The following is a 50,131-nucleotide window of genomic DNA, read 5'->3' as shown; positions in this document are numbered from 1 at the left end:
CACCTGGCCGGCATGAAAGACTCCAAAGTGATCGTTGCGATCAACAAGGACGAAGAAGCGCCGATCTTCCAGGTGGCCGATTACGGCCTGGTGGCAGACTTGTTCGAAGCCATCCCCGAGTTCGAGAAGCTGGTCTAATCCGGCGGCTTGACTTATAAAGAGCCCGACCTTTTGGTCGGGCTTTTTTTTGTTCTTCTGTAGGAGCTCCTACGGGCGAAAATATTGGGTTGTAGGGAGTGTCCCCATGGATTTACGCCGCGTGTGTGGCTGGTCATTACTGCTGGGGCTGACGCTGTTGCCGGGGCTATCCATAGCCGCGGGCAAATGTGAGCGCCTGGTGGTGACCGGTAGTCCGGACGCGCCGCCGTATCTGTGGCAAGACCCGCAAAACCCCAAGTACCTGATAGGCGCCAGCGCCGACCTGTTGCAGCAAGTGGCGGGGGAGTTGGGCATCAAGGTCGAACTGCTTTACGCCGGCAAACGCTCCCAGGCCCTGGACGAAGTGCGCAGCGGGCGCATGGACATGCTGGCCGATGCGCCGTTGACGGTCAGTGAGCTGGAAAATCTGGATTACATCCATCCACCGCTGCTGGAGAACGATTACCTGGTCTGGACTCGCAACGACTCGTTACTGGTCTACAACGAAGCCCAGGACCTTCACGGTCATCCCGGCGCCTTGTCAGAAAAGGCTCGAGTAACAACGTCATTTGGCACTTTCGCCGAGCAGCAATTGACTCTGGTTCGCACGCCCAATCTGACCCAGGCCTTTCAGAAGTTGCTGCTGAACGAGGTGGAATTTGTCCTCGCCGGACGCTACTCGGGCATGGCCCTGGTGCAAACGCTGGGGATGGCCGATGACTTGATGGCCCACCCACACCCCATCGACAAACCGGGCCTGTATCTTGCCGTTTCCCATAACTCTGCCTGCAACGATCCTTGGTTGCGCGGACAGCTGGCTAAAAAGATGACAGAATTGCCCGCGTCCGGACTGACGGAAGCTGCGCTGCTGCGCAATATCGAGCGTTGGAAAGCGCAACTCTCACAACCGCAGCCACAACCTGTCAGTACCCCAAAACAGTAGGGATTTTTAGTGAGTATTCGACCTCTTTTCGCTGCCCTGGCCGTTCTGGCTCTGGCGGGTTGTGCAGCCGATCCGGCGCCGAATGAACAAATACGCCTGACCGAACAGGCCCTCGAACAAGCCAAGGCCGTGGGTGCTACCGCCGACGAAGTGCCGGAGCTGAAACTGGCTGAAGACAAGTTCAAGCGTGCCAAGGGCAACATGGCCGACCAGTCCTTCAAGAATGCGCGCATGCGGGCCGAGCAGGCCGAGCTGGACGCGCGTCTGGCCGAAGCCCGGGTTCTGACCCTCAAGAGTGAGGAGCAGTTGAACGTGCTCAATACCCGCATCACTCGTCTGCGCAAGCAACTGGGAGATGCCCAATGAGCCTGAAAACCAAAGCACTCGGCGGCTTGATCCTGGCCGGTTGCGCAAGCCTTTATGGTTGCGCTGGTCAACACAGCGAAGCCGCAATCCAGCAGGCCGGCACTGACTTTCAGAAGGTCAAGGAAGACTCCAACGTGCTGCGCATTGCGCCCAAAGACGTGATCCGTGCCGGCGAGTCGCTGGCCCGCGCCGATCGTCTGTCCAGCTACTGGGGCAGCGGTTCGGACGTTGTGCATTACGCCTACCTGAGCCGGCGCTACAGCGAAATCGCCCGGGAACACACCAATCAAGTGCTCAACGAGGAACGCGCGGCGAAGCTCGAACTCGAGCGTCAGCGCCTGCAACTGGCCCTGCGTGAGTCCAAGTTGCTCAGCGTGCAGCAACAGGGCAAGTGGCTCGAAGAGCAGATTGTGGCGTTGGCGACTACCCAAACCGACCGTGGTCTGGTGATGACTCTGGGCGATGTGCTATTCGATACCGGTGAAGCAGAGCTGAAAAACTCGGCAAATCGTGTGGTGTTGAAGATCGTCCAGTTCTTGCAGCTCAATCCCAAACGCGTGGTGCGGATCGAAGGCTACACCGACAGCACTGGCGGTAAACAGGAAAACCTCAAGCTGTCCCGCGACCGTGCGCAATCGGTGGCTGACGTGCTGATGGACCTGGGCATCGACGACAAACGTATCAAAGTCGAAGGCTACGGCGATGAATACCCGGTGGACGTGAACGCCTCAGAACGTGGTCGTGCACAGAACCGTCGGGTGGAAATTGTGTTCTCCGACGAAAAAGGCCAGCTCGGCGCCGCCCGCTAAGGGCTGCGTTACTGGAAAACCCGGCCTGTCAGCAGTGCCGGGTTTTTTTGTGCCTGCCAATCAGCGCAATACTCTCCATAAAACAGTACAGTTTTTGCTGACAATGCACTGTACGGTCGACTATTGTGACAACTGTCCCAGTACACTTCAAAACTGTTCCGGTATTGTTTCACACAAGAATAAAATGCCCGTGAAATCGAGTGCTGCGTCATGACCAATCTCTTGCTCTACCAACGTATTGCTCAGCAACTGGCCGAAGACATCCGGCGCGGTGTTTATCAACCGGGGGAGCGCGTGCCTTCGGTGCGCAAGATGAGCTCGCAGCTCAACGTCAGCCATGCAACGGTGTTGCAGGCCTACGCCAACCTTGAAGATCAGGGGCTGATTCGTGCCCGGCCGCAATCCGGTTACTACGTGCACCAGACGCCTGCGCTCACGGCGCCAACCCCGGACATTGCACGGGTCGAGCGACCTGGCCTTGTCACGCGCAGCAGCATCATTCAGCAAGTCCTGGTCGAATCCCGCCGCGAAGGCGTCTTCCCGTTGGGCGCCGCGGTACCGAGCGTTGACTATCTGCCGGTGCGGGCGCTGCATCAGCAACTGGCCAAAGTCACCCGTTTCCATAGCCCGCGGGCGTTCAGCTACATGTTCAGCCCCGGTTTCGAGCCGTTGCGTCGGCAAGTGGCGATCCGCATGCGCGACGCCGGCGTGGTGGTCGACCCGTCGGAAGTGGTAATCACCCACGGCTGCGTCGATGCGTTGCAGATGTCTCTGCGCGTATTGACCAGGCCGGGCGATCTGATCGCGGCCGAGTCGCCAACCTATTACGGTTTGCTGCAACTGGCCGACCTGCTGGGGCTGAAAGTCATCGAGATCCCCAGCGATCCAGCCACCGGCATGAGCCTCGAAGCCCTGCAATTGGCGGCCAACCAGTGGTCGATCAAGGCGCTGGTGCTGACCACACGCCTGAGCAATCCCTTGGGCGGCACCATGCCCGAAGAGCGGCAGAAACAATTGCTGCGCCTGGCCTCGGATTTCGATATCCAGGTCGTCGAAGACGATATTTACGGCGAACTGATGTTCGAGCAGGGTCGCACCAAATCGCTCAAGGCCTACGACCGACTGGATCGGGTGATCTATTGCTCCAGTTTCTCCAAAACCCTGTCGCCCGGTGTGCGCATCGGCTGGATGATTGCCGGCAAGTACCAGCAGGAAATCCAGCGCTTGCAGACCTTCAGCACCCATTCAGCCTGTAGCGTCACGCAAATGGGCATAGCGGCCTATCTGGAGAACGGCGGTTACGACCGGCATTTGCGCTACATCCGTCAGGAGTACCGCAAGAACCTCAGCGCTTTTCAGCTGGCGGTGCAGCAGTACTTCCCTGAAGGGACGCAAATGACCCGGCCCACCGGTGGTTTTATTCTGTGGGTGAGCCTGCCGGGGCGGGTGAATACGCAGGAACTGCATGTGCGTGCGTTGCAGCAGGGCATCAGTATTGCGCCGGGGTTGATTTTCAGTAACACCGAGCAGTTCAATCACTGCATTCGCCTGAACTGTGGCATCCCCTGGAACCGCGAGGCCGAGCGTGCGTTGATGACGTTGGGTTTGCTGGCGACGCAACTTTGTCAGGAGACGGCGAGCGGTTTTTGAGCGGCCGGGCAGTTCTGAACTGGCCGCTTGTCTTGTCGTCTCCAACAGGCGAGCATGTAGCCTTCTGCCGTTCACGCCGTTGGGTCCATGAAGCCGATTTATCCTGCCGCCTGGTTGTTGATCTGCCTGTTAATGACCTGTCACCCGGAAGGCGTCATGGCGGCTTCCGTTCAGGAAAAACCGACAGCCAGCACCACCGAGAAAAAAACGGCAGCGGTCAAAAAGGCCGCACCGGCCAAAAAGAAGGCTGCGGCGGTCAAAAAACGTTCCCCCATTGCTTCCAAGTCGAAACCGGCCAGTGAAGTCGTGAAAACCAAACTCCCTTCCGCAAATCTCGACTTGAGCCTGCCCAAGGACATGGTCGAAGAACTGAAGCCGGTCGGCACGGTAACCTTGCCCCGACACGATGCGCTGTTGCCTCAAATGTTCGGTGACAAGAGCAGCCCGTTCCAGCTCAACGGTCGTCTGCTCAGCAACGAAATGCAGTTGCAACTGCGCAATGAAGAGCGTCGGGAAGTTGAAGGCGCGGCGCTGGAATTCGAGTTCAAGCAGTAAATCCCTCCCATTCGTGACCCGCGGACCAGACGCTTTGTCGGAGACTGGTCAGTCACGTTCGTTTCAACGAAAAAACCCGGGCTCAGGTAATTTTAAACAGTCGTTTTAGCCGTTACTCTGTGCCACGTCCCTTTACCCGTCGCGAGGAGCTTGTCGTCATGAGATGCCGTGAAGGCTGTGGCGCCTGTTGCATTGCCCCTTCCATCAGTTCGCCGATTCCCGGAATGCCCAATGGCAAAGCCGCCGGAGAACGTTGCGTACAGCTGTCTACCGGTAACCTGTGCAGCATTTTCGGCAAACCGGAACGTCCTGCGGTGTGTTCGGCATTTGAAGCCGATGTCGAGGTCTGCGGAAGCAGCAGCGACGAAGCGATCAAGTTGCTGGGCTGGTGGGAGCAAATGACGGCCGCGTGATGTGTTCAACGAACGGAACTTCAACAATAAGGAATAAGACTATGGGTTCGCTGCATCGTATGGCTGTGCTGTGTGGTTTGACGGTTTTACTGGCCTCCACGGCCCAGGCCGAAGAATGGAAAACCGCCAAGGAAGAAGAGGGCATCAAGGTGTCCTTGAGTGAAGTGGCCGGTTCCCAATACAAGGCTTACCGTGGCGTGACCGTCATGAAGACCACCATGGCCAAACTGCGTGCATTGCAGGAAGACGTGCCGGGTGCCTGTGCATGGATTCACGAGTGCAAGACTCAGAAGTTGCTCAAACATGAAGGTAACCAGAGCTGGACCTACACCCAATTCAATACCCCTTGGCCGGTCACTCCTCGCGACTCCGTATTGCATGTCACCACTGTTGAAGGCGCCGATGGCAGCCTGACCCGCGAGTTGGAAGGGCAGCCCAAGTACGTCCCGGAAGAAAAAGGATTTGTACGGGTGGCCCAGGTCAAAGGTTTCTGGAAGCTCGTGCCTAAGGGCGATCAAGTCGAAGTGACTTATCAGGCCCATACCGAACCCGGCGGCAGCGTGCCGTCGTGGTTGGCCAACAAGTTTGTGGTCGATGCGCCGTTCAACACCCTCAAAGCCCTGAAAGAACGCGCCGAGAAGTAACCGCGTATACTTTTGATAATGCCCGTTCAACAACGCCCCGATTTGATCGGGGCGTTCGTGTTTTTACCAAGGGACGGGGCTTTATTTTGTTTCTGGATATGCGTTGAACGAAATTTTCACAAAGCCTCCAAGACAATTCACTCGCGTCCCAATGAGTCAGCCCGCAACTTTGCACCACGTCTTGTCCCACAACGCTACACGCGACAGTCGGGCCTGCGGGTCAGTAATCAATGGTAATGCCGCGGTTGATCGTGCAACATTTGCGCACCGCGCAAGCCCCGGGGCCGAGGATGGCCAACAGAGGGCGAGACAGCTGATGCCGGTCAGTTAAACGCAATCCATGTGGGAGCGGGTTTGTGGCGAGGGGGCTTGCCCCCGTTGGGCCGCGCAGCGGACCCAAAAATTTGCGAGCGCTGCGCACTCGAACGGGGGCAAGCCCTCTCGCCACATAAGCCCGCTCCCACGGTTTTCGCTTCTTGACCGACCAGCATCAGGCAAGGCGCCGCTGTATTTTTGAAACTTCAACTTCCAATGGGTCCTAAAACGACATGGCAAACCCGGACGCCCTGAGTCAGCAGCGAGCTTCTAGTCGCCTGCTGCAACCGACCGTCAAATCGCATCTGGCCTACACGCTATTGTGTGCCTTGGTCATGATGGTCATGTTCAGCCTGCTGCGCGTGGCGCTGCTGGTCTACAACAGCTCGATGATCCTCGACACACCGGCCTCGACCTTTCTGGAAGCGTTCGCCAACGGCCTGCGTTTCGACTTGCGCCTGGTGGTTTACCTCAGCATTCCGCTGCTGCTGGCCCTGTTCAGTGCCAGGGCGATGGCCGCTCGCGGGTTCTTCCGGTTGTGGCTGACCGTTGTCTCGAGCATCGCGCTGTTCCTCGGCCTGATGGAAATGGACTTTTACCGCGAGTTCCACCAGCGCCTCAACGGTCTGGTCTTCCAGTACGTGAAAGAAGACCCGAAAACCGTGATGAGCATGCTCTGGTACGGTTTTCCGGTGGTTCGCTACCTGCTGGCCTGGGCCGTGGGCACGTTGATTCTGACGCTTGCATTCAAGGGCGCCGACCGCGCCACGCGTCCTCGCGGGCCGTTCAGCGGTGGCAGCATCAGTACGCGGCAGGTCGCTCCGTGGTATGCGCGTGGCGTGGTGTTCGTGGTCTGCCTGCTGGTCTGCGTGGTCGCGGCTCGCGGTACGTTGCGTCAAGGCCCGCCGCTACGTTGGGGTGACGTTTACACCACCGACTCCAACTTCGCCAATCAGTTGGGCCTCAACGGCACGCTGTCGTTGATCGCAGCGGCCAAGAGCCGGCTGTCCGAACATCGCGACAATGTCTGGAAAGCCACACTGCCACAGCCCCTGGCCCAGCAGACCGTGCGCGATTTGTTGTTGACCCCGAGTGACAAGCTGGTCGATCCCGAGACCGCCGCGGTGCGTCGCAATTTCAGCCCCGACGGCAACAAGACACTGCCGATCAAGAACGTCGTGGTGATCCTGATGGAAAGCTTCGCCGGTCACTCGGTGGGCGCTCTGGGTCGTCCGGGTGAAATCACGCCGTACTTCGACAAACTGTCGAAAGAGGGCCTGTTGTTCGATCGTTTCTTCTCCAACGGCACCCATACCCACCAGGGCATGTTCGCCACCATGGCCTGCTTCCCGAACTTGCCGGGTTTCGAATACCTGATGCAGACGCCTGAAGGCAGCCACAAACTGTCCGGCCTGCCGCAGTTGCTCAGTGCCCGTGACTACGACGATGTGTACGTCTATAACGGCGACTTCGCCTGGGACAACCAGTCGGGCTTCTTCAGCAACCAGGGCATGACCAACTTCATCGGGCGTAATGACTTCGTCAACCCGGTGTTCTCCGATCCGACCTGGGGCGTGTCTGACCAGGACATGTTCAACCGTGGCCTGGAAGAATTGAAGGCTCGCGATGGCAAGGACAAGAAGCCGTTCTATGCCTTGCTGCAAACGCTGTCCAACCACACGCCGTACGCTTTGCCGACGCCATTGCCGGTGAAGCCTGTGACCGATCGCGGCAACCTCAACGAACACTTGACCGCCATGCGCTATTCCGACTGGGCGTTGGGTCAATTCTTCGAACAGGCCCGCAAAGAGCCGTATTTCAAGGAAACCCTGTTTGTGGTGGTCGGCGACCACGGTTTTGGCAACGAACAGCAGATCACTGAAATGGACCTGGGTCGTTTCAACGTGCCGATGCTGCTGATCGGGCCGGGCGTCCAGGAAAAATTCGGCCAGGTCGACCATACCGTCGGCACCCAGATCGACATCGTGCCGACCATCATGGGCCGTATTGGTGGAGAGGTGATTCAACAATGCTGGGGTCGCGACTTGCTGAACCTGCCGGAAGGCGACAAGGGTTTTGGCATGATCAAGCCGTCGGGCAGCGATCAGACGGTCGCATTGCTTACCGGGGATCGCGTGCTGGTACTGCCCAAAGAGATGCCGCCGAAGTTGTATCAATACGAACTGGGCGCCAATCCGAAAGGTGAAGTGATCCCGGCATCGGCTGATGAAGCGGCGCTCAAGCAGAAGCTCGAGTCGTTCATTCAAACGGCCACCAAAAGCCTGATCGATAACACCGCCGGTGTGGTTGACGGCAAGCCAGACTAAGTGTTGGCGCAATAGAAAAGAGGCCCTTCGCAGGGCCTCTTTTTTTTGCCGGCAAACCTTTATATCTTGCCGAGTAGCAGCAGGATCAATAGCACCACCAACACCACGCCGATGATACCTGACGGGCCGTAACCCCAACTTCTGGAGTGTGGGAAGACCGGCAAGCCACCTATCAACAACAGGATAAGAATAACGATAAGAATTGTGCCCATGTCTGTTTCCTTGTTGGAAGCGTTGTGGTTGACCTAGCGTTTTAGCTTTTAGCCATCAGCTGGACTTGTATTAATCCTAGCTGCTTACAAAATCCGACTCATGGATATGAAGAAAAATTCCAGGTTTTTTTAATGTATTTGGAAAGCACGTTTATTTCTTTTACTGCGTCTCAAAGTTGAAACAACCGGACCGCGCCGTGGTTCATTGCTGGCCATTCAGCAATCTGATGGAGCGTGGGTCGCGCATTATCCTTCGCTACACTCGGTGCATCTTCCCCGGAACAACAAGGCTGTTTGCTATGCAAAATCGCATGATGATCACTGGCGCGGGCTCAGGCCTGGGTCGCGAAATCGCGCTGCGCTGGGCGCGTGAAGGCTGGCAGCTGGCCTTGTCGGATGTCAGTGAACCCGGCCTGCAAGAAACCCTGAAGCTGGTTCGCGAAGCCGGCGGTGATGGTTTCATTCAGCGTTGTGATGTGCGTGACTACAGCCAACTAACGGCGTTCGCCCAAGCCTGTGAAGAGAAGTTCGGCGGCATCGACGTCATCGTTAACAACGCCGGCGTGGCCTCGGGCGGGTTCTTCAGTGAATTGTCGCTGGAAGACTGGGACTGGCAGATCGCGATCAACCTGATGGGTGTGGTCAAGGGCTGCAAGGCCTTCCTGCCGCTACTGGAGAAAAGCAAAGGCAAGATCATCAACATCGCCTCGATGGCCGCACTGATGCAAGGTCCGGCCATGAGCAACTACAACGTGGCCAAGGCGGGTGTGGTGGCTTTGTCCGAAAGTCTGTTGATCGAACTGGCCCACGAGGAAGTCAGCGTGCATGTGGTCTGCCCGTCGTTCTTTCAGACCAACTTGCTGGATTCTTTCCGCGGCCCGACTCCGGCCATGAAAGCCCAGGTCGGCAAGTTGCTGGAAAGCTCGCCGATCACCGCTGCCGACATTGCCGATTACATCTATCAGCAGGTCGCCGCTGGCGAATTCCTGATTCTGCCTCACGAACAGGGCCGCATGGCCTGGGCGATCAAACAGAAAGATCCGCAGTTGCTCTACAACGAAATGACCGTGATGGCCGACAAAATGCGCGCCAAGGCCAAACAATCCGCAGGCTGAACTTGCCCGTGCGCAAGACCGTCGTTAGGGTGGCCGCAACCGGTCATCCTCACGAGACATCTGCATGCTCAATTACCTGTGGTTTTTCCTCGCCGCGCTGTTTGAAATCGCTGGCTGCTTCGCCTTCTGGATGTGGTTGCGCCAAGGTAAAAGCGCTTGGTGGATCATCCCGGCGTTGCTCAGCCTGATCTTGTTCGCGGTACTGCTGACCCGGGTCGAAGCGAGCTACGCCGGCCGCGCCTATGCCGCCTACGGTGGCATCTACATCATTGCGTCGATCGGTTGGCTGGCGGTGGTCGAGCGGATTCGTCCGCTGGGCTCGGACTGGATTGGCGTGGCGCTGTGTGTGATCGGGGCCAGCGTCATCCTGTTTGGCCCGCGCTTTTCCGCTTCCTGAAGGATCGCTCCTTCATTTAACCGGTTTGTCGGACGCGTCCGTCAGGGCGAAGCCTCCTTGGCTGTAGGGCAAGACTGTTTTGCTGCCGTTGCATTGAAGACCCGCTACGCGCCGGGCATCTTCAAGGGCCGGTAACCCTGAAGGATGAATGCCATGCTTGTACTCAGTCGCGTTGTGGGCGAGTTGATTTCCATTGGTGACAACATTTCCGTGCGGGTTCTCGCCGTCAACGGAAGCAGCGTGCGCTTCGGTGTTGAAGCGCCGCAACAGGTCAACGTACATCGCGCCGAAGTCTATGAGCGCATCCAGATCAAACAGGCCAAAGCCAAAGCCCGATAAGGGCCTCAGTCGAACAGGTGCTTGGGCACGTCGTGCTTGAGCATCAACTGGCATTGCTCGCTTTCCGGATCGAAGACGATCAGCGCCTGGCCCTTGGTCAATGCCTGACGAACACGCAGCACGCGGGTTTCCAGCGGTGTGTCATCGCCATTGTCCGTGCCGTCGCGGGTCACGAAATCCTCGATCAGGCGGGTCAGCGTGTCGACTTCAAGTTGGTCGTGGGGGATCAGCATAAGGCACCTCGGCTAAACAATGGCGCGATGCTACGGCGGTTATGAACGCATCACCAGTAGGAGCTGCCGAAGGCTGCGATCTTTTGATCTTGATCGTTCCCACGCTCTGCGTGGGAACGCCTCAGGGGACGCTCCGCGTTCCAGCTCTCGAAAGGGACGCGGAGCGTCCCGGGCTGCATTCCCACGCGGAGCGTGGGAACGATCGTCAGGATCAGTTATCCGAACGCTGCCCAATCAAGCTATCCACCGACGGCACCCGCGTGTCACTTTCCATCTGCGTTTCGTGTTCTATCTGGTGACTGAAGCGGTCCAGGGAGCCCTTGGCCGGTTGTGCATCGCTGGCGAACACCGGCGGGCTGAGGATGTAGGCGCCGAGCAGGCGACTGAGGGCGGCGAGGCTGTCGATGTGGGTGCGTTCATAGCCGTGGGTGGCATCGCAGCCGAAGGCGAGCAGGGCGGTGCGAATGTCGTGGCCGGCCGTAACGGCGGAGTGAGCATCACTGAAGTAATAGCGGAACAGGTCGCGACGCGCCGGCAGTTCGTTATCGCTGGCAAGCCGCAACAAGTGGCGCGACAGGTGGTAGTCATAAGGCCCGCCGGAATCCTGCATCGCCACACTCACCGCGTGTTCGCTGGAATGCTGGCCGGGCGCGACCGGCGCGATGTCGATGCCGACGAATTCGCTGACGTCCCAAGGCAGGGCCGCCGCTGCACCGCTGCCGGTTTCTTCGGTGATGGTGAACAGTGGATGGCAGTCGATCATCAGTTCTTCGCCACTGTCGACAATGGCTTTCAGCGCCGCCAGCAGTGCCGCAACGCCGGCCTTGTCGTCGAGGTGACGGGCGCTGATGTGGCCGCTTTCGGTGAACTCCGGCAACGGGTCGAAGGCGACGAAATCGCCGACGCTGATCCCCAGCGAATCGCAATCGGCGCGGGTGGCGCAGTAGGCGTCTAGGCGCAATTCGATGTGATCCCAGCTGATCGGCATTTCATCCACGGCAGTATTGAACGCGTGCCCGGAAGCCATCAGCGGCAACACGCTGCCGCGAATCACGCCGTTGTCGGTGAACAGACTGACGCGGCTGCCTTCGGCAAAACGGCTGGACCAGCAACCGACCGGCGCCAGAGTCAGGCGACCGTTGTCCTTGATCGCGCGAACCGCTGCGCCAATGGTGTCCAGGTGGGCGGAGACGGCGCGGTCCGGGCTGTTCTGCTTGCCCTTGAGGGTGGCGCGGATGGTGCCGCGACGGGTCATCTCAAAGGGAATGCCCAACTCTTCGAGACGTTCGGCAACGTAACGCACGATGGTGTCGGTGAACCCGGTGGGGCTGGGAATGGCGAGCATTTCCAGCAGGACTTTTTGCAGGTAATTGAGGTCCGGCTCGGGAATTTTGCGGGTCATGGAAACTCCTGATGGGTTGAGAGCTGATCGTTCCCATGCTCTGCGTGGGAATGCAGCCAGGGACGCTCTGCGTCCCAAGTGGACGCGGAGCGTACGAGGAGTCATTCCCACGCAGAGCGTGGGAACGATCATGGAAAGTGTGATCCGTCAGGGCCCCATCGCGAGCAGGCTCGCTCCCACAGGGGAATGCGGTCAAATGTGGGAGCGAGCCTGCTCGCGATGGCGATTCAACAGGCGACACATCAATGTCAGACCGCCGGCTGACTATGCGGAAACAACAAATCCACAAACCGCTCGGCCGTCGGCTGCGGTTCATGGTTGGCCAGCCCGGCGCGTTCATTGGCTTCGATAAACACATACTCCGGCTGGTCGGCGGCCGGCACCATCAGGTCGAGCCCGACCATTGGAATATCCAGCGCCCGCGCCGCGCGCACTGCCGCATCTACCAAGGTCGGATGCAGAATCGCGGTGACGTCCTCAAGAATGCCGCCGGTATGAAGATTCGCCGTGCGCCGCACAAACAGATGCTCACCGGCTGGCAGAATGCTGCTGTAGTTATAACCTGCACCCTGCAAGGTGCGCTGGGTCTCATGGTCCAGCGGGATTTTGCTTTCACCGCTGGTTGCCGCCTGACGGCGACGACTCTGGGCCTCGATCAGCGCACCGATGGAATGCTGACCATCGCCCACCACTTCCGCCGGCCGGCGAATGGCGGCGGCGACCACTTCGAAACCGATCACCAGAATCCGTAAGTCGAGGCCTTCATGGAAGCTTTCCAGCAGCACTCGACTGTCGAAGGTGCGGGCGTTTTCGATGGCTTGCTGGACCTCTTCGATGCTGCATAAGTCCACCGCCACCCCTTGGCCTTGCTCACCGTCCAGCGGTTTGACCACCACCCGTTGATGCTCGTCGAGAAACGCCAGGTTGTCGTCCGCGCTCCCCGCCAGTTGTTGGGCGGGCAGTTTAAGACCGGCGTTTTTCAGCACCTTGTGGGTCAGGCTTTTGTCCTGACACAACGTCATGCTGATGGCGCTGGTCAGATCGCTCAAGGATTCGCGACAACGCACCCGACGACTGCCGTGAATCAAGGTAAACAGACCCGCTTGCGCGTCATCCACCTGCACATCAATGCCGCGCCGATGAGCCTCTTCGACGATGATCCGCGCATACGGATTGAACTCGGCTTCGGGGCCTGGGCCGAGAAACAACGGCTGGTTGATGCCGTTTTTGCGCTTGATGGCGAAGGTCGACAAATTGCGAAAACCGAGCTTGGCGTAAAGACTTTTCGCCTGACGGTTGTTGTGCAGCACCGACAGGTCCAGGTAACTCAGACCACGGCTCATGAAGTGTTCGATCAAGTGCCGCACCAGCACTTCACCGACGCCTGGGCGGGAACATTGCGGATCGACCGCCAGGCACCACAGGCTGCTGCCGTTTTCCGGATCGTTGAACGCCTTGTGATGATTCAGGCCCATGACGCTGCCGATGATGGTGCCGCTGTCCTCATCTTCGGCCAGCCAGTAAACCGGGCCGCCCTGGGGATGAGGCGTCAGCAAATTCGCATCAATGGGCAGCATGCCGCGTGCCTGATACAGCTGATTGACAGCCTGCCAGTCCGTCTCGCTTTGCGCCCGGCGGATGCGAAAGCCGCGAAACACCCGGGTAGCCTGACGGTAATCGCTGAACCACAGGCGCAAGGTGTCGGAGGGGTCAAGAAACAGTTGCGCCGGCTCCAGCCCCAACACTTGCTGGGGCGCGGCAACGTACAAGGCGATGTCCCGCTCACCGGGCTGCTCATTGAGCAACTCTTGGGCAAGGCTCGCCGCATCGGGAAAGGTATGGCCGATCAGCAACCGGCCCCAACCGCAATGCACCGCGATTGGCGCGGCGCCCAATTCACTGCCGTCTTCGGCCAGGCGCGCCTGCAGGCGTTCATAAGAGGGCGTCTGACCGCGCAACAAGCGTTGGCTATAAGCCGTGGCGTGAGGTTTCATCGATCAGATTCCTTGTTCACTGAGCCACAGGTTCAGGGCTGCCAATTGCCACAGCTTGGAGCCGCGCAACGGGGTCAGTTGACCTTGTGGATCGGTCAGCAGGCGGTCGAGCATGGCGGGGTTGAACAGACCACGATCCTGACTCGGATCGAGCAGCAGTTCACGCACCCAGTTCAGCGTGTCGCCCTGCAAATGCTTGAGGCCAGGGACCGGGAAGTAACCCTTTTTGCGGTCGATCACTTCACTCGGAATGACCAGCCGCGCCGCTTCTTTCAAGACTTGCTTACCGCCATCCGGCAGCTTGAATTTGCCCGGCACCCGCGCCGACAATTCCACCAGGCGATAGTCGAGAAAGGGCGTACGCGCTTCCAGGCCCCAGGCCATGGTCATGTTGTCGACGCGTTTGACCGGGTCATCCACCAGCATCACGGTGCTGTCCAGACGCAGGGCTTTGTCCACGGCTGCATCGGCACCGGGCCGGGCGAAATGTTCCTTCACGAAGTCGCCGGCCGCGTCGTTGGCCGTCAGCCATTTCGGCTGCACCGTGGCGGCGTAGTCGGCGTAGCTGCGGTCAAAAAACGCATCGCGATAGGCCGCGTATGGATCGCTCGCACCGTCCACCTGCGGATACCAGTGATACCCGGCGAACAACTCGTCCGCGCCTTGGCCGCTTTGCACCACCTTGCAGTGCTTGGCCACTTCGCGAGACAGCAAATAGAACGCGATGCAGTCATGGCTGACCATCGGCTCGCTCATGGCGCGGAACGCCGCGGGCAGTTGCTCGATGATCTCTTTTTCGTCGATGCGCAGTTGATGGTGTTGCGTGCCATAGTGCTTGGCAATCAGGTCCGAATACTGGAACTCGTCACCACGCTCGCCGCCGGCATCCTGGAAACCGATGGAAAAGGTCGACAAATTTTCGACCCCGACTTCGCGCAACAGGCCTACCAACAGACTCGAATCGACGCCGCCGGAAAGCAGCACGCCGACATCCACCGCCGCCCGTTGACGGATCGCCACTGCATCACGGGTGCTGTCGAGCACGCGGTCGCGCCAGTCTTCGAGGGTCAGGTTCAGTTCGTCGGCATTTGGACCGTAGGGCAGGGTCCACCAGGTTTTCTGCTCGGTGGTGCCGTCCGCGTCGATGCGCATCCAGCTCGCCGGGGGCAGTTTCTCGATGCCCGCCAGCAAGGTGCGCGGGGCCGGGACCACTGCATGGAAGTTCAGATAATGATTGAGCGCCACCGGGTCGAGGATCGGATTGATGTCGCCGCCCTTGAGCAAGGCCGGCAGGGCCGAGGCAAAGCGCAGGCGTTGCCCGGTGCGCGAGAGATACAACGGCTTCACGCCGAGACGGTCGCGGGCGATGAACAGACGCTTGGTGTCGCGCTCCCAAATGGCGAAGGCGAACATGCCGTTGAGTTTGGGCAACAGGGCTTCGCCCCAGGCGTGATAACCCTTGAGCAGCACTTCGGTGTCGCCGCCGGAATAGAAGGCGTAACCGAGGCTTTCAAGCTCAGTGCGCAGTTCCGGGAAGTTGTAGATCGCGCCGTTGAAGGCCAGGGACAGCCCCAGTTGGTTGTCGATCATCGGCTGTGCCGAGCCGTCCGACAGGTCCATGATTTTCAGGCGCCGGTGGCCCAGGGCAATCGGCCCCTGGCTGTGGAAGCCCCACGCATCAGGGCCACGAGGGGCCAGGTGATGGGTGATTCGTTCAATGGCTGCGAGGTCCGCAGGTTGATGGTCGAAACGTAATTCTCCAGCTAATCCGCACATAAGTCCTTACCGGTTTTTCCGTTGGGGAGGGTCAATCAATACCCGCCAAAAACGGCGGGTACTCAGAAACTGACCCACGTGAATCCCTGGAGTTTTAGACCGATAAGTTATAAGGCTGTGGGTCAGGCTTTTCCGCGGATCAATTGGCGCAAGGCAAAACGATTGGGATGGCAGGCCTCGGCCACGGTTCTGGGCAAGGGCAACGGCTCGTTTTCAAGCCATGCCGCCAACAGCTCGCCAGACAACGGCGCGGTGATCAAACCGCGAGAGCCGTGACCGCTGTTGACGTAAAACCCCTCGAGCCATGGGCAGAGAACATCGGGCACTTGCCGGGCATCTTTGCTCAGTGCGGCATAGGCCTCGGCGAAGGCGGCCTGGTTGGCCAACGGTCCGACGATCGGCAGGTAGTCGGGGCTGGTACAGCGGAATGCCGCGCGCCCTTCAAGCTGCTGCGGGTCCAGATCTGGAACATGCAGACGGGTGACCAGATCAGTGGAGATTTCCTCGAGCAACGCCAAGTTGCCGAGGTGTTCGGCGACGGTCGGGGTCAGCTCATCGCTTTTGAAATCGAAGCTGGCGCCGAGTGTGTGTTCACCCAGGCGTGGGGGCGCCACATAGCCTTCGGCGCAGACGACGGTCGCCAGGCTCTGGCTTTCAGGGGTTTGCGCCAGTCGGGTGATCTGGCCGCGAATGCGTTTGAGGGGCAGGTCGGCGCTGTGGGGAAAACGCTTGATCTCGGCGGCGCCGGCCAGAATCACCACCGGCGCGCTGGCCAGCAGTGCATCGCCGTCCCAGGCCTGCCACTGATCATCGACCTTGCGCAGTTCCAGCACCTCGCGATGGGGTAGCCACTGGATGTTCTTGGAAGACGCCTGCCACTGACACAACGCAGGCGGATGAACCCAGCCGCCTTCAGGGTAGAACAAGCCGCCGTGCGCCAATTCGATGCCGGCTCGGGCCTGGGCCTGGGGTTGATCGAGCAGGTGCACCAGGCTCGGTGAAAAGGCCGTTGCCAATTGCGCCTGACGCTCGGCTTCCTTGGCATTGAAGGCCAGTTGCAAGACTCCGCAATCGTCCCAGTCGACGCCACGCTGCAGCTGTTCCAGCAGACGGCGGGTGTAGCCAAAACCGCTGACGATCAATTGCGACAACGCCGTGCCGTGAGCAGAAAGCTTGAGGTACAGCACGCCCTGAGGATTGCCCGAGGCTTCCTGCGCCAGTGCTTCGTGGCGGTCCAGCAGGCTCACTTGCCAACCCCGCGCGGCCAGGCTGGCGGCACTGGCGCAACCGGCCAGCCCGGCACCGATCACCAGGGCGCGGCGTTCGCCGGTCAGCGGCTGTGGACGAGCGAACCATGGTTTTGCCGAGGCTGGTTTAGCGGCCTCTTCGGGCCAACCGAGGAAGGTGCCCCGCAGAATTTCCCATTTATGGCCGATGCCCGGCGTGCGCTTCATCTTGAAACCCGCCGCGTTCAGCAAACGGCGCACCCAGCCGGTGCTGGTAAAGGTGCTGATGGTCGAGCCGGGTGCCGCCAGGCGCGCCAGTTCGGCAAACAATTCGGCGGTCCACATGTCGGGGTTTTTCGCCGGGGCGAAACCGTCGAGAAACCAGGCGTCGATTTGCGCATCCAGTTGCGGCAACTGCTCAAGTGCATCGCCGACCAGCAAGGTCAGGGTGACGCGGCCGTTGTCCAGGACCAGGCGCTGAAAGCCTTGATGGATCGCGACGTATTGCGCCAGCAATTGATCGGCAAACGGCTTGAGTTCCGGCCATAGGGCCAGGGCCCGTTGCAGGTCGGGAGCGCTCAGCGGGTACTTTTCGACGCTGACAAAATGCAGTCGCGCACCGGCCACCGCGTGCTGTTCGAATAACTGCCAGGCACAGAGAAAATTCAGCCCGGTACCGAACCCGGTTTCGCCAATCACCAATCGACCGCTTGCCGGCAATGCGGCGAAACGCTCGTGCAAATCGTTTTGCTGCAGAAACACGTAGCGGGTTTCTTCAAGGCCCGACTGGTCGGAAAAATACACATCATCGAATACCCGCGAACGCGGGCGACCTTGGTCGTCCCAGTCGAGCTGGGCGTGGGGCAATACAGGTTTCATGGCAGGCTCGGCAACGACAAGGTGGCCATTCTAGCTGATCGCCAGCGGGGTGCTTGATCCATGGCAAGACGCAAGGACGATAGGGCAACGAAAATTTGCCGTCAGACTTTTGTGGCGAGGGGGCTTGCCCCCGTTCGGCTGCGAAGCAGTCGTGAAATCAGCAACCCCGATTTACCTGACAAACCGCGTCGCCTGATTTTAGGGCCGCTTCGCGACCCAACGGGGGCAAGCCCCCTCGCCACAAAAAGCGCCCCTGGGAATTTCTCTGATGACTACCTGCCCAATCCGCTAGTCTTGCTCAATCCTGGAAGGAGCTGCTCCATGTTCGAATCTGCCGAAATCGGTCATACCATCGACAAAGAAACCTATGACGCCGAAGTGCCGGCCCTGCGTGAAGCTTTGCTCGAAGCGCAGTTCGAACTTCGCCAGCAACAGCGCTTTCCAGTGATCATTTTGATCAACGGCATTGAAGGGGCCGGCAAGGGCGAGACCGTCAAGTTGCTCAATGAATGGATGGACCCGCGCTCGATCGAGGTTCGCACCTTCGACCAGCAGACCGACGAAGAACTGGCGCGACCGCCGGCCTGGCGCTACTGGCGGATGCTCCCGGCCAAGGGTCGCATGGGGATTTTCTTCGGCAACTGGTACAGCCAGATGCTGCAAGGACGGGTTCATGGCTTGTTCAAGGATCCGCGACTCGATCAAAGCATCAACGGGGCCGAGCGGCTAGAGAAGATGCTGTGCGACGAAGGCGCGCTGATCTTCAAGTTCTGGTTTCACCTCTCCAAAAAACAAATGAAAGCGCGGCTCAAGGCGCTGGCCGATGACCCGTTGCACAGTTGGCGCATCAGCCCGCTGGACTGGCAGCAATCGCAGACCTACGACAAATTCGTCAAATACGGCGAACGGGTGCTGCGCCGCACCAGCCGCGACTATGCGCCGTGGCATGTGATTGCAGGCGTGGACGCGAATTATAGAAGCCTGGCGGTCGGCAAGATTCTGCTCGATGGCCTGCAAAGTGCGCTGAAAAGACCCAGGATTCACCCGGACAAAGTCAGCGCCGCGCCCTTGTTCCCCAGCGTCGATCAGGTGAATTTGCTCGACAGCCTGGACATGACGCTGAGCCTGGACAAGGACGATTACGAAGAACAACTGATTACCGAACAGGCACGGTTTTCCGGGTTGATGCGCGACAAGCGCATGCGTCGCCACGCGTTGATTGCATTGTTCGAAGGCAATGACGCGGCAGGCAAGGGCGGGGCAATTCGTCGGGTGGCCGCAGCGCTCGACCCGCGCCAGTACGACATCGTGCCGATCGCCGCGCCTACCGAGGAAGAACGGGCCCAGCCGTATCTCTGGCGGTTCTGGCGGCATATCCCGGCGCGGGGCAAATTCACTGTGTTCGACCGTTCCTGGTATGGCCGGGTGCTGGTGGAGCGCATCGAAGGCTTTTGCAGCAAGGCGGACTGGATGCGCGCCTATGGCGAGATCAACGACTTCGAAGAGCAGATCGCCGATGCCGGGGTGATCGTGGTCAAGTTCTGGCTGGCCATCGACAAACAGACCCAACTGGAACGCTTCCAGGAGCGTGAAGAAATCCCCTTCAAGCGTTTCAAGATCACCGAAGACGACTGGCGCAATCGCGACAAGTGGGACGATTACCGCACCGCTGTCGGCGACATGGTCGATCGCACCAGCACCGAGGTATCACCGTGGACCCTGGTGGAAGCCAATGACAAGCGCTGGGCGCGGGTCAAGGTCCTGCGCACCCTTAACCAGGCACTGGAAGAGGCCTTCGAAAAGTCCGACAAACGCGAGAAGAAACTGCGAAAACGCAAGCGCTGAACCGATGGCTACGCATACGCGGGGTGAATGATTGTCGCGGTCAGTCATAGGGTGGACTTATGCTCGGTCCAACTCCTGACTGACAACAACAATGAGGTGTATGCCATGCGTGAAGTGGTGATCGTCGACAGCGTACGGACCGGCCTGGCCAAATCCTTTCGCGGCAAGTTCAACATGACCCGCCCGGACGACATGGCGGCCCACTGTGTCAATGCGCTGCTCACGCGCAATGACGTCGACCCGGCCAGCGTCGAGGATTGCATCGTCGGCGCCGGCTCCAATGAAGGAGCCCAGGGCTTCAATATCGGCCGTAACGTCGCGGTGCTATCGCACCTGGGCATCGGCACCGGTGGCATGACCCTTAACCGCTTCTGTTCATCGGGCTTGCAGGCCATCGCCATTGCCGCCAATCAGATCGCTTCGGGCTGCAGCGACATCATTGTCGCGGGTGGCGTCGAGTCGATCAGCCTGACCATGAAAAGCGTCAACACCGACAACCTGATCAACCCGCTGCTGAAAGAGCAGGTGCCGGGCATCTATTTCCCCATGGGCCAGACCGCCGAGATCGTCGCGCGTCGTTACGACGTCAGTCGCCAGGACCAGGATGTGTACGCCCTGCAAAGCCAGCAACGTACCGCCCTGGCGCAGGCCGCCGGGTTGTTCAACGATGAAATCGTGCCGATGGCGGTGAAATATCGCGTTGAAGACAAGGCCACCGGTCAAGTGCAGATTCTCGACGGCATCGTCGATCACGATGACTGCAACCGCCCGGACACCACGCTGCAAAGCCTGGCCGGGTTGAAACCGGTGTTTGCCGAGGACGGCTCGGTGACCGCTGGCAACTCGTCGCAACTGTCCGACGGCGCTTCGATGACCCTGGTGATGAGCCTGGAAAAAGCCCTGGCGCTGGGGCTCAAGCCCAAAGCCTTCTTCCGCGGTTTTGCCGTGGCCGGGTGTCAGCCAGACGAAATGGGCATCGGCCCGGTGTTTTCGGTGCCGAAGTTGCTCAAGGCGAAGGGATTGCAGGTTGCCGACATTGATCTGTGGGAACTCAACGAAGCGTTCGCCTCGCAATGCCTGTACAGCCGCAATCGGTTGGAAATCGACAACGACAAATACAACGTCAACGGCGGTTCGATTGCCATCGGCCATCCGTTCGGCATGACCGGCTCGCGTCAGGTCGGGCACATCGTTCGTGAATTGCAGCGGCGTAACCTGCGCTACGGCATCGTCACCATGTGCGTGGGGGGCGGGATGGGGGCTACGGGGTTGTTTGAGGCGGTGCGTTAAATCTGCGAATTCGTGTTGTCTGGCTGACCGCTATCGCGAGCAGGCTCGCTCCCACATTGATCACTGGTGTTCACCAATCTTGTGTTCACCATTGATCCACTGTGGGAGCGAGCCTGCTCGCGATGCAGGCGCCGCGGTTTACCGGCTCATGCACAAGAACTGCATCCGCTCGATATACGCTTGAATCTCACGCACCGCTGCTTCCCGGTTTTCAAACGGACCCTCCAGCGTGTGTTCCCGCGTGGTGAAATACAACTCTCCATTCACACGACACAAGCGGTCACAACGAAAGTGGGTGGCGGGGGCGTTGTCTTGGGCGCGCATGCCGTACATGGGCGATCTCCTGCGGGTGACGGTTTCAATGAGCTTATGCATGAACCACTTGCCACGCCTGGCCACCTGATCGACGGCATATCGTCAACTTTATGGTGCGACCTGCACAGTTTCATTAGCGGCCCGTCGGCAACTGTCCCTGTGTCGCGCTCCCGTCTGAGCCTAGAATGACCGTTTTCGCCAATCGGCTTCGGGGTCAGCATGCATATTTCATCAGGTCGCTGGGTTTATGGTCTGTGCTTGGCCTTGCTGACCGCGTTGCTGTGGGGAATCCTGCCGATCAAGCTCAAGCAAGTGCTGCTGGTGATGGACCCGGTGACCGTGACCTGGTTTCGGCTGCTGGTGTCCGGCGGTTGTCTGTTCATTTATCTGGCGGCGACCAAACGCCTGCCGAGTCGCAAAGTCCTCGGCCCGCGCGGTGGCTGGCTGGTGTTGATGGCAGTACTCGGACTGGTCGGCAACTACGTGTTGTACCTGATGGGGCTGAACCTGCTCAGCCCCGGCACCGCGCAACTGGTGGTGCAGATGGGCCCGATCATGTTGCTGATCGCCAGTCTGTTCGTGTTCAAGGAACGGTTCAGCGTGGGGCAGGGGATTGGCCTGTTGGTGCTGCTGATCGGCTTTGCACTGTTCTTCAATCAGCGCTTGAGTGAACTGCTCACCTCCCTGACCGATTACACCGCCGGCGTGTTGATGGTGCTGTTGGCGTCCACGGTCTGGACCTTCTATGCCTTGGGCCAGAAGCAGTTGCTCACAGTATGGAATTCGTTGCAGGTGATGATGGTGATTTACCTGTTTTGTGCGCTGTTGCTGACGCCATGGGTGCACCCGCTGGAAGCGCTGCAATTGAGTCCGTTGCAAGGCTGGCTGCTGCTGGCGTGCTGTTTGAACACCCTGATCGCTTATGGCGCCTTCGCCGAAGCCCTGGCCCATTGGGAAGCTTCGCGGGTCAGCGCGACGCTCGCGATCACGCCGCTGGTGACCTTTGCTGCTGTGGCCGTGGCCGCGTGGTTATGGCCTGAGTATGTGCATGCCGAGCAGATCAACGGCCTGGGTTATGGCGGGGCGGTGCTGGTGGTATTGGGGTCGGTGCTGGTGGCGTTGGGGCCATCGTTGATGGCGGGGCTCAGGGCACGGCGGGTGCGGATGGCGGCCAGTTAGATTGCGATGATCGTTCCCACGCTCCGCGTGGGAATGCAGCCAGGGACGCTCTGCGTCCCAAAAGCGGACGCAGAGCGTCAATTGAGGCATTCCCACGCAGAGCGTGGGAACGATCAGGGGTGGTGGCGATTCACCCCTGCTTGCCAGCCTCCAACATATCCTCCGGCCTCACCCACGCATCAAACTCTTCATTTGTCAGATAGCCCAGCTGCAACGCCGCCTCACGCAGGGTCAGCCCCTCGCTGTAAGCCTTCTTGGCAATCTCCGCCGACTTGTCGTAGCCGATATGCGGGTTCAGCGCCGTCACCAGCATCAAGCCTTGTTCCAGGTGCTCGGCCATTTTCTCGACATCCGGTTCCAGCCCGGCGATGCAATGCTGCTGGAAGTTACTGCAGCCATCGCCCAGTAAGCGGATCGATTGCAGCAGGTTATGGATGATCACCGGTTTGAACACGTTTAATTGCAGATGGCCCTGACTGGCGGCAAAACCGATGGCAACGTCATTGCCCAATACCTGACAGGCCAGCATCGACAGGGCTTCGCACTGAGTCGGGTTGACCTTGCCGGGCATGATCGAGCTACCGGGCTCATTGGCCGGCAGTTTCACTTCGGCCAACCCTGCTCGCGGCCCGGAGCCCAGCAGGCGCAAGTCGTTGGCGATTTTCATCAAGGTCACGGCAAGGGTCTTCAGGGCGCCGGAAAGAGTGACCAGCGGCTCGTGGCCGGCCAGGGCGGCAAATTTATTGGGGGCCGTAACGAACGGCAGGCCGGAGAGGGCGGCCAGTTCAGCCGCGATCGCTTCGCCAAAACCGTGGGGCGAGTTCAATCCGGTGCCGACCGCAGTGCCGCCCTGGGCCAGCTCACAGACGGCCGGCAGCGCGCTACGGATCGCCCGTTCGGCGTAATCCAGTTGCGCGATGAACGCTGAGAGTTCCTGGCCGAAGGTAATCGGCGTGGCGTCCATCATATGGGTACGACCGGTCTTGACCAGTTTCATGTGTCGTGCGGACAACTCCGCCAACCCGCCCGACAATTCGCTGATCGCCGGCAGCAAATGCTGCTGCACCGCCTGAGCCGTCGCGATGTGCATGGCTGTGGGGAAGCAATCGTTGGAACTCTGGGAACGGTTGACGTGATCGTTGGGATGCACCGGCGTCTTGCCGCCGCGCGGGTTGCCGGCCAGTTCGTTGGCGCGACCGGCGATCACTTCGTTGACGTTCATGTTGCTCTGGGTGCCGCTGCCGGTCTGCCAGACCACCAGCGGGAACTGCTGGTCATGGTCACCGTCGAGCACTTCGTCGGCGGCCTGTTCGATCAGCCGGGCGATGTCGGCGGGCAGGTCACCGTTGCGATCGTTGACGCGCGCCGCGGCTTTCTTGATCAGGGCCAGGGCGTGCAGCACGGCCAGCGGCATGCGCTCGTTGCCGATGGCGAAGTTGATCAGCGAGCGTTGCGTCTGAGCGCCCCAGTAAGCGTCATCCGGGACTTCTACCTGGCCCAGGCTGTCGGTTTCGATACGGCTCATCATGCACACTCCTGTAGGTCTGATAGCGCAGTTTAGGCCGTGATCGCCGGCCGTGGTTCCATCAGTCTGGAATTTGACCGTTCAACCCCTCTAAATCAGGCGCGACAAGGCTTGGGGTTGAGTGACACACTTTTTTAGGTGCAGAATGGACGCCCTTGAGGTTTTGCCTCGCCTGCTAGAAAAGGAAACTCGATGACTCGTCTTCGTGCCATCTGTACCGCGGTTGCACTGGTTTGCGCCAGCGGCCAGGTTTTTGCCGATACCGCCAGCCACAACGCCAGTGCCGAAGCTTTCCTGACCCTGGCGCACGCTGACAAATTGGGCACTCCGGTGTACATGCAAGTGCAGCAAATGTTCGCTCAGCGCTTTGAACAGACCAAAGCCCCTGAATCGAAAAAAGCCCTGCTGGAAACCTATCAAGCCAAGGCCAACGCCGCTCTGGACGCAGCCATTGGCTGGAACAAGCTGAAGCCAGACATGGTCAAGCTTTACACCACCAATTTCAGCGAATCCGAGCTCAAGGATCTGGTTGCGTTCTACCAGTCTCCACTGGGCAAGAAAGTCCTGGAAAAAATGCCGCAGCTGACTCAGCAATCGGCCCAGATGACCCAGGCCAAGCTGGAAAGCGCGGTGCCTGTGGTCAACAAACTGCTGGCTGACATGACGGCCGAGCTGGAGCCTAAAGGCGCCGCTGCTCCTGCCAAGAAAAAGCCTTAAGCGGAGTTCGGGATGACCATGCAACAACGCATCGAATCGACGCTCGGGCTGCTACAGCCCGAGCACCTGCAAGTGCTGGATGAAAGCCACATGCACAGCCGTGGGTTGCAGACCCACTTCAAAGCCGTGGTGGTCAGCCAGCAGTTCGAGGGCCTCAATCGCGTCAAGCGTCACCAGAAGGTGTACGGCACTTTGGGCGAACTGATGGGCGAGTTCCATGCGTTGGCGCTGCATACCTACACGCCGCAAGAATGGGCACAGATCGACGCGGCCCCGGCCTCGCCGACCTGTGCTGGCGGTAGCAAACATTAATGTGACGGGCTGAAGGGCTGAAGGGCTGAAGGGCTGTTGTGGCGAGGGAGCTTGCTGTGGCGAGGGGGCTTGCCCCCGTTCGGCTGCGAAGCAGTCGTAAAACCGGCACGCTCGGTTTGTCTGATACACCGAGGTGGCGTCTGTTTTTTTAAAGGGGCCGCCTCGCGCCCCAACGGGGGCAAGCCCCCTCGCCACAATGGAATGGTTTGTACCAGACCTTACAGATCACAGTCCTAAAGCCACACGGTTTTTGCTAGAATCCGCAACGCGCCGCTCACCCGGCGCGTTTTTTTTCGCATCCGGTTCACCCCTTACGAGGGTAGCCACCTGGAGAATTACCCATGACACAACAGATTGTCGTGGCGGCACTGTATAAGTTCGTCACCCTGGAAGATTACGTCGCCCTGCGCGAGCCGCTGCTGCAAGCGATGGTCGACAACGGCATCAAAGGCACGCTGCTGATCGCCGAAGAAGGCATCAACGGCACCGTGTCCGGCAGCCGCGAAGGCATTGACGGGCTGATGGCCTGGCTCAAGAACGACCCGCGCATGGACGACATCGACCACAAAGAATCGTACTGCGATGAGCAGCCGTTCTACCGCACCAAAGTCAAACTCAAGAAAGAAATCGTCACCCTGGGCGTTGAAGGCGTGGACCCGAACAAAAAGGTCGGCACCTATGTGGATCCGCAAAACTGGAACGCGCTGATCAGCGATCCCGAAGTGCTGCTGATCGACACCCGCAACGATTACGAAGTCTCGATTGGCACCTTCGAAGGCGCCATCGATCCGAAGACCACCAGTTTTCGCGAATTCCCCGACTACATCAAAGCCCATTTCGACCCGGCGGTGCACAAGAAAGTCGCGATGTTCTGCACCGGCGGCATTCGCTGCGAAAAGGCTTCGAGCTACATGCTCAGCCAGGGTTTCGATGAGGTCTATCACCTCAAGGGCGGCATTCTGAAGTACCTCGAAGAGGTGCCGCAGGAAGAAACCAAATGGCAGGGCGACTGCTTCGTGTTCGATAACCGCGTGACCGTTCGTCACGATCTCAGTGAAGGCGACTACGATCAATGTCATGCCTGTCGTACGCCTGTCAGCGTCGAAGACCGCGCGTCCGAGCACTATGTGGCCGGCATCAGTTGCCCGCATTGCTGGGATAAGCTGAGCGAGAAAACCCGTCGCAGTGCCATCGACCGGCAGAAGCAGATCGAACTGGCCAAGGCGCGCAACCTGCCGCACCCGATCGGTTACAACTACAAGCAAACTCCTTCCGAGGCTTGAACCATGTCTGTACGTCGCCTGCTCTATGTGATGGACCCGATGTGTTCCTGGTGCTGGGGCTTTGCGCCAGTGGCCAACGCGCTGGTCGAGCAGGCGCAGGCGGCGGGGGTGGACGTGCATCTGGTCGTCGGCGGTTTGCGCACCGGCAGCGGCTCAGCATTGGAGCCGACCACCCGGCGCTATATCCTTGAGCACTGGCAGGCGGTCACCGAGGCCACCGGCCAGCCGTTCAAGTTTGAAGGCGCGTTGCCCGACGGGTTTGTCTACGACACCGAGCCTGCCTGTCGGGCGCTGGTGACGGCGCGCAGCCTGGCGCCGGACTGCGCCTGGAAACTGCTCGGGCTGATCCAGCATGCGTTCTATGCCGAGGGGCGTGATGTCACCCGCGCCAGCGTGTTGGTGGAACTGGCGGAGCAGGCCGGTTTGCCGCGCATCGAGTTCGCCGCCGCGTTCGACCGTGCCGATCAGCACGCCGCGACCGCTGCCGATTTCACCTGGGTCCAGGACCTGGGCATTGCCGGTTTCCCGACCTTGCTGGCAGAGCGTGATGGTCAATTGGCGTTGCTGACCAATGGGTATCAACCTTTGAATGTGTTGTCACCATTGCTCGGCCGCTGGCTGGAGCGCGCTGCCTGTGCATGACCTGCCCGACAACGTTCCAGCCCCTGCACGTGTCGACCGTCTGAGCTGGGCAGAAATCCGTCGCCTGGCCCTTCACCATAAAAAATCCCTGTGGATCGCCAACGGCGTCGCGGTATTGGCAACGCTGTGCAGCGTGCCGATCCCCTTGCTGTTGCCGTTGCTGGTGGACGAAGTGCTGCTGGGCCACGGCGACGCCGCGCTGAAAATCATGAACCATGCGCTGCCCGACGTCTGGCAGAAAGCTGCGGGTTACATTGGCCTGATGCTGCTGGTGACTCTGGCACTACGCTGTGCGGCGTTGTTGTTCAACGTGGTGCAGGCGAAGTTGTTTGCGGCGCTGGCCAAGGACATCGTGTATCGGATTCGGGTGCGGTTGATCGAACGGCTCAAATGTATCTCGCTGGGCGAATACGAAAGCCTGGGCAGCGGCACGGTGACTACGCACCTGGTCACCGACCTGGACACCGTGGACAAATTCGTCGGCGAAACCCTCAGTCGTTTCCTCGTGGCCATGCTGACGCTGGTGGGCACCGCCTCGATCCTGATGTGGATGCACTGGAAACTCGCGCTGCTGATCCTGCTGTTCAACCCGCTGGTGATCTATGCCACGGTGCAGTTGGGCAAGCGGGTCAAACACCTGAAGAAACTCGAGAACGACAGCACCTCGCGCTTCACCCAGGCCTTGACCGAAACCCTGGATGCCATCCAGGAAGTGCGCGCCGGTAATCGGCAGGGCTTTTTCCTCGGACGGCTGGGCCAGCGAGCGCGTGAAGTGCGCGATTACGCGGTGAACTCGCAGTGGAAAACCGATGCATCGAACCGCGCCAGCGGCTTGTTGTTCCAGTTCGGCATCGATATTTTTCGCGCTGCGGCCATGCTCACCGTGCTGTTTTCCGACCTGTCCATCGGCCAGATGCTGGCCGTGTTCAGCTACCTGTGGTTCATGATCGGTCCGGTGGAACAACTGCTCAACCTGCAGTACGCCTTTTACGCCGCTGGCGGTGCGCTGTCGCGCATCAACGAGTTGCTGGCCCGTGCTGATGAGCCGCAATACAGCGGCAGTGTCGACCCGTTTCAGGGGCGCGACACGGTAGGCATCGAAGTTCAGGGATTGAGTTTCGGCTATGGCGACGAATTGGTGCTGAACCAAATGAACCTGTCGATTGCCCCCGGTGAAAAAGTCGCGATTGTCGGCGCCAGCGGGGGAGGCAAAAGCACCCTGGTGCAGTTGCTGCTGGGCTTGTACACACCGCTGGCCGGCACCATCCGTTTCGGTGGTTCGACTCAGGAAGAGATCGGCCTGGAAACCGTGCGTGAAAATGTCGCCGTGGTCTTGCAGCACCCGGCACTGTTCAACGACACCGTGCGCGCCAACCTGACCATGGGCCGCGAACGCAGCGATGAAGCCTGCTGGCAGGCATTGGAAATTGCTCAACTGCACAACACGGTGCGTGAATTGCCCAATGGCCTGGACAGTATTGTCGGGCGCTCCGGTGTGCGTTTATCCGGCGGGCAGCGTCAACGCCTGGCGATTGCGCGGATGGTGTTGGCCGAACCCAAAGTGGTAATCCTCGACGAGGCCACGTCCGCCCTGGACGCGGCCACCGAATACAACCTGCACCAGGCACTGGCGCGGTTCTTGAGTCACCGCACCACGCTGATCATTGCGCACCGGTTGTCGGCCGTGAAGCAGGCTGACCGAGTGCTGGTGTTCGACGGTGGCCAGGTTGCCGAGGATGGCGACCATCAGCAGCTGATTGCCGATGGTGGTTTGTACGCCAAGCTTTATGGGCATTTACAGCAGCACTAGATTAATGCCACAAGACGTTCAGGGCATTTTCCCCGGCAAGGATTAGCACATGAAGACGAGCCAGCCCTGAATCGCCGGGACTGTGCTGCTGTTGAGCATGAGCGTCCCCGGCTTGCCTAGAGTGAGAACCCATCCTAGTCTAGCGGTAGCGTTTTCGTCCGGACGACGATCGAGCAGTGTTAAGACAAGGGACCTCATGAAGCCAAAAAGGACTCTCGCAACCCCTCGGTTGTTGGGCATCGTCTGGCCTTTTATCGCCGTCGTGTTATTTCAGGCATTGTTGGGAGGCGGCAGTCTTTACGTTCTTTCGGCGGTTCGCGGTTACGTCGGCGGGGAAAGCCTGTGGTCCAAGGGCCAGAAAGACGCCATCTATTACCTCAATCTCTACGCCGACAGTCGCGACGAAACGATTTTTCTCAAATACCAGAGCGCGATTGCGGTGCCTCAGGGTGGCCATGAATTGCGTCTGGCGCTGGACCATCAGCCACCGAATATCGAGGCAGCGCGAATCGCGATCCTCAAGGGCGGCAACCACCCGGACGACGTCTCCAGTTTGATTTGGCTGTACCTCAATTTCCGGAATTTCAGTTACCTGGAGAAAGCCATCGAGCTGTGGACGGTCGGTGACGCGTATCTGGTGCGACTCGATGACGTCGCACGGGAGATGCATCAGCGTATTGCCGATAGCCAGGTCACCGATGCCGACGTCAAACGCTGGAAAGAGCAGATTTTTGCCATCAACGATGGCGTGACGCCCGCCGCCAAAGCGTTCAGCGATGCCTTGGGCGAAGGCTCACGGGTGATTCTCCGGCTGCTGTTGGTGACGAACCTGGCCACTGCGTTGGGCTTGATTGTGTTAGCTCTGTTGCGTACGCATAAACTGCTCAAGCAGCGCCATGCCTTCGCCGATGCCTTGCAGTTGGAGAAAGACCGGGCACAGATCACTCTGCAATCGATTGGCGACGGGGTGATCACCACGGACGTCGAGGGCGCGATTGTCTATATGAATCCGGCCGCCGAGGCCTTGACTCACTGGAAGGCCGAACAGGCGGCGGGGTTGCCATTGGCGGCGCTGTTCAATCTGCTGGATGAGGACGCTCAGGCCGACGGTTTTACCTTGATCGAGCACATTTTGAGCGGTCAGCTCAGCGGTGGCAGCGAGCATTCAAAACTGATCCAGCGTCTGGATGGCAGCACGGTTTCGGTCACTCTGGTCGGCGCGCCGATCCGCAATACGGGCAGGGTCAGTGGCACCGTGCTGGTGCTGCATGACATGACCCAGGAGCGGCAATACATCGCCAATCTGTCATGGCAGGCGACTCATGATGCTCTGACCGGATTGGCCAACCGCCGCGAGTTCGAATATCGGCTGGAGCAGGCCCTGCATAACCTGACGCGCCAGGCGGGGCGTCACGCCTTGATGTTTCTCGACCTGGATCAATTCAAACTGGTCAACGACACCTGCGGTCATGCGGCGGGCGACGAGTTGTTGCGGCATATCTGTGCGTTGTTGCAATCAGGTTTGCGCGAAGGCGACACCCTGGCCCGGCTAGGGGGTGACGAGTTTGGCGTTCTGTTGGAAAACTGCGCGCCGCAAGCGGCCGAGAAAATCGCCGAAGGCCTGCGCCAGACCGTGCAGAACCTGCATTTTGTCTGGAAAGGCCGGCCGTTCGTGACCACCGTGAGCATTGGCCTGGTGCATGTGGTCCAGAGTCCGGCCACCCTTGAAGCTTCATTGCGTGCCGCTGACATGGCCTGTTATATGGCCAAGGAAAAGGGCCGCAACCGGGTTCAGGTCTATCACGCCGACGACTCGGAGTTGTCCTTGCGGTTTGGCGAAATGGCCTGGGTGCAGCGCCTGCACGTGGCGCTGGAAGAAGACCGCTTCTGCCTGTACGCCCAGGAAATCGCGCCTCTTGGCCCTGGTGAGCATGGCGGCGGGCATATCGAAATACTGCTGCGCCTGCATGACGAAGCGGGACGCATGATTCTGCCGGACAGTTTCATTCCGGCCGCCGAGCGTTACGGTTTGATGACATCGATTGATCGTTGGGTGGTGGAGAACGTTTTCAAAGTCATTGCCCAGTGCGTCGCCGAAGAGCGCGAAGGGCCGTTGGCCATGTGTGCGATAAATCTGTCAGGTATCACTATCGGAGATGAGGCGTTTCTGGACTTCCTTCGTGAACAGTTTGTTGCATATTCAATTCCACCTGAAATGATTTGTTTTGAAATTACAGAAACCAGCGCGATTGCAAATCTGGCTAGCGCAACTAAATTTATCAATGAACTCAAAGGTTTAGGTTGTCATTTTTCGCTAGATGACTTTTGTGCCGGTATGTCCTCATTCGCTTACTTGAAACATTTACCTGTAGACTTCCTGAAGATCGACGGGAGTTTCGTAAAGGATATGCTGGACGACCCGATTAACCGCGCCATGGTCGAAGTGATCAATCACATCGGTCATGTCATGGGTAAGCGCACGATTGCAGAGTTCGTTGAAACACCTCAGATCGAGCAGGCATTGCTGGAGATCGGAGTGGATTACGCTCAAGGGTATGTGATTGAACGCCCGCATCTGTTTACCTGGGATAGTTTGCAAAGTCGTCCTGCCAGGCCCCGATCCTTGTTGTTCAAGGCGCCGGGCACGTTCCGTTGAAATCTCTTGTTGATCTTAAAATCACAATCAAAAGGAGCGCGACAGTGATCGATACATTCAACAGAACCGGACCACTCATGGAAGCTGCAAGTTACCCCGCCTGGGCTCAGCAACTGATCCAGGATTGCAGCGAGAGCAAGCGCCGGGTTGTCGGACACGAACTGTATCAACGCATGCGAGATAACAGACTCAGTGCAAAAACCATGCGTCAGTACCTTATTGGTGGCTGGCCGGTGGTCGAACAGTTCGCTCTATATATGGCACAGAACCTGACCAAGACCCGGTTTGCGCGCCACCCTGGCGAAGACATGGCGCGTCGCTGGCTGATGCGCAACATTCGCGTCGAATTGAACCATGCCGACTACTGGGTCCACTGGAGTCGTGCCCACGGTATCAGCCTGGAAGATCTGCAAGCGCAACACGTGGCACCAGAGCTTCACGCCTTGAGCCATTGGTGCTGGCACACCAGTTCGTCGGACTCGCTGATCGTGGCCATCGCCGCCACCAATTACGCCATCGAAGGGGCGACCGGGGAGTGGTCGGCCCTGGTTTGCTCCAATGGCGTCTATGCGGCCTCGTTCCCCGAGGAAGATCGCAAGCGGGCCATGAAGTGGTTGAAGATGCATGCCCAGTACGACGATGCCCATCCATGGGAAGCGTTGGAAATCATCTGCACCTTGGCGGGCATGAACCCGAGCAAAGCGCTGCAAGTGGAATTGCGCCAGGCTGTCTGCAAAAGTTACGACTACATGTACCTGTTCCTGGAACGTTGCATGCAGTTGGAATTGGCAGTGAAAACCCCGGTAGCCCGTGAGCGGATGGCGTTGGCTGAAAGCTGATCCCCTGAAAACAACACAAACCAAATGTGGGAGCGGGCCTGTGGCGAGGGGGCTCGCCCCCGTTTGAGTGCGTAGCACTCACAAGATCTTTGGTGCATCAGAGATTTGGGGGCTGCTTCGCAGCCAACGGGGGCGAGCCCCCTCGCCACGGGCCCGCTCCCACATTGGTTATACAGCGGTGCTGAAATATCAGCCTGCCATTGCCAACCGGTTACGCCCCTCACGCTTGGCCACATACAACGCACTGTCGGCCCGTCGCAACAAACTCTCGGCAGACTCGCCGGGAAGCAGCGTCGAGCAACCGATGCTGACCGTCAGTTCGATCATCTTGCCCTCGGCTACATAGTCCTGAGCCTGCGCCGCAAACCGCAGTCGTTCACCGACCATGGCTGCTGCTTCCCGACTGGTGTTGGAAAGCAGAATCAGGAATTCTTCGCCACCAAACCGGAACACCATATCGACGTTGCGCAACTGATTTTTGATCGAGGCGGCCACGGCCTTCAGCACTTCATCGCCGGCGCTGTGCCCGTAGGTGTCGTTGATCTGTTTGAAATGATCGATGTCCAGCATCAGCAGCGACAGGGGTTGCGAGTGTCGCCGCGACATCTCGATTTCCCGTTCCAGCGTCTGATCCATGGCGATGCGGTTGCCGGTATCGGTCAGCGGATCACGCAATGCACTTTGAGTCGCCGCTCGGTAGAGCAGGGCGTTTCGCATGGGGAAGAGCAGGGTCGACAACAGTGACTCCAGGTTGCCCTGTTCCTGTTCGCTGAAACGCTGATTGCGACGGAACACCAGCTCACCCAATTGCTCGCCTTCATGGCTGAGGCTGTAGCTGATTGAATGATGGCCTCGCGCGCCGAATTGCAGGCGCAAGTCGCTGGGCTGATGTTCGTAACTCAAGGCATCCAGCGGCACAAGGCGCTGAATTTCACGGAAGAAAAGTCCGAGAATGCGTTGCGGCTCAAGACTGGTTTGCAGTTGCAGGCCCAGCGTTTGGCGCAACTGCGCAAGACTGTCGGGCCGCTCCAGGAGGGGAGGCTGCTGACCAAAGCCCAGGCGTTGCAATTTGGCACTGTCGAAGTCAATTGCGTTGGTCTGGGAAGGTGATTTCATATGGCGTGAGCCCCTAAGCAGTAAGGCTGTCTTACAGGCTGGGTGAGAGCGGCTTTGGGCTGCGCGTCATACTGGTCCATCAGTCCCGTAGGACATTTGGCACGAGTTTAGTCCGCTTTGCCGAAGATTAGTAACCTCTCGGCTCAAGCTCCGCCTCGTCTGCTTTCACACGGCGTGTCTGAACAAAATTAGAGCGAAAGTCGTGCCATTCGGTTCAGTCGAATAAAAAGTTTTAAAAATCAATATGCTGGAAGGTTGTGCACGGGGAGTTGCGCCGCGTGGTGACATTTATTTGACTTGAAGCAGGGGTAGTTACCACCGGGTTTGAATGCCGCGGCGGGAAGCCGTCGCGGCAGAAAAGCGACGCACGGGCACTACTGAGCGTTGAATGCCTGGCCATTGATGCCGGTGCTGTCCGGACCCATGAGGTAAAGGTAGACCGGCATGATCTCCTCGGGTGTCGGATTGTTCAGAGGGTTTTCACCGGGGTAGGCCTGAGCGCGCATGCTGGTGCGGGTGGCGCCGGGGTTGATGCTGTTGGAGCGCACCGGTGCCACGGTGTCTACTTCGTCGGCCAGGGTTTGCATCAGGCCTTCGGTGGCGAACTTGGAAACGCCGTAAGCGCCCCAGTACGCACGGCCCTTGCGACCGACGCTGCTGGAGGTGAACACCACTGAGGCGTCCTGAGACAGCTTGAGCAGTGGCAGCAGGGTGCTGGTGAGCATGAACATGGCGTTGACGTTGACGTGCATGACGCGCATGAAATTCTCGCCGGACAACTGTTCGATCGGGGTGCGTGGACCGATGATTGATGCGTTGTGCAGCAAGCCGTCGAGGTGGCCGAACTCGGTCTCGATCATGGCTGCCAGTTCATCGTATTGATGAGGCAGTGCGGTTTCCAGATTGAACGGAATCACGGCCGGTTGTGGATGCCCGGCCGCTTCGATTTCGTCATAGACCTGAGTCAGGTTGGCCTCGGTCTTGCCCAGCAGCAGCACGGTGGCGCCGTGGGCGGCGTAGGTTTTTGCAGCGGCAGCGCCGATGCCACGGCCAGCGCCGGTGACCAGGATGACCCGGTCCTTGAGCAAGTCAGGGCGGGCGGAATAATCAAACATAAAAAACCTCACAACAATTCAACAGGCAGGCATCGTACTTGTGGCGAGGGAGCTTATTGTGGCGAGGGGGCTTGCCCCCGTTCGGCTGCGAAGCAGTCGTAAAACCTGAGAACACGGTCTGACTGAAGGTACCGAATGGAGGGCCGCTTCGCGACCCAACGGGGGCAAGCCCCCTCGCCACAAAATGCTTCCTGCCGCCCAATTAGGTCAGCAACTGCACAAAGCGTTATCCAGCACCTCGAGCAACGCCAGCGGATGATCGATCACTACGTCCGCGCCCCAGTGCTTGGGGTTATCGTCCGGGTGAATATAACCGTAGGTCACCGCGCAGGTTTTGGTGCCGGCATCGCGGCCGGACTCGATGTCCCGCAGGTCATCGCCCACAAACAGCACGCTGGCCGGGTCCAGGTCGAGCATCTTGCACGCCAGGATCAACGGCTCCGGATCCGGTTTGCTGTTCTTCACATGATCGGGGCAAATCAGCACCTTCGAACGTTCGGCCAGGCCCAGCTGCTGCATGATCGGCTCGGCGAAACGCACCGGCTTGTTAGTGACCACGCCCCAGATCAGGTTGGCCTTTTCGATTTTCTCCAGCACCTCGGCCATACCGTCGAACAGATGGCTGTGGACCGCGCAACCCTTGAGGTAGCGGTCGAGAAATTCCTGACGCAGCTCCTCGAACCCCGGCGATTCCGGGTCCATGGAAAAGTTTGCGGCGACCATCGCTTTGGCGCCGCCGGATATTTCATCACGAATGTGTTGAGTGTTGATTGGTGGCAAACCACGATCAGCGCGCATCGCCTGGCAGATGGCGATGAAATCCGGCGCAGTGTCGAGCAGGGTGCCGTCCATGTCGAAAAGGACTGCTCTGATACGCATCGGCTTACTCCTCGCGCAGGGTCTGGATCATGTAATTGACGTCCACATCGGCCGCCAGTTTGTAATGCTTGGTCAACGGATTGTAGGTCAGGCCGATGATGTCCTTGACGGTCAGGCCGGCCATGCGGCTCCAGGCGCCAAGCTCGGAGGGGCGGATGAACTTCTTGAAGTCGTGGGTGCCGCGCGGCAGCAACTTCATGATGTATTCGGCGCCGACGATGGCGAACAGATAGGCCTTCGGGTTGCGGTTGATGGTGGAGAAGAACACCTGGCCGCCCGGTTTGACCATTTTGAAGCAGGCGCGGATGACCGACGACGGATCCGGCACGTGTTCAAGCATTTCCAGGCAAGTCACTACGTCGAATTGCTCGGGCATTTCTTCAGCCAGCGCTTCGGCGGTGATCTGCCGGTACTCGACGCTCACGCCGGATTCCAGTTGGTGCAGCTGAGCGACGGCCAGCGGCGCTTCGCCCATGTCGATGCCCATTACGGTCGCGCCGCGTTGAGCCATGGCTTCGCTGAGGATGCCGCCGCCGCAACCGACGTCGAGGACTTTCTTGCCGGCCAGATGGACCCGCTCATCGATCCAGTTGACCCGTAGCGGGTTGATGTCGTGCAGCGGTTTGAACTCGCTTTCGCGGTCCCACCAGCGATGGGCCAGGGCTTCGAATTTGGCGATTTCGGCGTAGTCGACGTTGCTCATGGTGTCAGTCCTCTAAAACTTGAAAAATCCTGTTGCCCCGGTTTCGGTCCAGGGTGCTTACAATTCGGTGCTTACGATTCGGTGTGGCCGCTGATGCGCTGGCCCCAGGCCCTGGCGGTGGCACACAGCTGTGCTTCATCCAGGCGGGTCAAGCGACGGTCGTCGAGCAGTTGCTTGCCGGCAACCCAAAGGTGTTTCACGCAGTCGCGGCCAGTGGCATAGATCAGTTGCGAAACCGGGTCGTAGACCGGTTGCTGCGCCAGGCCAGACAGGTCGAACGCGACGATGTCCGCCGCTTTACCGACTTCCAGCGAACCCGTTTCAGCTTCGATGCCCAGCGCGCGAGCGCCATTGAGCGTGGCCATGCGCAGGGCGCGATGGGCGTCCAGCGCCGTGGCCGACCCGGCGACGGCCTTGGCCAGCAACGCAGCGGTGCGGGTTTCGCCGAGCAGGTCGAGGTCATTATTGCTGGCCGCGCCATCGGTGCCGACCGCCACATTGACCCCGGCCCGCCACAAACGCTCGACCGGGCAGAAACCGCTGGCCAGTTTCAGGTTCGACTCCGGGCAATGAATCACATGGGTGTTACTTTCTACCAGCAGCATCAGGTCTTCATCGCTGATCTGGGTCATGTGAACGGCCTGCAGCCGCGGCCCGAGCAGGCCCAGGCGACCGAGGCGGGCCAAAGGGCGTTCGCCGCACTGCTCGACCGACTGCTGCACTTCGAAAGCGGTTTCATGGACGTGCATGTGAATCGAGGTGTCCAGCTCTTCGGCGATCACCCGGATTTTTTCCAGGGTTTCGTCACCCACGGTGTAGGGTGCATGGGGCCCAAAGGTGACTTTGATCCGCTCGTGATGCTTGAGATCACCGAATAATTCAACGCCCTGACGAATGGCTTCATCCGCCGTGGCGGCGCCTGGAATCGGGAAATCGAGGATCGGAATGGCGATCTGGGCGCGAATGCCGCTGTTATGTACGCGTTCGCTGGCGACCTTCGGGAAGAAATACATGTCGGAGAAACAGGTGATGCCGCCTTTGATCTGCTCGGCGATGGCCAAGTCAGTGCCATCGCGTACAAAAGCCTCGTCGACCCACTTGGCTTCGGCCGGCCAGATGTGGTTTTCCAGCCAGGTCATCAATGGCAGATCGTCGGCCAGGCCGCGGAACAGCGTCATTGCCGCATGCCCGTGAGCATTGATCAGGCCCGGGCTGAGCAACATGTCCGGCAATTCGCGGACTTCGGTTGCGTTAAACTTCAAGGCTGCTGCGCGCGGGCCGATAAATACGATACGACCGTCGCGGATGCCCAGGGCATGCTCTTTAAGGACCACGCCAGCCGGTTCGACAGGTACCAGCCAGGTCGGCAGCAATAACAGGTCGAGCGCAGCGGTGGGGGTCGGCATCGAAAGTCGGTTCCAGTGCTTTTGTAAAGGATGGCGAAGTATACCCGAGCGTCTTCGCGGGGGGATCGCTATAATCGACGGCTTTTGTTCATGAGTGCGGGGTAAGTGGATGCGCGATCGACTGTTGGCTGCGGAGAAGGTGAAAGCCATCGATTGGCGTGATGGCGCCCTGTATCTGCTGGATCAGCGTATTTTGCCATTCGAGCAAACCTGGATCGCCTACACCAGCGCCGCGGGCGTGGCTGAGGCCATTCGCTCAATGGTGGTGCGCGGCGCGCCGGCCATTGGCATCAGTGCGGCGTATGCAATGGTGCTGTCAGCCCGCGCCCGAATTGCCGAGGGCGGTGACTGGCAGGCCGCGTGGGAAGAGGATTACGCGTTACTGGCCGATTCCCGTCCAACAGCGGTTAACCTGTTCTGGGCCTTGAGTCGCATGCGCGACCGCCTGGACCGCCTCAAGGACGACGCAGACCCTCTGGCGGCGCTGGAGGCCGAAGCCATCGCCATCCATGAAAGTGATCGCGAAGCCAACCTGACCATGGCTCAGTTGGGCGTGGACTTGATCCGCAAGCATCAGGGCAACGCCCAGGCGATCCTCACGCACTGCAACACCGGCGCACTGGCCACCGGCGGCTTCGGCACGGCACTGGGGGTGATTCGCGGGGCGTTCATCGAAGGCATGGTCGAGCGCGTCTACGCCAACGAAACCCGCCCATGGCTGCAGGGTTCGCGATTGACCGCATGGGAATTGGCCAATGAAGGCATTCCGGTGACCCTCAATGTCGATTCCGCCGCCGCGCACATCATGAAAACCAAGGGTGTGACCTGGGTGATCGTCGGTGCTGACCGCATCACCGCCAATGGTGATGTGGCGAACAAGATCGGCACCTACCAACTGGCGGTCAACGCCATGCACCACGGCGTGCGCTTCATGGTAGTGGCGCCGAGTTCGACCATCGACATGAACCTGGCCAGTGGCGATGAGATTCCCATCGAAGAGCGCGATGGTCGCGAGTTGCTGGAAGTCGGTGGCAAGCGGCTCGGGGCGGATGTCGATGCATTCAACCCGGTGTTCGATGTGACCCCGGCTGACCTGATTGATGTAATCGTCACCGAAAAAGGCATCGTCGAACGGCCGGATACGGCGAAAATGGCGCAGTTGATGTGTCGTAAGCGTCTGCATTAATAATTTCTGGCGCCTGAAAGATTGCTATCGCGAGCAGGCTCGCTCCCACAGGGGATTTGTGCACGATGCAGATCCAATGTGGGAGCGAGCCTGCTCGCGATGGGGTCTTATAGGCAACAAATACACTTCAATCTCCCATGAAATTTGGCTCTAAGCCCCTCTCGTCCCTTTCAAGCCTGTCACCGGTCAACTAACTATGCTCCATGCGCATCTGGGGGATAGGTGCGTGGCGGCTCTTGTGATAACATCCGGCGGTTTCCAGGGTAGCCTGATGTGGCTGCCTTTACTGCGCAGATCCATGGCATAACTCGTTGATTTGTCGTAAGTCGGTGCACGGCACTCAGTCTGCATCGGCGAGCTTCGTTCGTCCCATATGGATGTGACGAAGTTTCACCAGAAAAAGGAATCAGGCTTCTCATGGGCGAACTGGCCAAAGAAATCCTCCCGGTCAATATCGAAGACGAGCTGAAGCAGTCCTACCTCGACTACGCGATGAGCGTGATTGTCGGGCGGGCACTGCCGGATGCGCGCGATGGCTTGAAGCCCGTGCACCGGCGTGTGCTGTTCGCGATGAGCGAGCTGGGCAACGACTTCAACAAGCCGTACAAGAAATCTGCCCGTGTTGTCGGTGACGTGATCGGTAAGTATCACCCTCACGGTGATACCGCGGTGTACGACACCATCGTTCGGATGGCGCAGCCATTCTCGCTGCGTTACCTGCTGGTAGACGGTCAGGGCAACTTCGGTTCGGTGGACGGCGACAATGCCGCGGCCATGCGATACACCGAAGTGCGCATGACCAAGCTGGCGCACGAGCTGCTCGCTGACCTGCACAAAGAAACCGTGGACTGGGTGCCGAACTACGACGGCACCGAAATGATCCCGGCGGTCATGCCGACCCGTATTCCCAACCTGCTGGTCAACGGCTCCAGCGGTATCGCCGTGGGCATGGCGACCAACATCCCGCCACACAACCTCGGTGAAGTCATCGACGGTTGCCTGGCACTCATCGACAACCCGGAACTGACCGTCGATGAGCTGATGCAATACATCCCTGGTCCGGACTTCCCGACCGCCGCAATCATCAACGGTCGTGCCGGCATCATCGAAGCCTACCGCACCGGTCGCGGGCGCATTTACATGCGTGCCCGCTCGATGATCGAAGACATCGACAAGGTCGGTGGTCGTCAGCAGATCGTCATCACCGAACTCCCTTACCAGTTGAACAAGGCGCGTCTGATCGAGAAGATCGCCGAACTGGTCAAAGAGAAGAAGCTCGAAGGCATCACCGAACTGCGCGACGAGTCCGACAAGGACGGTATGCGCGTCGTGATCGAACTGCGTCGCGGTGAAGTGCCTGAGGTGATCCTCAACAACCTCTACGCCCAGACCCAGCTGCAAGCGGTGTTCGGTATCAACATCGTCGCGCTGATCGACGGCCGTCCGCGGATCCTGAACCTCAAGGACCTGCTAGAAGCGTTCGTTCGTCACCGTCGCGAAGTGGTTACCCGTCGTACCGTGTTCGAGCTGCGTAAAGCGCGCGAACGTGGCCACATTCTGGAAGGTCAAGCGGTTGCCCTGTCGAACATCGACCCGGTCATCGCCCTGATCAAGGCCTCGCCAACGCCGTCGGAAGCCAAGGAAGCGCTGATCAGCACGGCCTGGGAATCTTCCGCCGTTGTTGCGATGGTCGAACGTGCCGGCGCCGATTCTTGCCGTCCAGAGACCCTGGACCCGCAATACGGTCTGCGCGACGGCAAGTACTTCCTGTCGCCGGAACAGGCGCAAGCCATTCTGGAGCTGCGTCTGCACCGTCTGACCGGTCTGGAACACGAAAAGCTGCTGGCCGAGTATCAAGAGATCCTCAACCAGATCGGCGAGCTGATCCGTATCCTCAGCAGCGCCACGCGCCTGATGGAAGTGATCCGCGAAGAGCTGGAAGTGATCCGCGCCGAGTACGGCGATGTGCGTCGCACCGAGATTCTCGATGCCCGTCTCGACCTGACCCTGGGTGACATGATCCCGGAAGAAGAGCGCGTCGTGACCATTTCCCACGGTGGCTACGCCAAGACCCAGCCATTGGCTGCGTACCAGGCTCAGCGTCGTGGCGGTAAAGGCAAATCGGCCACCGGCGTCAAGGATGAGGATTACATCGCTCACCTGCTGGTCGCCAACAGCCACACCACGCTGCTGCTGTTCTCCAGCAAAGGTAAAGTGTACTGGCTGAAAACCTACGAAATCCCCGAAGCGTCCCGCGCTGCCCGCGGTCGTCCGCTGGTCAACCTGCTGCCGCTGGACAGTGATGAATACATCACCACCATGCTGCCGGTCGAGGAATACACCGAAGGTCACTTCATCTTCATGGCCACTGCTAAAGGCACCGTGAAGAAGACCCCGCTGGAATCCTTCAGCCGTCAACGCAGCGTCGGCCTGATCGCGCTGGAGCTGGACGAAGGCGACGTACTGATCTCTGCCGCTATTACCGATGGCGAGCGTGAAGTCATGCTGTTCTCCGACGGCGGCAAGGTGACTCGCTTCAAGGAAACCGACGTTCGCGCCATGGGCCGTACCGCTCGCGGTGTCCGCGGTATGCGTCTGCCGGAAGGCCAGAAGCTGATTTCCATGCTGATCCCGGAAGAAGGCAGCCAGATCCTCACCGCTTCGGCGCGTGGTTTCGGCAAGCGCACCGCGATCACCGAGTTCCCTGAGTACAAGCGTGGCGGTCAGGGCGTTATCGCCATGGTCAGCAACGAGCGTAACGGCCGTCTGGTCGGCGCAGTCCAGGTGCTCGACGGCGAGGAAATCATGCTGATTTCCGACCAGGGTACGTTGGTTCGTACCCGTGTCGACGAAGTCTCCAGCCTGGGTCGTAACACCCAGGGCGTAACCTTGATCAAGCTGGCCAGCGATGAAACGCTGGTGGGCCTGGAGCGGGTTCAAGAGCCGTCGGAAGTCGAAGGCGAAGAGCTGGAAGGCGAAGGGCTTGAAGGTGAAGAGGGTGCAGTGTTCGACGGTGAAGTCGTGATCGACGACGTTGCCGAAGACCAGCAACTCGACGCCGCCGCTGACGAAGAGCCGCAAGAGTAAGCGGGCAAGCAGGGGGCGGATGAAGATTCGCCCCCTTGTTGTTTGTCCCTTGAGAATATTTCGACACCCACGAAGATCCGGTGTGGGAGCTTTTGTGGCGAGGGGGCTTGCCCCCGTTGGGGTGCGAAGCGCCCCTGAAATCAGTCAGCGCGATCTTGCATTAGAAATGCGCTGACCGGTTTACGATTGCTTCGCAATCGAACGGGGGCAAGCCCCCTCGCCACACAAGCCCGCTCCCACGTGAGTTTCGTGGCGATTGATGTTGTGATTTATTGCGTGATACCACCAAATCAGAGCGAGATTGGATGTGAGCAAGAGAGCCTATAACTTCTGTGCCGGTCCTGCGGCGCTTCCCGAAGCTGTCCTGAAACGCGCCCAGGGTGAACTCCTTGATTGGCACGGCAAGGGCCTGTCGGTCATGGAAATGAGCCATCGCAGCGATGAGTTCGTGTCCATTGCCACCAAGGCCGAGCAGGATCTGCGTGATCTGCTGAATATCCCCTCGAACTATAAAGTGCTGTTTCTGCAAGGTGGCGCGAGCCAGCAATTTGCTCAGATTCCTCTGAACCTGTTGCCGGAAAGCGGCACCGCCGACTATATCGACACCGGTATCTGGTCGCAGAAAGCTATCGAAGAAGCCTCGCGCTACGGCCACGTCAACGTTGCCGCCACCGCCAAGCCTTACGACTATTTCGCTATCCCCGGTCAGAACGAATGGAGCCTGTCCAAAGATGCGGCCTACGTTCACTACGCACCGAACGAAACCATTGGCGGCCTGGAATTCCAATGGATTCCGGAAACCGGCGATGTGCCGCTGGTCGCCGACATGTCCTCGGACATTCTTTCGCGTCCGGTGGATGTTTCGCGCTTCGGCATGATCTACGCCGGCGCCCAGAAAAACATCGGCCCGAGCGGCGTTGTCGTGAACATCGTTCGCGAAGACCTGCTGGGTCACGCCCGTTCCATTTGCCCGACCATGCTCAACTACAAGGTCGCGGCCGATAACGGCTCGATGTACAACACCCCGCCAACCCTGGCCTGGTACTTGTCCGGTCTGGTGTTCGAGTGGCTGAAAGAGCAGGGTGGTGTCGAAGCCATCGGCAAACTCAACGAAGTGAAGCAGCGCACGCTGTACGACTTCATCGACGCCAGCGGCATGTACAGCAACCCGATCAACAAGTCGGACCGCTCGTGGATGAACGTGCCGTTCCGTCTGGCCGACGATCGTCTCGACAAGCCGTTCCTGGCTGGTGCCGACGAACGCGGTCTGCTGAACCTCAAAGGCCACCGTTCCGTGGGTGGCATGCGTGCCTCCATCTATAACGCCGTCGATATCGTTGCGGTCAACGCACTGGTTTCGTACATGGCAGAGTTCGAGAAGGAACACGGCTAATGTCTGAGCAAGAACTCAAGGCACTGCGCCTGCGCATTGATGCTCTGGACGAAAAAGTCCTGGAGCTGATCAGTGAGCGCGCACGTTGCGCCCAGGAAGTTGCGCGAGTAAAGATGGCCTCGCTGGCCGAAGGCGAAGTGCCGGTGTTCTATCGTCCTGAGCGTGAAGCCCAGGTGCTCAAGCGTGTAATGGAGCGTAACCAGGGGCCGCTGGGCAACGAAGAGATGGCGCGGCTGTTCCGCGAAATCATGTCCTCGTGCCTGGCCCTCGAGCAGCCGCTGAAAGTGGCTTACCTCGGCCCTGAAGGCACCTTCACCCAAGCTGCAGCCATGAAGCACTTCGGCCACGCAGTGATCAGCAAGCCGATGGCGGCGATTGACGAAGTGTTCCGTGAAGTCGCGGCCGGTGCGGTGAACTTTGGCGTGGTTCCGGTGGAGAACTCCACCGAGGGCGCGGTCAACCACACCCTCGACAGCTTCCTCGAGCACGACATGGTGATCTGCGGCGAAGTTGAGCTACGGATTCACCATCACCTGTTGGTCGGTGAAAACACCAAGACCGACAGCATCAGCCGCATCTATTCCCACGCCCAGTCCCTGGCCCAGTGCCGCAAGTGGCTGGACGCCCATTACCCGAATGTCGAGCGCGTGGCAGTTTCGAGCAACGCTGAAGCGGCCAAGCGGGTCAAGGGTGAGTGGAACTCGGCGGCGATTGCCGGCGACATGGCCGCCGGTCTGTACGGGTTGACTCGTCTGGCCGAAAAAATCGAGGATCGTCCGGACAACTCGACACGATTCCTGATGATTGGCAGCCAGGAAGTACCGCCGACCGGCGACGACAAGACCTCGATCATCGTTTCCATGAGCAACAAACCCGGCGCGCTCCATGAGTTGCTGGTGCCGTTCCATGACAACGGCATCGACCTGACACGCATCGAGACCCGTCCGTCGCGCAGCGGTAAATGGACCTACGTGTTCTTCATCGACTTCGTCGGCCACCATCGCGACCCGCTGGTCAAAGGTGTGCTGGAAAAGATCAGTCAGGAAGCAGTAGCACTCAAAGTGCTGGGTTCCTACCCGAAAGCAGTTCTCTAAGGGCGGTAGCAAATGAGTGGCAACTTCCTCGCTCTGGCACAGCCGGGCGTGCAACAACTTTCGCCTTACGTTCCGGGCAAGCCCGTGGACGAACTGGCCCGTGAGCTGAACCTCGATCCGGCCAATATCGTCAAACTGGCGAGCAACGAAAACCCGTTGGGCGCCAGTCCCAAGGCATTGGCAGCGATTCGCGAAGCGCTGACCGAGCTGACCCGCTATCCGGACGGCAACGGTTTTGCGCTCAAGACCCTGCTGGCCGATCAGTGCCGCGTCGAGCTCAACCAGGTAACGCTGGGCAACGGCTCCAACGACATTCTGGAGCTGGTGGCGCGTGCCTATCTGGCGCCAGGCCTGAACGCGGTATTCAGCGCGCATGCGTTTGCGGTCTATCCGATCGTCACCCAGGCCGTCGGTGCCCAGGCAAAAGTGATCCCGGCCAAAGACTGGGGCCACGATCTGTCGGCCATGCTCGCCGCGATCGATGCCGATACTCGTGTGGTGTTCATCGCCAACCCGAACAACCCGACCGGGACCTGGTTCGACGCCCAGGCGCTGGATGATTTCCTGCAGGACGTGCCGGCCCATGTGCTGGTGGTGCTGGATGAGGCCTACATCGAGTACGCCGAAGGCAGCGACTTGCCCGATGGCCTGGATTATCTGGCGGCCTACCCGAACCTGCTGGTCTCGCGCACCTTCTCCAAAGCCTATGGCCTGGCGTCGCTGCGGGTCGGTTACGGCTTGTCCTCGGCCATCGTCGCCGATGTGCTGAACCGTGTGCGTCAGCCGTTCAACGTCAATAGCCTCGCGCTGGCCGCCGCTTGTGCGGCTCTGCAAGACGTCGAGTACCTGGCCGAAAGCCGCCGCCTGAACGAGTCCGGCATGCAGCAGCTGCAAGCGGGTTTCCGCGAGCTGGGGTTGAGCTGGATTCCATCCAAAGGCAACTTCATCTGTGTCGATCTGGGTCGTGTTGCGGCACCAGTGTTCGAGGGGTTGCTGCGTGAAGGTGTGATCGTGCGTCCGGTGGCCAACTACGGCATGCCGAACCACCTGCGTATCACCATCGGTTTGCCGGCAGAAAACAGCCGCTTCCTCGAGGCGCTGACCAAGGTTATGGCTCGTGGTTGATGTCACTGCGCTGCAATCTGCGCAACCTATGATCGGTCGCCTGGTGGTGGTTGGTCTGGGCTTGATCGGCGGTTCGTTTGCCAAAGGCCTGCGTGAAAGCGGTCTGTGTCGCGAAGTGGTCGGGGTCGATCTCGACCCGCAGTCGCGCAAGCTGGCGGTCGAGTTAGGCGTGGTGGATCGCTGCGAAGAAGACCTGGCGGCGGCTTGCCAGGGCGCTGATGTGATTCAGCTGGCGGTGCCGATCCTGGCCATGGAGAAACTGCTCGCGCTGTTGGCGGGCATGGACCTGGGGCAAGCGATTCTGACCGACGTCGGCAGCGCCAAGGGCAATGTGGTGCGCGCGGCGACCGAGGCGTTTGGCGGCATGCCGACGCGCTTCGTGCCGGGGCATCCGATCGCCGGTTCCGAGCAGAGCGGGGTGGAAGCCTCCAATGCCGAACTGTTCCGTCGTCATAAAGTGATTCTGACGCCGCTGGATCAAACCGATCCGGCCGCGCTGGCAGTGGTTGACCGGTTGTGGCGCGAATTGGGCGCCGACGTCGAGCACATGCAGGTCGAGCGTCATGACGAAGTGCTGGCGGCGACCAGCCATCTGCCGCACTTGCTGGCGTTCGGTTTGGTCGATTCGTTGGCCAAACGCAATGAAAATCTTGAGATCTTCCGTTACGCTGCGGGCGGTTTCCGCGATTTCACAAGAATCGCCGGTAGCGACCCGGTCATGTGGCACGACATCTTCCTCGCCAACCGCGAAGCTGTCCTGCGCACACTCGATACATTTCGCAGCGACCTCGACGCCTTGCGCGACGCGGTCGATGCAGGGGATGGGCACCAATTGTTGGGCGTGTTCACGCGCGCCCGGGTTGCCCGCGAGCATTTCAGTAAAATCCTGGCCCGCCGGGCCTATGTGGACGCTATGAATTCCAACGATCTGATTTTCCTGGCACAACCTGGTGGCCGCCTGACTGGGCGGATTCGTGTACCGGGCGACAAATCGATTTCCCACCGCTCGATCATGCTCGGTTCCCTGGCCGAAGGCGTCACCGAAGTGGAAGGTTTCCTTGAGGGCGAAGACGCTCTGGCAACCTTGCAGGCTTTCCGCGACATGGGTGTCGTCATCGAAGGTCCGCACCACGGTCGTGTGACCATCCATGGCGTCGGCCTGCATGGCCTCAAGCCTGCGCCGGGCCCGATCTATCTGGGCAACTCCGGTACGTCGATGCGTCTGCTGTCTGGCCTTTTGGCTGCGCAGAACTTCGATAGCACCCTGACCGGCGATGCTTCGCTGTCCAAGCGTCCGATGAACCGCGTGGCCAATCCGCTGCGTGAAATGGGTGCCGTGATCGAGACCGCTGCTGAAGGTCGTCCACCGATGACCATCCGTGGCGGCAACAAGCTCAAGGGCCTGACTTACACCATGCCGATGGCCAGCGCCCAGGTTAAATCCTGCCTGTTGCTGGCGGGTCTGTATGCCGAAGGCAAGACCACCGTCACCGAGCCGGCACCGACTCGCGATCACACCGAGCGCATGCTGCGCGGTTTCGGCTACCCGGTGACCGTCAATGGCGCCACCGCTTCGGTCGAGTCCGGCCACAAGCTGACCGCGACCCACATTGAAGTGCCGGGCGACATCTCGTCGTCGGCGTTCTTCCTTGTAGCCGCGTCGATTGCCGAAGGTTCGGAGCTGGTGCTCGAGCACGTCGGCATCAACCCGACCCGTACCGGCGTGATCGACATCCTGCGCCTGATGGGGGCGGACATCACCCTGGAAAACCAGCGTGAAGTCGGCGGCGAGCCGGTAGCGGATCTGCGCGTACGGGCAGCTAAACTCAAAGGTATCGAGATCCCCGAGGCGCTGGTTCCACTGGCCATCGACGAGTTCCCGGTGCTGTTCGTGGCCGCTGCATGTGCCGAAGGGCGCACCGTGCTGCGCGGCGCCGAAGAGTTGCGCGTGAAGGAGTCGGACCGGATCCAGGTCATGGCGGATGGTTTGCTGGCGCTGGGTGTCAAGTGCGAGCCGACCCCGGACGGCCTCATCATCGACGGCGGCCAGATCGGCGGCGGTGAAGTGCACGGTCATGGCGATCACCGGATTGCCATGGCCTTCAGCGTGGCTTCGCTGCGCGCCACTGCACCGATCCGCATCCATGATTGCGCCAACGTCGCGACCTCGTTTCCGAACTTCCTCGCGCTGTGCGCGCAGGTCGGTATCCGTGTTGCGCAAGAGGCTCAGTCGTGAAAAACATTGCACCGGTCATCACCATTGATGGGCCAAGCGGCTCTGGCAAGGGCACGGTCGCCGGCATGCTGGCCAAGCGCCTGGGCTGGAACCTGCTGGATTCCGGTGCGCTGTATCGATTGCTGGCGTTCGCGGCGCATAACCATGGCGTCGACCTGACGAATGAGGAATTGCTCAAAAAGCTCGCCGCTCATCTGGATGTGCAATTCATCGCGGCGACCGACGGTCAGCTGCAGCGCATTATTCTGGAAGGCGACGAAGTCAGCGATGTCATCCGTACCGAAAGTATCGGCTCGGGTGCCTCGCAGGTCGCTGCGCTGCCCGCTGTTCGTGAAGCGCTGCTGCAGCGCCAGCGGGCCTTTCAGGAATCGCCGGGTCTGGTGGCCGATGGTCGCGACATGGGTACGGTGGTTTTTCCGGACGCGCCGCTGAAGATATTCCTCACTGCCAGTGCCGAGGAGCGTGCGCGCCGTCGATACTTGCAGTTGAAGGGCAAAGTCGATGGTGTTAGTCTGTCGAGTCTGCTAGATGAGATACGTGCACGCGATGAGCGTGACACCCAGCGCGCAGTAGCCCCGCTCAAGCCGGCGGCCGACGCGATACAGCTGGATTCCACGGAGTTGTCCATCGATCAGGTGCTGGAACGCATCATGAGCGAGATCGCCATTCGCGATATCGCCGGGTGACCAAGAAAGCTGCAGGGGACCAGTCATAGTCCTGCGGTGTTTCTTTCATATGAAACTAACCCACACCGTCTGGGGTGTGGAGATGGGCGTATTCTTCGCCCTTATCAACAGGAATTAAAATGAGCGAAAGCTTTGCGGAACTCTTTGAAGAAAGCCTAAAAACCCTGAACCTTCAGGCAGGCTCCATCATCACCGGTGTTATCGTTGATATCGATTACCAGGCTCGCTGGGTAACCGTTCACGCTGGCCTGAAGTCTGAAGCACTCATCCCGCTTGAGCAGTTCTACAACGATGCTGGCGAGCTGAACATCAACGTCGGTGACGAAGTTCACGTTGCTCTGGACTCGGTTGAAGACGGCTTCGGTGAAACCAAGCTGTCCCGTGAAAAAGCCAAGCGCGCTGAATGCTGGATTGTTCTGGAAGCAGCCTTCGCAGCCGAAGAAGTGGTCAAGGGCGTTATCAACGGTAAGGTTAAAGGCGGCTTCACTGTCGACGTTAACGGCATCCGTGCGTTCCTGCCAGGTTCTCTGGTTGACGTCCGTCCAGTGCGCGACACCACGCACCTGGAAGGCAAAGAGCTGGAATTCAAGGTCATCAAACTCGACCAGAAACGCAACAACGTTGTCGTTTCCCGTCGCAGCGTCCTCGAAGCCGAGAACTCCGCCGAGCGTGAAGCTCTGCTGGAATCCCTGCAGGAAGGCCAACAAGTCAAAGGTATCGTCAAGAACCTCACCGATTACGGCGCATTCGTCGATCTGGGTGGCGTCGATGGCCTGCTGCACATTACCGACATGGCTTGGAAGCGTATCAAGCATCCTTCCGAAATCGTCAACGTTGGCGACGAGATCGATGTCAAGGTTCTGAAGTACGATCGCGAACGCAATCGTGTTTCCCTGGGCCTCAAGCAACTGGGTGAAGATCCATGGGTCGCTATCAAAGCCCGTTACCCAGAAAGCACTCGCGTTACCGCTCGTGTAACCAACCTGACCGACTACGGCTGCTTCGCTGAGCTGGAAGAAGGCGTTGAAGGCCTGGTACACGTTTCCGAAATGGACTGGACCAACAAGAACATCCACCCTTCGAAAGTCGTACAAGTCGGCGACGAAGTGGAAGTTATGGTTCTGGACATCGACGAAGAGCGTCGTCGTATCTCCCTCGGCATCAAGCAGTGCAAATCTAACCCATGGGAAGATTTCTCTGGCCAGTTCAACAAGGGCGATAAAATCTCCGGCACCATCAAGTCGATCACCGATTTCGGTATCTTCATTGGTCTGGACGGCGGCATCGACGGTCTGGTTCACCTGTCCGACATCTCCTGGAACGAAGTGGGCGAAGAAGCCGTTCGCCGCTTCAAGAAGGGCGACGAGCTGGACACCGTTATCCTGTCGGTTGACCCAGAGCGCGAGCGCATCTCCCTGGGTATCAAGCAACTGGAAAGCGATCCGTTCTCCGAGTACGTTCAAGAGAACGACAAAGGCGCCATCGTTAAAGGCATCGTGAAAGAAGTTGACGCTAAAGGCGCCATCATCACTCTGGCCGACGATATCGAAGCGACTCTGAAAGCCTCCGAAATCAGCCGTGACCGCGTTGAAGACGCGCGTAACGTTCTGAAAGAAGGCCAGGAAGTAGAAGCCAAGATCATCAGCGTTGACCGCAAGAGCCGCGTAATCCAGCTCTCCATCAAGTCGAAAGACGATGCTGAAGAGAAAGAAGCCATCCAAAGCTTGAAAGACAAGCCTTCGGATAGCATCGCTGCTGGTCCTACCACTCTGGGCGACCTGTTGCGTGCACAAATGGAAAAACAGAACTAAGTTCTGTCAGACCATAAAAAAAGGGCGACTTCGGTCGCCCTTTTTTGTGTCTGTGTCCCGTCCTGAATAAGGTTTACACCTTCTGATCTGTTTTTCAGGAGGACGTAATGGAATCAGCAAAAAGGCGTAGTCAGCGAGACTACACGCT

42 protein-coding genes and 1 pseudogene are annotated in these 50,131 nt (G+C 59.4%); 30 read left to right on the top strand and 13 right to left on the bottom strand.

Annotated features, from left to right (window positions below; genetic code table 11):
* The 9 genes and pseudogenes from ACZ9IM_RS29720 to ACZ9IM_RS29680 form a co-directional block, all read left to right on the top strand.
* Window positions 1-138, top strand: a pseudogene (locus ACZ9IM_RS29720) (electron transfer flavoprotein subunit alpha/FixB family protein); the annotation flags it as partial.
* Window positions 139-244: 106 nt separating this feature from the next.
* Entirely contained in the window at window positions 245-1,081 is an 837-nt protein-coding gene (locus tag ACZ9IM_RS29715; protein WP_427625934.1) for a substrate-binding periplasmic protein, read from the top strand.
* A 9-nt stretch (window positions 1,082-1,090) separates the two neighbouring features.
* A complete protein-coding gene (locus ACZ9IM_RS29710) occupies window positions 1,091-1,447 on the top strand; it encodes a DUF4398 domain-containing protein (protein WP_008073146.1) in 357 nt (118 codons plus the stop codon).
* Window positions 1,444-2,256 carry an OmpA family protein gene (locus tag ACZ9IM_RS29705; protein WP_427625935.1) on the top strand — a complete coding sequence of 271 codons (813 nt, stop codon included), beginning with the start codon at window positions 1,444-1,446 and terminating at the stop codon, window positions 2,254-2,256. Before ACZ9IM_RS29710 ends, ACZ9IM_RS29705 begins: the two co-directional genes overlap by 4 nt.
* 210 nt (window positions 2,257-2,466) lie before the next feature.
* Entirely contained in the window at window positions 2,467-3,906 is a 1,440-nt protein-coding gene (locus ACZ9IM_RS29700; protein WP_007903895.1) for an aminotransferase-like domain-containing protein, read from the top strand.
* An 87-nt stretch (window positions 3,907-3,993) separates the two neighbouring features.
* Window positions 3,994-4,461 (top strand): translation initiation factor 2, encoded by a 468-nt coding sequence (locus ACZ9IM_RS29695; protein WP_476225776.1) that lies wholly within the window; start codon window positions 3,994-3,996, stop codon window positions 4,459-4,461.
* Window positions 4,462-4,619: 158 nt separating this feature from the next.
* Complete coding sequence (locus tag ACZ9IM_RS29690) at window positions 4,620-4,874, top strand: YkgJ family cysteine cluster protein (protein ID WP_476225775.1); 255 nt, start codon at window positions 4,620-4,622, stop codon at window positions 4,872-4,874.
* A gap of 41 nt (window positions 4,875-4,915) precedes the next feature.
* Complete coding sequence (locus ACZ9IM_RS29685; RefSeq protein WP_008075148.1) at window positions 4,916-5,518, top strand: START domain-containing protein; 603 nt, start codon at window positions 4,916-4,918, stop codon at window positions 5,516-5,518.
* Between the two features lie 548 nt (window positions 5,519-6,066).
* A complete protein-coding gene (locus ACZ9IM_RS29680; RefSeq protein WP_476225774.1) occupies window positions 6,067-8,160 on the top strand; it encodes an LTA synthase family protein in 2,094 nt (697 codons plus the stop codon).
* A 59-nt stretch (window positions 8,161-8,219) separates the two neighbouring features.
* Here ACZ9IM_RS29680 and ACZ9IM_RS29675 read toward each other — a convergent pair whose 3' ends face one another.
* A complete protein-coding gene (locus tag ACZ9IM_RS29675) occupies window positions 8,220-8,372 on the bottom strand; it encodes a DUF3309 family protein (RefSeq protein ID WP_008012020.1) in 153 nt (50 codons plus the stop codon).
* A gap of 299 nt (window positions 8,373-8,671) precedes the next feature.
* Here ACZ9IM_RS29675 and ACZ9IM_RS29670 point away from each other — a divergent pair, with 299 nt between their 5' ends.
* The 3 genes from ACZ9IM_RS29670 (at window position 8,672) to csrA (ending at window position 10,223) form a co-directional block, all read left to right on the top strand.
* Window positions 8,672-9,487, top strand: a complete 816-nt coding sequence (locus ACZ9IM_RS29670; RefSeq protein WP_008075150.1) for an SDR family oxidoreductase — start codon at window positions 8,672-8,674, stop codon at window positions 9,485-9,487.
* Window positions 9,488-9,551: 64 nt separating this feature from the next.
* The gene (locus tag ACZ9IM_RS29665) at window positions 9,552-9,884 is read left to right on the top strand and encodes a YnfA family protein (RefSeq protein WP_063341152.1); all 333 of its coding nucleotides are present in this window, start codon (window positions 9,552-9,554) and stop codon (window positions 9,882-9,884) included.
* A gap of 153 nt (window positions 9,885-10,037) precedes the next feature.
* A complete protein-coding gene (gene csrA, locus ACZ9IM_RS29660; protein WP_064616631.1) occupies window positions 10,038-10,223 on the top strand; it encodes a carbon storage regulator CsrA in 186 nt (61 codons plus the stop codon).
* A 5-nt stretch (window positions 10,224-10,228) separates the two neighbouring features.
* Here csrA and ACZ9IM_RS29655 read toward each other — a convergent pair whose 3' ends face one another.
* The 5 genes from ACZ9IM_RS29655 to mnmC all read right to left on the bottom strand — a co-directional run bounded on the left by ACZ9IM_RS29655 (window position 10,229) and on the right by mnmC (window position 17,733).
* On the bottom strand, window positions 10,229-10,456 hold the full coding sequence (locus tag ACZ9IM_RS29655; protein WP_003199186.1) for a YheU family protein: 228 nt from the start codon (window positions 10,454-10,456) through the stop codon (window positions 10,229-10,231).
* Window positions 10,457-10,667: 211 nt separating this feature from the next.
* A complete protein-coding gene (locus tag ACZ9IM_RS29650; protein WP_123494544.1) occupies window positions 10,668-11,858 on the bottom strand; it encodes an osmoprotectant NAGGN system M42 family peptidase in 1,191 nt (396 codons plus the stop codon).
* A 248-nt stretch (window positions 11,859-12,106) separates the two neighbouring features.
* Entirely contained in the window at window positions 12,107-13,852 is a 1,746-nt protein-coding gene (gene ngg / locus ACZ9IM_RS29645; protein ID WP_476225773.1) for an N-acetylglutaminylglutamine synthetase, read from the bottom strand.
* 3 nt (window positions 13,853-13,855) lie between these two features.
* A complete protein-coding gene (locus ACZ9IM_RS29640; protein ID WP_476225772.1) occupies window positions 13,856-15,628 on the bottom strand; it encodes an N-acetylglutaminylglutamine amidotransferase in 1,773 nt (590 codons plus the stop codon).
* Window positions 15,629-15,750: 122 nt separating this feature from the next.
* Window positions 15,751-17,733, bottom strand: a complete 1,983-nt coding sequence (gene mnmC, locus ACZ9IM_RS29635) for a bifunctional tRNA (5-methylaminomethyl-2-thiouridine)(34)-methyltransferase MnmC2/FAD-dependent 5-carboxymethylaminomethyl-2-thiouridine(34) oxidoreductase MnmC1 (protein WP_476225771.1) — start codon at window positions 17,731-17,733, stop codon at window positions 15,751-15,753.
* A 321-nt stretch (window positions 17,734-18,054) separates the two neighbouring features.
* Here mnmC and pap point away from each other — a divergent pair, with 321 nt between their 5' ends.
* Both pap and ACZ9IM_RS29625 read left to right on the top strand, forming a co-directional pair.
* The gene (pap, locus tag ACZ9IM_RS29630; protein ID WP_427625942.1) at window positions 18,055-19,578 is read left to right on the top strand and encodes a polyphosphate:AMP phosphotransferase; all 1,524 of its coding nucleotides are present in this window, start codon (window positions 18,055-18,057) and stop codon (window positions 19,576-19,578) included.
* A 105-nt stretch (window positions 19,579-19,683) separates the two neighbouring features.
* Window positions 19,684-20,868 (top strand): thiolase family protein, encoded by a 1,185-nt coding sequence (locus ACZ9IM_RS29625; protein ID WP_192344028.1) that lies wholly within the window; start codon window positions 19,684-19,686, stop codon window positions 20,866-20,868.
* Between the two features lie 138 nt (window positions 20,869-21,006).
* On the opposite strand, the gene ACZ9IM_RS29620 is transcribed toward ACZ9IM_RS29625, so the two are convergent.
* Window positions 21,007-21,201, bottom strand: coding sequence for a DUF6316 family protein (locus ACZ9IM_RS29620; RefSeq protein WP_123494538.1), 195 nt, complete (start codon window positions 21,199-21,201; stop codon window positions 21,007-21,009).
* A gap of 201 nt (window positions 21,202-21,402) precedes the next feature.
* On the opposite strand from ACZ9IM_RS29620, the gene ACZ9IM_RS29615 reads away from it, so the two are divergent.
* Window positions 21,403-22,362, top strand: a complete 960-nt coding sequence (locus ACZ9IM_RS29615) for a DMT family transporter (protein WP_427625943.1) — start codon at window positions 21,403-21,405, stop codon at window positions 22,360-22,362.
* 130 nt (window positions 22,363-22,492) lie between these two features.
* On the opposite strand, the gene ACZ9IM_RS29610 is transcribed toward ACZ9IM_RS29615, so the two are convergent.
* Window positions 22,493-23,887 carry a class II fumarate hydratase gene (locus ACZ9IM_RS29610; RefSeq protein WP_476225770.1) on the bottom strand — a complete coding sequence of 465 codons (1,395 nt, stop codon included), beginning with the start codon at window positions 23,885-23,887 and terminating at the stop codon, window positions 22,493-22,495.
* A gap of 192 nt (window positions 23,888-24,079) precedes the next feature.
* Here ACZ9IM_RS29610 and ACZ9IM_RS29605 point away from each other — a divergent pair, with 192 nt between their 5' ends.
* From ACZ9IM_RS29605 to ACZ9IM_RS29575, 7 genes are all read left to right on the top strand, one after another.
* A complete protein-coding gene (locus ACZ9IM_RS29605) occupies window positions 24,080-24,604 on the top strand; it encodes a DUF2059 domain-containing protein (protein WP_008005911.1) in 525 nt (174 codons plus the stop codon).
* Window positions 24,605-24,616: 12 nt separating this feature from the next.
* Window positions 24,617-24,916, top strand: coding sequence for a BolA family protein (locus ACZ9IM_RS29600; protein WP_008005913.1), 300 nt, complete (start codon window positions 24,617-24,619; stop codon window positions 24,914-24,916).
* 341 nt (window positions 24,917-25,257) lie between these two features.
* Window positions 25,258-26,199, top strand: coding sequence for an oxygen-dependent tRNA uridine(34) hydroxylase TrhO (gene trhO, locus ACZ9IM_RS29595; protein WP_063341144.1), 942 nt, complete (start codon window positions 25,258-25,260; stop codon window positions 26,197-26,199).
* A gap of 39 nt (window positions 26,200-26,238) precedes the next feature.
* Window positions 26,239-26,841, top strand: a complete 603-nt coding sequence (locus ACZ9IM_RS29590; RefSeq protein WP_427625949.1) for a DsbA family protein — start codon at window positions 26,239-26,241, stop codon at window positions 26,839-26,841.
* Window positions 26,834-28,651 carry an ABC transporter ATP-binding protein gene (locus ACZ9IM_RS29585; RefSeq protein ID WP_427625945.1) on the top strand — a complete coding sequence of 606 codons (1,818 nt, stop codon included), beginning with the start codon at window positions 26,834-26,836 and terminating at the stop codon, window positions 28,649-28,651. Before ACZ9IM_RS29590 ends, ACZ9IM_RS29585 begins: the two co-directional genes overlap by 8 nt.
* Before the next feature lie 196 nt (window positions 28,652-28,847).
* The gene (locus tag ACZ9IM_RS29580; RefSeq protein WP_476225769.1) at window positions 28,848-31,307 is read left to right on the top strand and encodes an EAL domain-containing protein; all 2,460 of its coding nucleotides are present in this window, start codon (window positions 28,848-28,850) and stop codon (window positions 31,305-31,307) included.
* 77 nt (window positions 31,308-31,384) lie between these two features.
* Entirely contained in the window at window positions 31,385-32,146 is a 762-nt protein-coding gene (locus ACZ9IM_RS29575) for a TenA family transcriptional regulator (protein ID WP_219734651.1), read from the top strand.
* A gap of 189 nt (window positions 32,147-32,335) precedes the next feature.
* Here ACZ9IM_RS29575 and ACZ9IM_RS29570 read toward each other — a convergent pair whose 3' ends face one another.
* From ACZ9IM_RS29570 to ACZ9IM_RS29550, 5 genes are all read right to left on the bottom strand, one after another.
* The gene (locus tag ACZ9IM_RS29570; protein WP_192344035.1) at window positions 32,336-33,262 is read right to left on the bottom strand and encodes a GGDEF domain-containing protein; all 927 of its coding nucleotides are present in this window, start codon (window positions 33,260-33,262) and stop codon (window positions 32,336-32,338) included.
* Between the two features lie 374 nt (window positions 33,263-33,636).
* On the bottom strand, window positions 33,637-34,377 hold the full coding sequence (locus tag ACZ9IM_RS29565; RefSeq protein ID WP_063341138.1) for a YciK family oxidoreductase: 741 nt from the start codon (window positions 34,375-34,377) through the stop codon (window positions 33,637-33,639).
* Window positions 34,378-34,584: 207 nt separating this feature from the next.
* On the bottom strand, window positions 34,585-35,256 hold the full coding sequence (mupP, locus tag ACZ9IM_RS29560) for an N-acetylmuramic acid 6-phosphate phosphatase MupP (RefSeq protein WP_253550442.1): 672 nt from the start codon (window positions 35,254-35,256) through the stop codon (window positions 34,585-34,587).
* Window positions 35,257-35,260: 4 nt separating this feature from the next.
* A complete protein-coding gene (ubiG, locus tag ACZ9IM_RS29555) occupies window positions 35,261-35,959 on the bottom strand; it encodes a bifunctional 2-polyprenyl-6-hydroxyphenol methylase/3-demethylubiquinol 3-O-methyltransferase UbiG (RefSeq protein ID WP_007899720.1) in 699 nt (232 codons plus the stop codon).
* Between the two features lie 71 nt (window positions 35,960-36,030).
* Complete coding sequence (locus ACZ9IM_RS29550) at window positions 36,031-37,365, bottom strand: TRZ/ATZ family hydrolase (RefSeq protein ID WP_476225768.1); 1,335 nt, start codon at window positions 37,363-37,365, stop codon at window positions 36,031-36,033.
* A gap of 109 nt (window positions 37,366-37,474) precedes the next feature.
* Between ACZ9IM_RS29550 and mtnA the strand changes: the two genes are divergently transcribed.
* The 8 genes from mtnA to rpsA all read left to right on the top strand — a co-directional run bounded on the left by mtnA (window position 37,475) and on the right by rpsA (window position 49,983).
* Window positions 37,475-38,551, top strand: coding sequence for an S-methyl-5-thioribose-1-phosphate isomerase (mtnA, locus tag ACZ9IM_RS29545; protein WP_192344038.1), 1,077 nt, complete (start codon window positions 37,475-37,477; stop codon window positions 38,549-38,551).
* 417 nt (window positions 38,552-38,968) lie between these two features.
* The gene (gene gyrA, locus ACZ9IM_RS29540) at window positions 38,969-41,638 is read left to right on the top strand and encodes a DNA gyrase subunit A (protein WP_008071610.1); all 2,670 of its coding nucleotides are present in this window, start codon (window positions 38,969-38,971) and stop codon (window positions 41,636-41,638) included.
* Window positions 41,639-41,945: 307 nt separating this feature from the next.
* Window positions 41,946-43,031: a 3-phosphoserine/phosphohydroxythreonine transaminase gene (serC, locus tag ACZ9IM_RS29535; protein WP_095055364.1), complete on the top strand. Its 1,086-nt coding sequence runs from the start codon at window positions 41,946-41,948 to the stop codon at window positions 43,029-43,031.
* Window positions 43,031-44,125 (top strand): prephenate dehydratase, encoded by a 1,095-nt coding sequence (gene pheA, locus ACZ9IM_RS29530; protein WP_007899727.1) that lies wholly within the window; start codon window positions 43,031-43,033, stop codon window positions 44,123-44,125. Before serC ends, pheA begins: the two co-directional genes overlap by 1 nt.
* Before the next feature lie 12 nt (window positions 44,126-44,137).
* Window positions 44,138-45,250 (top strand): histidinol-phosphate transaminase, encoded by a 1,113-nt coding sequence (gene hisC / locus ACZ9IM_RS29525; protein ID WP_063341135.1) that lies wholly within the window; start codon window positions 44,138-44,140, stop codon window positions 45,248-45,250.
* Between the two features lie 28 nt (window positions 45,251-45,278).
* Entirely contained in the window at window positions 45,279-47,486 is a 2,208-nt protein-coding gene (locus tag ACZ9IM_RS29520; protein ID WP_008071615.1) for a bifunctional prephenate dehydrogenase/3-phosphoshikimate 1-carboxyvinyltransferase, read from the top strand.
* Entirely contained in the window at window positions 47,483-48,172 is a 690-nt protein-coding gene (gene cmk, locus ACZ9IM_RS29515) for a (d)CMP kinase (protein ID WP_427625948.1), read from the top strand. Before ACZ9IM_RS29520 ends, cmk begins: the two co-directional genes overlap by 4 nt.
* 119 nt (window positions 48,173-48,291) lie before the next feature.
* Complete coding sequence (gene rpsA, locus ACZ9IM_RS29510; RefSeq protein WP_007899744.1) at window positions 48,292-49,983, top strand: 30S ribosomal protein S1; 1,692 nt, start codon at window positions 48,292-48,294, stop codon at window positions 49,981-49,983.
* Window positions 49,984-50,131 lie beyond the last annotated feature (148 nt).

The sequence above is a fragment of the Pseudomonas sp. TE12508 genome, from assembly GCF_056279485.1.
The sequence above is the reverse complement of the archived record's forward strand: the minus strand, read 5'-3'. Positions and strand labels throughout refer to the sequence as shown.

What these genes read in the sequence shown, in the direction of transcription:
- ACZ9IM_RS29715 (WP_427625934.1), top strand. Translation starts at nt 245, where the DNA reads ATGGATTTACGCCGCGTGTGTGGCTGGTCATTACTGCTGGGGCTGACG.
- ACZ9IM_RS29705 (WP_427625935.1), top strand. Translation starts at nt 1,444, where the DNA reads ATGAGCCTGAAAACCAAAGCACTCGGCGGCTTGATCCTGGCCGGTTGC.
- ACZ9IM_RS29700 (WP_007903895.1), top strand. Translation starts at nt 2,467, where the DNA reads ATGACCAATCTCTTGCTCTACCAACGTATTGCTCAGCAACTGGCCGAA.
- ACZ9IM_RS29695 (WP_476225776.1), top strand. Translation starts at nt 3,994, where the DNA reads ATGAAGCCGATTTATCCTGCCGCCTGGTTGTTGATCTGCCTGTTAATG.
- ACZ9IM_RS29690 (WP_476225775.1), top strand. Translation starts at nt 4,620, where the DNA reads ATGAGATGCCGTGAAGGCTGTGGCGCCTGTTGCATTGCCCCTTCCATC.
- ACZ9IM_RS29685 (WP_008075148.1), top strand. Translation starts at nt 4,916, where the DNA reads ATGGGTTCGCTGCATCGTATGGCTGTGCTGTGTGGTTTGACGGTTTTA.
- ACZ9IM_RS29680 (WP_476225774.1), top strand. Translation starts at nt 6,067, where the DNA reads ATGGCAAACCCGGACGCCCTGAGTCAGCAGCGAGCTTCTAGTCGCCTG.
- ACZ9IM_RS29675 (WP_008012020.1), bottom strand. Translation starts at nt 8,372, where the DNA reads ATGGGCACAATTCTTATCGTTATTCTTATCCTGTTGTTGATAGGTGGC.
- ACZ9IM_RS29670 (WP_008075150.1), top strand. Translation starts at nt 8,672, where the DNA reads ATGCAAAATCGCATGATGATCACTGGCGCGGGCTCAGGCCTGGGTCGC.
- ACZ9IM_RS29665 (WP_063341152.1), top strand. Translation starts at nt 9,552, where the DNA reads ATGCTCAATTACCTGTGGTTTTTCCTCGCCGCGCTGTTTGAAATCGCT.
- csrA (WP_064616631.1), top strand. Translation starts at nt 10,038, where the DNA reads ATGCTTGTACTCAGTCGCGTTGTGGGCGAGTTGATTTCCATTGGTGAC.
- ACZ9IM_RS29655 (WP_003199186.1), bottom strand. Translation starts at nt 10,456, where the DNA reads ATGCTGATCCCCCACGACCAACTTGAAGTCGACACGCTGACCCGCCTG.
- ACZ9IM_RS29650 (WP_123494544.1), bottom strand. Translation starts at nt 11,858, where the DNA reads ATGACCCGCAAAATTCCCGAGCCGGACCTCAATTACCTGCAAAAAGTC.
- ngg (WP_476225773.1), bottom strand. Translation starts at nt 13,852, where the DNA reads ATGAAACCTCACGCCACGGCTTATAGCCAACGCTTGTTGCGCGGTCAG.
- ACZ9IM_RS29640 (WP_476225772.1), bottom strand. Translation starts at nt 15,628, where the DNA reads ATGTGCGGATTAGCTGGAGAATTACGTTTCGACCATCAACCTGCGGAC.
- mnmC (WP_476225771.1), bottom strand. Translation starts at nt 17,733, where the DNA reads ATGAAACCTGTATTGCCCCACGCCCAGCTCGACTGGGACGACCAAGGT.
- pap (WP_427625942.1), top strand. Translation starts at nt 18,055, where the DNA reads ATGTTCGAATCTGCCGAAATCGGTCATACCATCGACAAAGAAACCTAT.
- ACZ9IM_RS29625 (WP_192344028.1), top strand. Translation starts at nt 19,684, where the DNA reads ATGCGTGAAGTGGTGATCGTCGACAGCGTACGGACCGGCCTGGCCAAA.
- ACZ9IM_RS29620 (WP_123494538.1), bottom strand. Translation starts at nt 21,201, where the DNA reads ATGTACGGCATGCGCGCCCAAGACAACGCCCCCGCCACCCACTTTCGT.
- ACZ9IM_RS29615 (WP_427625943.1), top strand. Translation starts at nt 21,403, where the DNA reads ATGCATATTTCATCAGGTCGCTGGGTTTATGGTCTGTGCTTGGCCTTG.
- ACZ9IM_RS29610 (WP_476225770.1), bottom strand. Translation starts at nt 23,887, where the DNA reads ATGAGCCGTATCGAAACCGACAGCCTGGGCCAGGTAGAAGTCCCGGAT.
- ACZ9IM_RS29605 (WP_008005911.1), top strand. Translation starts at nt 24,080, where the DNA reads ATGACTCGTCTTCGTGCCATCTGTACCGCGGTTGCACTGGTTTGCGCC.
- ACZ9IM_RS29600 (WP_008005913.1), top strand. Translation starts at nt 24,617, where the DNA reads ATGACCATGCAACAACGCATCGAATCGACGCTCGGGCTGCTACAGCCC.
- trhO (WP_063341144.1), top strand. Translation starts at nt 25,258, where the DNA reads ATGACACAACAGATTGTCGTGGCGGCACTGTATAAGTTCGTCACCCTG.
- ACZ9IM_RS29590 (WP_427625949.1), top strand. Translation starts at nt 26,239, where the DNA reads ATGTGTTCCTGGTGCTGGGGCTTTGCGCCAGTGGCCAACGCGCTGGTC.
- ACZ9IM_RS29580 (WP_476225769.1), top strand. Translation starts at nt 28,848, where the DNA reads ATGAAGCCAAAAAGGACTCTCGCAACCCCTCGGTTGTTGGGCATCGTC.
- ACZ9IM_RS29575 (WP_219734651.1), top strand. Translation starts at nt 31,385, where the DNA reads ATGGAAGCTGCAAGTTACCCCGCCTGGGCTCAGCAACTGATCCAGGAT.
- ACZ9IM_RS29570 (WP_192344035.1), bottom strand. Translation starts at nt 33,262, where the DNA reads ATGAAATCACCTTCCCAGACCAACGCAATTGACTTCGACAGTGCCAAA.
- ACZ9IM_RS29565 (WP_063341138.1), bottom strand. Translation starts at nt 34,377, where the DNA reads ATGTTTGATTATTCCGCCCGCCCTGACTTGCTCAAGGACCGGGTCATC.
- mupP (WP_253550442.1), bottom strand. Translation starts at nt 35,256, where the DNA reads ATGCGTATCAGAGCAGTCCTTTTCGACATGGACGGCACCCTGCTCGAC.
- ubiG (WP_007899720.1), bottom strand. Translation starts at nt 35,959, where the DNA reads ATGAGCAACGTCGACTACGCCGAAATCGCCAAATTCGAAGCCCTGGCC.
- ACZ9IM_RS29550 (WP_476225768.1), bottom strand. Translation starts at nt 37,365, where the DNA reads ATGCCGACCCCCACCGCTGCGCTCGACCTGTTATTGCTGCCGACCTGG.
- mtnA (WP_192344038.1), top strand. Translation starts at nt 37,475, where the DNA reads ATGCGCGATCGACTGTTGGCTGCGGAGAAGGTGAAAGCCATCGATTGG.
- gyrA (WP_008071610.1), top strand. Translation starts at nt 38,969, where the DNA reads ATGGGCGAACTGGCCAAAGAAATCCTCCCGGTCAATATCGAAGACGAG.
- pheA (WP_007899727.1), top strand. Translation starts at nt 43,031, where the DNA reads ATGTCTGAGCAAGAACTCAAGGCACTGCGCCTGCGCATTGATGCTCTG.
- hisC (WP_063341135.1), top strand. Translation starts at nt 44,138, where the DNA reads ATGAGTGGCAACTTCCTCGCTCTGGCACAGCCGGGCGTGCAACAACTT.
- ACZ9IM_RS29520 (WP_008071615.1), top strand. Translation starts at nt 45,279, where the DNA reads ATGATCGGTCGCCTGGTGGTGGTTGGTCTGGGCTTGATCGGCGGTTCG.
- rpsA (WP_007899744.1), top strand. Translation starts at nt 48,292, where the DNA reads ATGAGCGAAAGCTTTGCGGAACTCTTTGAAGAAAGCCTAAAAACCCTG.